Genomic DNA, 57,110 nt, shown 5'->3' with positions numbered 1-57,110 from the left:
TCGCCGCCGTGCGGCGCGTGAATCCAGCGCCGTACTCCGGGCTCTTGGAGTTCCCAGGCGTCGACCTCGTCAGCGCCAGTCCGGAACTGCTGTTGGACGTCGACGGCGATCGATTAGTCACCGAACCCATCGCCGGAACGCGTCCGCGTGGTTCGACACCGGCAGATGACGAGGCGCTCGCTCGCGAACTCCGCACCGACGACAAGGAGCGTGCCGAACACGCAATGCTTGTCGATCTGGAACGAAACGACCTCGGGAAGGTGAGTGAGTACGGGACGGTGGATGTCGCGGAGTACCGCCGGGTCGACCGGTATTCGGAGGTGATGCACCTCGTTTCGCTCGTCGAGGGTCGGCTCCGCGATGATCGGTCACTGGCCGACGCCGTCGCGGCCGTTTTTCCGGGCGGGACGATCACCGGCGCACCGAAACCCCGGACGATGGAGATCATCGACGAGGTCGAACGCACTCGACGGGGACCGTACACCGGCTCTGTCGGTGTCTTCGGGTTCGACGATCGGGCCACGCTGAACATCACGATCCGCACTCTCGTCCGCCACGACGACGAGTATCGACTCCGTGTCGGCAGCGGTATCGTCCACGACTCGGTCCCTGAAGCCGAATACAAAGAGACGCTCGACAAGGCCCGCGCGCTCGTCACGGCCGTCGACGAGGCGCTGGGCGAACAGGGCTCGTTTTCGGTCGAGTCGGCCTCCGAGCCGATGGAGGGGGGCCGATGATCCTGATCATCGACAACTACGACTCGTTCGCCTACAACCTCGTCCAGTACGTCGGCTCCTTTGAGGAGGTCACTGTCTGTCGAAACGACGCCATCGATGTCGAGGGAATCAACGAACTCGACCCCGATGGGATCGTCGTCTCTCCGGGGCCGGGAACGCCCGCAGAGGCAGGCGTCTCTATCGACGTGTTCGCCGAGACGGCCTATCCCGCACTCGGCGTCTGTCTGGGCCATCAAGCCCTGTGTGCGGCCTACGGTGCCTCGGTCGACCACGCGCCGACTGTGGTCCATGGGAAACCCTCGGCTGTTCGTCATGATGGGGCAGGGTTGTACGCCGGTCTCGACGAGCCGATGACCGTCGGTCGGTATCACTCGTTGGCTGTTGGGGACGACGAGCTACCGACCGAGCTGGTCGAGACGGCACACACCGACGACGATCAGGGTGTCGTCATGGGGGTTCGGCACGTCGACCGTCCGCAGTTCGGCGTCCAGTTCCACCCCGAAAGCATCCTCACCGACGCCGGAATGGACCTGATCGAGAACTTCTGTACCGCCTTCGCACGCAGCTGAGCGACAGCTGTCGTCGACTCCATGGTGAACCCAGTGGTTGGGACACCTCGCCCGTTGGTCGACACCTTGTGCCCTAGCAGAGACGGCGTATCCAATCGGCACACAACAACTAACCAAACTGGGATGATGTGGGAGTAACCGGCTCGTGGCCGGGATTTAACACGGTTGCTGCGATAGCTCCTCGCCATGAAGCGTGTTATCAGCACTGACGATGCACCGGCGGCCGTCGGCGCGTACAGCCAAGCGACCACGAACGGCGATCTCCTCATCACGGCCGGACAGCTCCCGTTGACAGTCGACGGCGAGTTACTCGACAACGAACCGGTCGCCGCCCAGACGCGACAGTGTCTCAGGAACGTTGAGGCGATTCTGGCGGCCGAAGGGCTCGACCGCTCCGACGTGCTCAAGACCACCATCTATCTGGATTCGATCGAGGACTTCGACGCATTCAACGAGGCATACAGCGAGTTCTTCGATACTGAGCCGCCTGCCCGGAGCGCCATCGAAGCGGGTGCAGTGCCGAAGGGAGCGGCCGTCGAGATCGAAGCGATCGCGGCGGCGGGATCAGAAAACGAGTAACGGCCCTCTTCAGAACAGTCCCGAGATGTTCCCGTCGGCGTCGATATCCATGTCGGCGGCCGCCGGATCGGCCGGTAGCCCCGGCATGGTCAGCGCGTCGGCGGTGAGCGCAACGAGGAATCCGGCCCCAGCGGAGGGGTAGACCTCGCTGATTTCGAGTTCCCATCCTTCCGGCGCACCTTTTTTACTGGCATCGTCGGAAAGCGAGTGGAACGTCTTCGACATGACGACCGGATACTCGCCGAAGCCGAGTTCCTCCATGCGTTCGATATCGTCGAGCGCGCCGCCGGTGTACTTCACGTCGTCGGCGCCGTATATCTCGGTCGCGACCGTCTGAATCTTTTCGGTGATGGCGTCGTCGTCATCGTAGAGCATCGTGAACTCGTCTTCGTCGCCGTCTTCGACCGCGCTGACGACGTTTTCGGCGAGGTCGACACCACCCTCGCTACCGTCGGCGAAGACGTTCGACTCGGCGACTCTGACGCCGAGGTCGTCCTGACAATGATCCAGGACCGCCTGAATCTCGGCGTCGGTGTCGTCGGGGAATCGGTTGATCGAGACGACGACCGGGACGCCGAATTTCTGGAGATTGCGGACGTGCTTGTCGAGGTTGTCGAAGCCGGCCTCGACGGCCTCGACACCGGCTTCGGCGATCCCGTCGTAGTCGACGGGCCACTGGTCTAGGCCGTGGTATTTGAGTGCGCGGACGGAAGCGACCAGCACGACCGCGTTCGGCGTCATCTCGCCGATCCGGCAGACGACGTCCATGAACTTCTCCGCGCCGAGATCCGAACCGAATCCGGCCTCGGTGACGAGATAGTCGCCCATGCCGAAGGCGGTCTTGTCGGCGATCAGCGAGTTGGTCCCGTGGGCGATGTTTGCAAAGGGACCGCCGTGGACGAACGCCGGTGTCCCCTCGATCGTTTGAACGACGTTCGGCTTGATCGCGTCACGCAGCAGCATCGTAACCGGCCCGGTAGCCTCGATGTCACCGACTGTCACCGGCTCGTCTTGCTTATTATAAGCGACGATGATCCGGTCGACGCGCGTTTTGAGGTCTTCGAGATCGCCCGCCAGACAGAGCACCGCCATCAACTCGGAGGCGGCGGTAAGGAGGAAACTGTCTTCGCGGGGCGTGCCACCGGTTTTACCGCCGAGGCCGATGACTGTTTCCCGGAGCGCACGGTCGTTCATGTCGATTGCTCGCGGCCACGCAACGTTGTTGACGTCGATTTCGAGGTCGTCGTCCTGCGATATTTTGGCGTCGAGCATCGCCGCGATCAGGTTGTGCGCGGAGGTGAGTGCGTGGAGGTCACCGGTAAAGTGGAGGTTGATGTCTTCCATCGGGAGCACCTGTGAGCGCCCCCCACCGGCGGCCCCGCCTTTGACCCCGAATACCGGACCGAGCGAGGGCTCGCGGATCGCGATCATCGCCTCCTCGCCGATGTGGTTGAGCGTCTGTCCGAGACCGACGGTCGTGACCGTCTTGCCTTCGCCCTTTGGCGTCGGCGTCATCCCGGTCACCAGTACCAGATTCTGTGCTTTGTCCGCGGCCCCCTCGCGGAGGCGCTCGATTGCGTGATGTTTAACCTTCGCTGTGTACTCGCCGAAGTACTGGAGGTCATCGAGGCCGAGTCCCCACGGCTCGACCAGTTCCCAGATCGGCTCCATGTCCGTCGACTGAGCGATATCGTAATCCGTGGGGATCGGTCCGTCCGTCTGCTCTTGATCCTGTGAAGACATTTCGAACAGACGTACCACACACCGCCGTAATAATGTTAGCCTAGTTGATACTAAGGGGATAGGATGTGTTCGTACTGTCGCTGTACTGCAGTCGATTGCTCATCCTATCTGTCAGCGTATGCGATGAGTTTCGGTGGATCAGGTCTCCATAGTATTCCGTTCACAAGTTTCGAACGTATTCGGCGACGCGCTCGGGGGTAGCGTCGAGTCCGCCGCCCTGAGCGATGGTCGGCTGTCCGCCGCCACCACCGCCGAACTCGTCGGTCACGTCGGTTATGATCTCGTTGGCGTCGTGTTCGCCGCCAGTCCCAACGACGAGGAAGGTCGCGCCGTCGACTCCCGTCAGGACGACCACGTCGGCCGGGTTTTCACGTTCGCGGATTCGATCAGCCACCGCGTTCGGACCGGCCGCCTCAACCGTGCCGACGAGCCACTCAGCGCCGTCTTTCGTCACCGTCTGTTGGCTGAGCGCTGCGACCCGCGTCTCGAGCAGTCGATCCCGCATTTCGTCGCGTTCAGCCTCTAAGGCTTGGATTCGTTCGAGAAGGCGCTCGGCACGTCCGGCGAGTTCCTCGACGCCTGTATCGAGCAGTTCTGCGGCCTGGGTCGCGTGTCGACGCTCGGCGAGTTGTTGGTCGATGGCCGTCGGACCGACGGCGTACTCGACCCGTATGAGGTCCTCACCGATGTTCTCGGTATCGAGCACAGTTATTGGTCCGATTTCGCTCGTGTTTTCGACGTGGGTCCCCCCGCAGGCAGAAATATCCCAGCCGTCGATCTCGACGATCCGGACCGTATCGGCCGATTCAGCGCCATCGGGCAGATTGAAGACGATCCGGTCGTCTGCGCGGGCTTTGTCGGCATCCATCTCGTCCCACTCGACCGACCGGCCGTCCCAGACGGCCTCCGTAGCGAGTCGTTCGATCTCGAAGGGGTCGATCTCGTCGACTGAGGCCGTCGTTTTAAAATCGAGGCGGATGCGGTCGTCAGCGATAGCGAAGCCGCCGTAGCCTTGGGCATCGAACAGCCGACGACCAGCGCCATAGACGACGTGGCTCGCAGTGTGGGCTCGCATGCAGTAGGTTCGAAACGATTCGTCGATTGCTCCGTGGACGCGTTCGCTGGGCGTCAGTTCCGGCTCCGTAGCGAGGGTGTGGACGATCTCGCCGTCACGTTTCTGGACGTCGACGACATCCATCCCGCCGAGCGTTCCGCGATCGGCCGGTTGGCCGCCTCCTTCGGGGTAAAAGTACGTTTCGTCGAGGACGATTTCTCGACCATCGGTCGACCGAACGGTCGAGTCGAACGCGGTAACGTACGGGTCAGCGGATGCGCGGGTACCTGACTGTTCACGGCTCATGTCCGTGGGCTACCGACGTGACTCAATAAATCACCCGCCCGACACAACGTGATTGCGACGGTACATTAATCACGCCACCACGGACCATATGTGCTATGGAATACCACGATTCGGCCGACTACCTCCACTCGTTACACCAGCGTCGACCGAAGTTGGGTACGGAGACGACCGCGCGGATGCTGTCGTTCCTCGGCGACCCCCAGGACGACATCGACTGCGTCCAGATCGCCGGATCGAACGGGAAGGGAAGCACTGCGCGACTGCTCGACAGCGTCCTTCGAACCGAGGGATTGAACGTCGGCCTGTTTACCTCACCAGCACTCGATACGTTTCGCGAACAGGTCCTCGTCAACGATCGACGGATTCCGAAAGCCCGCGTCACCGAGTTCGTCGAGCGGATCAAGCCGTTCATCGAGCAGGAACTCTCTCCGGATGATCGGCCGACGCAGTTCGAGGTCCTTACCGCGCTCGCGCTGTTCCACTTTGGAGCCGAGGATGTCGACGTCGCGATCCTCGAAGTCGGCATTGGCGGCCGGTACGACGCGACGAGTGCGGTCGATCCCGTTGCGAGTGCAGTCACGAGCGTCAGTCTCGAACATACCGAACTGCTCGGGGAGACGATCGAGGAGATCGCCCGCGACAAAGCCCAGGTTGCCCCGACTGACGCGCCGCTCGTCACGGGGACGACGGGGGCCGCACTCGACGCCATTCGAACCGAAACAGACGTGATAACGGTCGGTCCAGCGGACTCGGATATTACTGCTGTGGAAAACGGTATGCACTCGGCTGTCGAAAACACCGTCTCGATCACGGGAGCTGAGTGGGCCATCGAGACCAACCTCTCGCTGCTCGGCCAACACCAGGCGACGAACGCTGGTATTGCAGCGACGCTTGCGACTCAAGTTGCCACCGTCGACTCCCGAACGATCGCCGACGGCCTTCGAGCTGCGAGCTGGCCAGGACGCTTCGAGATCAGATCGACCGAGCCAATGATCGTCCTCGACGGCTCGCACAACCCCGGCGCAATGACTGCGCTCGCCGACCTGCTCGATCGCTATGCGTACGAGGAGTTGCACGTCGTCTTCGCGGCGATGAGCGATAAGGACCACGAGCGGATGGTTCGCGCGCTGCCGCCGGTCGACACCGCCTACACCACGCGCCCCGTGACCGACCGCGCAGCCGAACCATCCGTACTGGCCGACGTCTTCGACGGCCACGCCGACGAGATCCACCGCATCGAATCCGTCCTCGAAGCCACCGAACGGGCCGTCGACGCGGCCGGTGAGGACGATTTTGTCCTCGTCACCGGGTCGCTGTACGCTGTCGCCGAGGCACGAGACCGCTGGACACGGTTGCTCGTTCCGACCGACTCCCGTTGCCAATCACCGGCGATCACCGCAACCGAAGACGCGGTGGCTTCCGAGACTGATGTCGACGCCGTAGGCCACCGACGTTTCTCGACGACGCTTCGCCCCGAACAGGCCACCTGTGTCGAAGAACGGCTCGAATCCATCGGCGGCGACTGTGTTACATCAGATGTTGGTGCGCCAAAGAAACTCGTCTCGACCGTTCTCCAGGGGACCGACGCCCAACTTCACGCACTCGCCGACGCTATCGAACGTGATGGCCTCGGCCTTGCACCGTTTGCACGACAGCTTCGAACCCGGCTCGATGGTTCGTTACCGGCCGAACCGTTCGACACCGATTCGACGGCGGTGATGGGGATATTGAACGTCACGCCCGACAGCTTCTACGACGGCGGCGAGTACGCCCGTCTCGATGCGGCGGTCGACCGGGCCGAGCAGATGGTTGCGGCCGGTGCCGACGTCATCGATGTCGGCGGCGAAAGCACACGTCCCGGTGCTGACCCCATCTCGGTCGACGCCGAAATCGACCGCGTCGTCCCTGTGATCGAGTCGATCGCCTCGCTTCCGGTCCCGATTTCGGTCGATACCCGGAAAGCGGCAGTCGCGGATGCAGCGCTCGCAGCGGGTGCCGATATCGTCAACGACGTCTCGGGGCTCTCCGACCCCGAAATGCGCTTCGTGATCGCCGACCACGACGCGACAGTTATCCTCATGCACAGTCTGTCGGCTCCAGTTGATCCCGAACAGACTGTGAGTGACGACAGCGTCGAAACCGTTCTTCGGGATCTCAACGAGCGGCTTCTCCGCGCCGAGCAGGTCGGCATCGACCGCCAACAGGTTATCGTGGATCCGGGCTGTGGATTCGGCAAGGACGCCTCGGCGTCGTTCGCGCTGGTCGACCGACTCGCCGAACTCCGAGCACTCGGCTGTCCGGTGATGGTTGGCCACTCCCGAAAATCGATGTTCGAAGCTGTTAGCCACCAGGACAGCGATCGCCTGCTGCCGACGCTTGCGGTGACGGTCATGGCTGCCGAGCGTGGCGCAGATCTGGTTCGGGTGCATGACGTTGCCGAAAACGTCGCCGTGGTTCGGACGGTCGAGGCCGCGAATGACGCAGTTGCTGCTGCTGATGTCGCTTCGTTGCTTGATGCCGACTGAGCAGTCGTTACACTACCTCATGCTTGACCAACATTTTTCACAACGTCTCGTGAACCGGCTTGTCATGCTCGCCGATAGCCTGCCGGATATCTGGACGGCGGTTCTCGTTTCCGGTGAATTGTTGTCGGCTGATGCTATCATTCCGACAGCAGGTCTCGATGCGCACGGACCCGTTCTGGCAGCAGTCTCGTCCATTACGACAGTCATCTGCGGTGGGGCGATCATCTACCGGTATGGGGGTCGGCTCGATGATGCTGTCTCGGCGTCAATGCAGCGCCCACTCGTCTCCGCATTGTATGGACTCATGGCCTACGGTATCGTCGTGTTGCTCGTCGGCTACGCCTACTCACAACTGATCCGTCTGGCGGTCGCCGAAACTGCGCTCACAGTGTCTGTGACACTGGTCGCCGCTGGGCTCGTTTTCTCGCTCGGCGGGTTGGGGTTCGTCGTCGTCGGTGCGTGGTTGGCCGACCTCGTCGGCGCGACCGACCCGTGGATCGGCTTGGTTGGACTCGGGACGGTCAGCGCACTCGTATGGTTGCTGCTGCCGGTGAGTTTCGGTATCGTCGTGTGGGTCGCAATTGCTTCGGTCGGGATCGGTGGACCGACCAGACTGTGGTTCCACGCCGGGTCGGTGCACGTGTCCCAAAGCTAGGCTTTTTCGCGTCTTTTGAACCCCTCGCAGCCATTGGGCGCTCACAGCGAGTGATCTACACGCTCGTCGACGCGATCCATTGCCGCTTGGGCGGCCTGCGCGAGCTCGGTCGCCTGTCGGTCGCGGTTCGAGACCACTTCTGGATCCGTTAGTAACTCAAGGTTGGTGCGGACGGTGAACACGGCCGATCTGTGCGCCGCGTGAGCCAACGCGATGCCGGTGACTGCGTCGGCAACGGCGTTGGGATTGCCGTTTTCGACGACGTCCACTCCAGCCTCGATGACGGCCAGACACACCGTCGCAATCTCCAGTGGGACGTCTGTTGCGCGTTTCACGGCCGTCTGGACGGTATTCGATGTCGACTCGTGTTCTCTAAACGCTGCTTGCAAGGAGTCGACCGCGGCGGCATCGTCGTCCGCAAGCCTCAGTAACCGTCTGCGGTGACGCCCGAACTCCTCACCGAGATCCGAGAGGGTCGACCCAGCCGCGTTGCTGTTGGCGGTGTGGATACAGACCATCTCACAGAGCGATGCACCCATCGCCCCGGAGACGGCAGCAACTGCGCCTCCGCTCGGTGTCACCCGCGTCGACGCGACGTCGGCGGCGAACTGGCCGATCGGCTGTTCGGCGAATGTCACGGTTCTGTTCTCCTGTCGGAATTCTGGGGTCGACGGCTGGTCGATAGATCTCGTCGCACGGTTGCACGGTCCATATGTGATACTGTCTGTGCGCTCCGTAAAGAAATCTACAGACAGCTATTGTGCCCGGACAAACAACGTCACAAGAGTCAAGCAGTATCAGTACTTAGTCGGTCCCCTCGACATCACCTCCTCTCACGTCCGTGACGACCTGATCGCCGGTCTGCACCACTTCGATATCTTCGTCTTCGGTCATATCTTGGATACGTTCTGCGAACTGATCGGATTCTAGGATTTCGTACTCGTTTTTCAACCCTTGATAGACGGTAACGCACATCAACATCAGGACGATGGCGAACGGGAAGCCGGTCGCGATCGCGGCCGTTTGGAGGGCGTTGAGACCGCCGCCCCACAGCAAGAGTGCGGCGACCGCACCCTCGGTGACCGCCCAGAAGACTCGCTGATTTTTGGGAACGTCGTGTTTACCGCCCGAGGTCAGATGGTCGATAACCAGCGACCCCGAGTCCGAGGAGGTGACGAAGAACGTCACCACGAGCAGCGTCGCGAGGAGTCCCGAAATCGCGCCGAGCGGGAACTGTTCGAGGAGCGCGAACATCGCCACAGTCTGACCGAGTTCGTTGTACGTTGCGAGGGCTGCACCGTTTCCTTGCAGCGAGTTGAACAGCGCGCTGCCGCCGAACACTGACAGCCAGAGTGTCGAGAACAGCGATGGCAGGAACAGCACGCCCATGACGAACTCTCGGACGGTTCGGCCTTTCGAAATGCGTGCGATAAACATGCCGACGAACGGTGACCAGGCGATCCACCACGCCCAGTAGAACACGGTCCATGCGGAGACTGTGCTGCCGCCTTCACCGAGCGTCCCGGTGAAGAACGACAGCGACAGCAGGTTGCCGAAGTACGCACCGAGCCCCTCGACCCACGTTCCGAAGATGAACACCGTCGGACCGACGACGAGCATGAAACCCAGTAGCCCGAGCATTAGGTAGAGGTTCAGCGTGCTGAGTCGCTTGACGCCTTTATTGAGGCCGGCGGCGACCGACATCGTGGCAATGCCGGTGATCACCGCGATGAGGAGGATTTGTGGCACGGTCCCTGTTGGGATACTGACGATGCCGAGCATATCGCCGCCGACGTACGAGAGGCCGGTGTTGATCTGGGCGACGCCGAGGCCGAGCGATGTCGACAGCCCGAATAGCGTCGCAAACACCGTCACGAGGTCGATGATGTGTCCGGGCCAGCCGTAGATTCGGTCACCGAGGAGGGGCCAGAAGATCGAGCGGAAGGTCAGCGGGAGCCCACGGTTGTACGAAAAGAACGCCAATCCGAGGCCGACCAGCCCGTAGATTGCCCACGGGTGAAAGCCCCAGTGGAAGAACGTTTGAGCCATTGCTGCCGATGCCGCTGCACCGGTCCCGGCTTCGGCACCGAAAAAGCCCGGGACGCTGCCGAAGTAAAACAGCGGCTCCGAGACGCTGTAGAACATGAGGCCGATCCCCATGCCAGCGCTGAACAGCATGGCCATCCACGAAAAGTCGCTAAACTCCTTTTCGGCTTCCACACCACCGATCCTGATCGTTCCGTACTTCCCGAGTGCGAAGTACAGAATCGTAACGATGAACACGTTCACAGAGAGGAGATAGAACCAGCCGAAGTTCCCCTCGAAGAAGCTGCGGACTGCCGAGTACGCGTTGGCCGCCTGATCGCCTAACAGAATGGTGGTTGCGATGAACAGTGCGACCAAACCCAGTGCGACCGGGAAAACGATCGGATGGATGTCGAACCCGAACGCCTCGATGTTGGTATCTCCCGGTTTCCTGTCGGAGTCCGGATGGAACAGCTCCACCTGAAGTCCGTCAGAAATCTCTCCGGTTTTACTGTCGCTGTCTGACATACGATACCCTCCCGTCGTGTATCAACCGTCTCTGGATCTTCCGGGTCATATCTGTTTTCGTCTTTCTTACATTCCTATCGACCGCCTCGTCGTTCGGTCATCGCGGTACCAACTCGGTTGTACGCTCACTGGACCACACCGGAGACAGCAACCCAACACCAGCGATGACGCGTCAGTTCTCGATCCGTTCGTGTAGTTCGGTTTTTCTAATGACTATGACACACATCCTCACCCACACACATTGGAGGAATTGTAATAAAAGTTAGCCATGATTACAAAACAACAGGAGAGATTCGCTGAACGTGTTATAAACCGTACGCAGAAGGCTTCACAACGAACCTATTTTATTCAATGATATTGATAAGATGTGTTTCGAAATCGGATTTTTCTCACAACTTTAACGCAGGTTTACATATTCTATTTTTCACTAGATAAATGGCGCACTACCCTACACTAGTTATTGCACTTTTGACGAATCGTGTTCGAGATACTGGCGTTTAATGGTTCAGTCACAGTAGGTAGTGTATGGCGAACCTGTTGGCATCCGGTCTCGTCGGCCTCGCCGTCATCCTTGGCGCGGCTGCGCTCTCGGCGATGGCCGCTGGCGACTTCGGCATTGCCGGGGTCTGCTTTTTGAGCCTGAGTATTGTGCTTTATTTCAGGGAAACACGGGTCCTCACAACGTAATCCGACTTAGACCTCGTCGACACGCATTCGCTGTGTTATTACCGGCACTGTGGCGGTTCGAACGACTTTGTCGGTCGTTCCGCCCAGCAACGCCCCGAGAGTCCCGTGGTACGCCGAGGCCATCACGATCGCGTCTAGCCCCTCGTCTCGGGCATAGTCGACGATGGCTTCGCTCACCGAGCCGCTTTTGATCGCCGTCGAACACTCGACACCGCGTTCGTGGGCAAGCTCGCTGAGCTCGGCCATCACGGTCTCGCCGTACTCCCTGTACTCTTCGCGGAGCTCCTCTTCGTCGTCTCGAAGCGAGAGTGCACGTGGCGCTCCGGGGAGGTCCATCACGTACAACCCGTGTACAGCGGCTCCGAGCTCGGCTGCGAGGTCGATACCGTGTGTGGCCCCTCGATTCGCTTCGTCGCTCCCATCGTACGGGATCAAAATGGATTCGTACATAATTAATTGTGCAAGTACATCTGGTATAGCTGAAAATAAATAATTTTTGCTGCACCCCTCGGCTGCGGTGAGTGTGTCGACCCGTTGATTTGTCGTCTGTTCGATCGATGGTTCAGTTCGTCCGCGCGATATCCTCGACGGGATAGCCGCTCGCTTCGATCCCGTCTACGATGCCGTTGGCGTGTTCGATGCCGCTGGTTTCGACATTGAGGACGAGATAGGCTTCGCCGACGTCCAGATCGTCGACCGAACGGTCGTGACGAACGTCGTGGATGTTCGCTCCGTAGTCAGCGATCGTCCCGGAGATGTCCTCTAGGACTCCCGGTCGGTCGTCGATCCGAACGCGAAGCCGCATGAGTTGTCGACGCTCGGTGAGCGCGTGAATCAAGACCGTTCGGAGTTGTGTCATATCGAGGTTGCCGCCACAGAGAAGCGGCATCACCGTCTCGTCGGTCACATCGAGGCTCTCGCTCAGTACGGCTGCGGCCGAGGCCGCCGCAGCCCCTTCGACGACCTGTTTCGCACGCTCCATCAAGAGCAGTATCGCTTGGGCGATCTCCGTATCGGAGACCGTCACGATCTCGTCTACGTTCCGCTCGATGATGTCGAGAGTCAGCTCGGAGACGCCGCCGGTCGCGATGCCGTCGGCGATCGTGTCGACCTCGTCGAGGACGACCGGCATTCCCTTGTCGAGGCTCTCGTGGACCGTCTCGGCACCGGTCGCCTGGACGCCCACGACGCGCGTCTCCGGCGAGAGGTGTTTGATCGCCGTCGAGACGCCGCTGATGAGCCCGCCGCCGCCGATGGGGACGACGACGGTATCCACGTCGGGACAGTCGTGATACATCTCCGCGCCGAGGGTTCCCTGCCCGGCGATGATGTCTGGGTCGTCGTAGGCGTGGACGAACTCGGCGTCCGTTTCCTCGACTGCCGCTTGGGCGTGGGCCATCGTCTCCTGGAAGTCCTTGCCGACGAGTTCGACACTTCCACCGTAGCCTCTCGTCGCATCGACTTTCGCCTGCGGGGCGTTCTTCGGCATGAAGATGGTCGCCTCGGCCCCGCAGTTGGCGGCTGCGAGCGCCACTCCCTGGGCGTGGTTGCCCGCGCTGGCGGCGACGAAGGAGTCGACGCCCCGATCGACGTCCTGTGTGATTTTGTTGTACGCACCGCGCGGTTTGAACGAGCCGGTCCATTGGAGGTGTTCCATCTTGAGATAGACGGTGCCGCCGACGAACTCGTCGAGCGACGAGCTTCGTTCGACCGGCGTCTCCTTGACGACGGTGTCGTCATCGAGTCGCTTGCGAGCGCGTTCGATATCGGCGTACGTAACCGGGGGGTCGTCGGATTCAGTTTGGTCGTCGGATTCGGTTGAGTTCATTGCTGGGGTCGAAGGGTGCAACTGGGCGATTTACGAGCGATACCGTCGACTGCTCACCTGAGTAGTTTCTCTCGTCCGGCGTCGAACAGCGGTTCGTCGCGCACCGTCGCATCGTAGACGGTTCCCTCACACAGGATTTGGACCGATGTACCTGCCGAGGCGTATTCGTCGGGAACGTACGTGTAGGTGATCGACTCGCCGATGCTGTAGCCGTAGTCGCCCGCTTGCACATAACCGATCGGCTCGTCGTCTTTCAGGACCGGGCGGCCGCTCAGCATGATATCCGTCGAGTCATCCAGCGTCAGCGGCGTGATCCGATTGTCGATCCCTTCCTCGGTGGCCGCTTCGAGCGCCGATTTCCCGATAAACTCCGTCTCCATGTCGACGGCGAAGGGCAATCCCGCCTCGAAGGGATTGGCGTCGGTGTCGATATCAGTCCCCCACAGCCGGAACCCCTTCTCCAGTCGCATCGAACTCAGTGCGCCGCCGCCCATCGGTCTGACGTCCAGATCATCTCCGGCCTCCCACAACGTCTCCCAGAGCCGCCCGCCGTACTCGCTCGGCGTCCACAGCTCCCAGCCGAGTTCCCCGACGTAGGAGACCCGCAGCGCGATGACGGGCACGTCGCCGACGTAGATCTCCTTGGCTCGGAAGTACGGGAAGCCGCTGTTCGTGACGTCGGCGTCGGTACACCGCTGCAGCAGGAGCCGCGACTTCGGCCCCCAGAGGCCGATCGTCGACTTCGCGCCCTCTTCGATGTGGACCGACACCGTCTCGGGAGCGCGCTCGGCAAGCCATCCGCCGTGGATGCCCGGCGAGTTGCCGCCGCCGGTCGTCACCATGTACCGCTCGTCGTCGAGTCGAACGACGGTAATGTCCGCGAGGATGCCGCCGCCCTCGTTCAACAGCAGCGAGTACCGAACCTGCCCGATGTCGAGGTCCATATCGTTGCTGCAGACCCGCTGGAGGAACGCGCCGCTGTCCTCGCCTTCGACCATGATCGAGCTAAACGAGGTCATATCGAACATCGACACCGCCTGACGGGTGTGGATGTGTTCGGCCGCCTCGATCTTCGAGCGGTTGATTCCCTGCCAGCCGTCTTGCTCCGGAATGCGCTCGTCGTATCGGTCGACGAGGTCCGCGTTGGACGCGTACCACTGGGGTGATTCCCAGCCGCCGCTCTGGTAGAACTCCGCGCCCAGCGCCTGTTGCTGCTGGTAGAACGGACTCCGCCGAAGACCGCGGTGATCCTCGGGTTGCCAGCGCGGTTCGACGATGCTGTAGACCTGTTCGTACCGTTTCGCGCCGCGGTCGACGAAGTAGTCTTTCTCGCCGGCGTGGGGTTCGAACCGCCGAACGTGGATGCCGCCGGTGTCGACGGGACCGGAGGGGAGCCGCGGGACGCCGGTTTCCATCCACTCGGCGAGAATCCGGCCGTAGCCGCCCGAGTGGGTCCACCAGATCGCCAGTCCCGTCCACAGGCCGTCGACCTGTGCGGTTTCGCCGACGGCGGGCATCCCGTCGGGCGTGAAGACGAAGATCCCGTTTTCGGTGACCGCGTACTCCGCGTCGACGGTGGCCGGAAGCAGCTCGTCGAACGCCTGCTTGGCGGATTTTTCTCGATTGGGGTGGGTCGGCTGCTCCCAGTGTTCCTCGGTAAAGCCGCGGACCGATGCCTGCTGCTCCGCGGAGTTTTTGCCCATCGCCGACGGGTCGACCGAGAGCGTCTCGTGGTTGTACGAGCCCATCCCCAGCGCGTCGCCGTGGGTTCGGAAGTACAGCGAGTGATCCTGATCGCGGCCGACCGGTCGGTGCGGACCTTCGCTCATGTACTCGGCGATCGATCGGTCGCCCGGCACGTCGAGTCCGGTCGTGTTGTCGCCGACTACGGTTTCGACGCCGCCGAGTTCCGACAGCGGTTCGGTGACGACGTACTGGTGTTCGACGGGTGCGATCGGGAGGTCGAGGCCAGCGAGTTGGCCGGTCTGATACCCCCAGTTGTTCGTCGCGAGCACACAGCGCTCACAGTCGATCCGGCCTTGATCGGTGTCGACGCCGTTGATCTCGCCACCCGTCACGTCGAGGTCGGTCACTTCGACGTTGCCGAAGAAGTCGGCCGAAGAGTTCTCTCTATACCACTGGAGGGCGGCGATCCCGTCGACGCGGCCGTCGGTCGGCGAGTAGTAGCCGCCGAGGATTTCGCTTTCGTCGACAAGCGGGAGGTGGTCGGTGACCTCCTCCGGCGAGAGCAGTTGTGGTTCGGGTAATCCGTAGGCAGTTGCCCACTCGAGGCGGCGCTGGAGGAAGTCCATCCGTTCGTCGCTCCGGGCGACCTCGATGCCGCCGACCTCATCGTAGACGCCAGCCTCCGAGAGCAGTCGACTCGTATAGTGGGCCGTCTTCGTCTGAATCTTCGACGGCGAGGTTTGGAACATGATGCCGGGGGCGTGGACCGACGAACCGCCGGTCACCGGCAGCGGGCCCTGGTCCAAGACGACTACGTCCGTCGCCCCGAGTTCCGAGAGGTGATAGGCGACACTACTACCGACAGCGCCGGCTCCGATAATGACCGTATCCGCATGTGATGGGAGGGTCTCTTCGCTCATTGGTATCATTGCCGACTGCATCTGTCATGATCTTAAATACACCGGTGGAATTACATTTCAATTTTGTTATATTGGTCGTAGATCCCTTCAATCGGCTGTTATCGTCCATTTCAATCAAGACCGTGATTCACGGGATTCTGCTCACAGGACGCCGCTGAGACAGAACCACAGTATGACAGAAACCAGAGAAAATGAGGATCGACTCGTCTGGGGAGTAGATGCAACTGGGACGGGCGGCACCTACGATACCAGCGGTTCCTCGCGCACGGTCACCGCGTACCGATTGCCCTCGTACAGAATCTCGACCTCGGTTCCGGGTTCGGCATACTCCGGCGGCAGGTAGGTGTAGGCGACGCAGGCCCCGACGGTGTAGCCGTACTCGGCGCTGTGAAGGTAGCCGATGGTCTCCTCGCCGTCGAGCACCGGTTTGTCGGGCAATACGACCGCCTCCGGATCGTCGAGCGTGAGGCAGGCGACCTTGTGATCGATGTTATCGCCCGCCGCGGCCGCGGCAACAGCGTCCTTGCCGATGAACTCCGTCTCGAGGTCGACGGCCCAGCCGAGGCCTGCCTCGTAGGGGTTGTGCTCGGTATGGAGGTCCTCACCCCAGAGACGGAACCCCTTCTCGATGCGCAACGAATCCAGTGCGCCGTTGCCGTAGGGTCGAATTCGGTACTCCTCGCCGGCGTCCAGGAGGTGTTCCCAGAGCCGTTCGCCGTACTCCGAGGGGGTGTAGAGCTCCCACCCCAGTTCACCGGCGTACGAGACGCGCAGCGCCCGCACCGGGATGTTGTCGACGAAAAACTCTTGGCTCGTGAAAAAGGGGAACGCCTCGTCCGAGAGGTCGACGTCGGTGAGTTTCGACAGGACGGCCCGAGCGTTGGGGCCGGTACAGACCATCGCTGCGTAGCTGGAGGTGACGTCGTTGACGACGACCTCGGCCGGTGACTGTTCGCGGACCCACGCGACGTGGTTGTTGCCGACTTCGCGTCCGGTCGTTAACAAGAGATAGCGGTCCTCGTCGGTCCGCGTGACGGTTATGTCCGCGCGAACACCGCCGCCTTCGTTGCACATCAGCGTGTATTTGACGTCGCCGACGTCGATGTCCATGTCGTTCGTACAGAGGTACTGGACGAACTCGCTGGCCTCGTCTCCGATCACCTCCATCTTGTTGAACGACGTCATGTCGTGAAGGCCGACGTTCTCACGGACGTTGAGCGCCTCCGCGCCCTCGATCGGCGACCAGTATCGACCCTCCCAGCCCTCGCGGTCGACGATTCGGTCACCGTACTCGGCCACTAAGTCCGCGTTCGACTCGAACCACTGCGGTTCCTCCCAACCGGCTTCGGCCCACAGCTCGGCGTCGTACTCCTTGTGCGTGTGGTACATCGGCGTCCGCCGGATGTCCCGCTGAGTTTCGGTCCACACCCATTTGGGGTGGGTGATGTTGTAGACGATGCGGTACTCCTCGGCGCCGATGTCGCGGGCGAAGCTCCAGCTGCCCTCGTGGTCGTCGAACCGGTTGACGTCACAGCCCGCCAGATCGATCGGCCCATCAGGGAGCCGCGGAACCCCGTGTTCCATCCACTCAGCGAGGGCTTTGCCGGCTCCGCCGGCGTGGGTGACCCAGATGGCCGCCGCCGTCCAGAGACCGTCGTACTCCTGGACAGGCCCCATCACGGGGAGGCCGTTGGGCGATTCGGCGAACATCCCGTTGTACTTGTGTTCGAGGTCCGCTCCCTCAGTCGCCGGGATGAGTTCGTCGCTGGCCTGTCGCGGCGCTTTGTCCGGTCGGTCCGGGTGGGTCGCGGTGTCCATGTGGTGGTCGGTGAACTCGTGGACCGACCCCTGCTCGCCGTCGGGATCGTTGCCACCCAGCTCCATGGGGTCGGGCACGATCGGCTCGTGGTTGTACGAGCCGATGCCGTAGGAGTCGCCGTGGGTCCGGTAGTACATCGCGTTGTCCTGATCGCGCAGGATCGGGCGGTCGGGGCCGACCAGCAGCCGGGTCGCCTTCTCGCCGGAGACGTTTTCGTAGTTCTCGAACAGGGGATGACTCGTCACGTCGACGGCCCCCTCGGCCATCTCGTCGAGTGATTCGGTCATCGTGTACTGGTGTTCGACCGGCGTCACCGGAAGGTGAACGCCCAGTTTCTCGCCGAGTTGCCGCGCCCAGATGTTCGTGGCGACGACGACCTCCTCGCAGTCGATCGTCCCGCGTTCGGTGACGACCGATTGGACAGCGCCGTCTTCGACGTCGACGTCTTCGGTGCGGGTGTGGGGGACGAACTGTGCACCCTGATCCATCGCCTCGCGGGCCAGCGCATCGCAAGCGACGACGCCCGACACCTGTCCGTCAGTCGGCGAGTAGTAGCCGCCGAGAATCTCGCTTTCGTCGACGAGCGGGAGCAGTTCGGTGACCTCCTCGGGCGAGAGCAGTTGGGGGTCGTCGATCCCCCACGCCTTGGCGTACTCGACGCGGCGCTGGAGGAAGTCCATCCGCTCGTCGCTGCGGGCGACTTCGATGCCGCCGACCTCGTTGTAGGCCTGCTGTCCGTCGGCCCCTTCGAGATCGCTGTACAGCTGGCGGCTATAGTCGGCGAACTTGCCGAGGACCTTGGGTTCGGCCGTTTGGAACATGATCCCCGGCGCGTGCGTCGAGGAGCCGCCGGTCGTCGGCATCGGTCCCTGGTCGACGACGACGACGTCCTCGCGACCAAGTGCTGTTAGTTGATAGGCGATATTGCAGCCGACGATTCCGGCACCAACGATGACGGTGTCGGCGTGGGTCGGAAGGCTGTCGGTTGTCTCCATAAATATGGCTCTAAAGTGACAGTGCCGTTCAAAAATAGTTATCGACGGTCGTACTGCTTGATTTCAGCCTGTTTTATCGCTGTCACGTTGTGTTGTGGACCCCCGGATCAAAACCCAAAACACGACGATTTGCGATCACAGCTGACCGATCATTTCACGACATTGGAAGCAAACGATGGTTATATAAATGGGTTGATTGTTCCCCATATACGACTTAGGGACAAACCGTGGTATGATATGGCAATACCATGGGACCCTCCGCATCGTTCGATGCCCTCTCTCGGATCATCGAGCAGTACGAATCGAACGGTCGATCGATCCAACACATCGAAGCAACGGCCGGAGACAACGAAATGCTCGAAGTCACCATAGAACTCCTCGCCTCTTTCTGTGCCGCATCGGGAGACGGTCTCTCTCAACAGATCACTCCTGCAGATGCGACGGTAACCGAAAACGGGACGATCCAAGTCGAGTTTTCGAACTCCGATCTCATGGGGCTTCCCTCGGAGGCGACCGCTGTGACGGTGAACGACGAAGCCGTCCAGATCACCGACGACGGACTGTTGTCGGTCCTCGAACTGCGTATCGATCCCTCGAAAGAGTCCGGTCAGTCAGCAGTGGGAGCCGACGATACGAACGAAACCGGTCCGACCGAAACAGACACACAAAGCGAATCGACCGAAACACACATCAAACTCCTTGAACACGGCCAATCCGCTGGAACTCCCGACACAACGGCAAGTGACGTCGACGCAGTCCCCTCCGGTCACTCGGAAGACAACACGGAAGTGGAACCTGACCCCTCGGCCGTCCGTGACGATTCTCTTCCACCGTACGAGGATACAGCGTACCTGCAACAGCTCTACGAGGTGTGCGACAACTTCACTGAAATGAGTCGACGAATCGAGATGGACGTCTCTTCGGAGACAGTCCGACGGTATATGATCGACGCGAACATTCACACACCCAATTCGTACAACACGGCCGACAGCGACAATGAGACCGCTGAATCCGTCGAGACGACGGTCGACCCGTCGACGACCCAGTCACCCACGCCGAGCGACGATCCGATGGACCGGATTCAGGACGAAACGCTCGTCACTGACGGACTTGGGCTTCCCGAGTCGGTAGAGATTGAGGATATCGCCGATGCCGTCGTGGATTCGATGACTGTCTACGAGGTACAACGGCAGCTCCAACTGGATCGTACCCAAACTCGAACAATCCTACAGAAGCTCGATCTGCTGGATCTCGTCTCGCGGACTGTTTCCGGTGACCCCGAGCGGTCAGTGTCGTACGATCAGATCGCCGGACGCATCCAGCAGTGTAATCCGAGTGGCGCATAGCTGGGTCGACCCTATTTAAATGGGTTTGTTGTATCACCCGCAAACAAAAGTGGGTATGCGACTATCAGTTGTTAACGTATGTCATTGGGAACTACGACCACGACACAGCAGGATGGCGTCGAAGCCTTGCTACAAAACGCCCGGTTCGAGCTCATGCCGTTCGATAGCTTCGACGACGAGATCCAGCATCTTCCCGATGACGCGACGATCGCCATTACGACCTCGCCACAACTCGGGATCGAGCGGACGGTCGAACGCACCGAACAGGCGGCCGAGCAGGGCTATGACGTGGTTCCCCACATCGCCGCACGCTACGTCGAAGGCACAGACCACCTCGAATCGATCGCCCAACGACTGACCGACGCGGGCGTCACTGATATCTTCGTTCCGGGCGGGGACCGCGAGGAGCCCGCGGGCTCGTTCGAGTCGGCCTACGAACTGCTTTCTGCGCTCGAAGAGATGCCGTACTCGTTCGACGAAGTCGGTATTACGGGCTACCCCGAGGGGCACGATTTCATTTCGGACGGGACGCTGTCGGAGTCGATGGCACGAAAAGAACCCTACGCGACCTACATCGTTACCCAGCTCTGTTACGACCCCGAGACCGTCCTCGACTGGATCGAGACGATCCGCGCCCGCGGCGTCGACCTGCCGGTCGAGGTCGGCATTCCGGGCGTGATGAAGTATCAGCGACTCCTCCAGATCTCACAGAAGGTCGGCGTCGGCGACTCGATCGAATTCCTGCGGAAGACGACCGGTATCCTCGGGTTCGTCCGGCAGCTCGTCGGCTCTCGGGGCACCTATAAACCGGACGATCTCATCGATGGGCTCGCGCCCTACGTGGACGACGAGGAGTACGACATTCGTGGCGTCCACATCTACACGTTCAACCAGACACCGGATACCGAAGCGTGGCGTCGCTCCCGGCTCGACTCGTAGTTGTCGGTGCGTTTTCACCTGTTGTTCCGCTGTTGGCTCTGACCGACAGAGGGGTGCTCACAGACTGACAGCGACTGTCCGATACGTGTCGACACGAAGCAAAATGAGGTCACGAAGCAAAAATGGGGTGCCAAATGACGCCTGCAACAGATGTCGATGGAGGGCCGAAGCGGGATCGGTCAGTCGTTTTGTTCGACTTCCTGTCTGGCGTTGAGTTTGGCCTGCTCGCGGGCGCTCGGGTTGACTGACTCCTTGAACGGCACCTTTGCGAACGTCGCGAACGTCGGCTCACCGGGTTCCTCGGAGTACTCGTCGGGCAGGTGGACTTGGAACTCCAGGTCGAGGTCTTCGTCGTAGATGTCGTCGTTGAGCGGGGTGTCGGTGACTTCTTGGATTTTTTCGGCCGGGACGAAGCCCATCGCGATGTTGGTTTCGAGGTCGGGGTTCCACCACGGCGACGTGATGTAGCCACACTCTTGGCCCGTCTCGGGGTCGGAGACGAGCCAGAAGTCGGGGGCGTAATCGCGGATCGGCTCGCCAGCGAGTTTGAGCCCGATGAGTTTGTGGGTGAACGGATACTCGCCGTTTTCGATCTGTGCTTTCTGTTCCTCCAGTGCCTCTTTTCCGATATAGTCGGCGTCCTTATCGTCGGGGACGTGGTAGCCGAGATTGACCTGGAACGGCGACGTCTCGTGATCGAGATCCTGGCCCCACGACATGATTCCGGCGGCGATGCGTCGGTGGTGCCCTGGCGCGATCTGCCGCCCGCCGTGGGCTTTGACCGTCTCCATAACGGGGTCCCAGACCCGTTCTGCGTTCTTCGAGGCGTCTTTGACGTAGATCTCGAAGCCTTCCTCGCCCGAAAAGCCGGTCTGGCTGATCAGCACATCACAGCCGTCAATCTCGGCCTCCATGAGACCGTAGTAGGGGATGTCTTTGACTTTCTCGCCGACGACGTCGACCATCACGTCCAGTGCCTTCGGGCCCTGGATCTGCATCGGCGCGACGTCGATCTCGTCGATCTCGACGTCGAACTCGTTGTCGACGTTGACGCCCTGCAGCCACTGCATGAGCGTCGAATCCGAAATCGAGAACCAGAACTCGTCTTCGGCGGGTCGGAGGAGGACCGGATCGTTCAGGACGCCGCCGTCCTCGTTGCAGAGGATGACGTACTTGCCATCCATCGCGTCCATGCCGGTGACGTCACGTGTGACGACGTAGTTGGTCAGCGCCTCCGCGTCAGGGCCCTTCACGCGGATCTGGCGCTCGACGGCCACGTCCCAGAGCGTGACGTCGTTGGTCAGCGCATCGTACTCCTTCATCACGCCGCCGTCCTCGGGTTCGATGAGGCCACGGGGGTGGTAGAGTCGGTTGTAGACGGTGGCGCGCCACGCGCCCTCCTCGTCGAACGACTTGTGGAAAAACGGGGATTTGCGAACGCGCGTGGAGACTAACATTTCGATGCCGGGGTCGCCGGTCTGACGGAGGTTCCGCGGAACCGTCCGATCCGACTGGTCGACACTCGGATAATTCGGATGGTCTGTATTGTCGGTCATGCTTTTGAATTGAGATTAGAAACCATCATAAACGATGTTGTTACTTACGGCAGGTGTTTATAAGAGGGCCGACGGGTGCCCTCGAAGGTCTCGTCGACCCGAATTTCGAACCATGTCCACTCCGACACAACTCGAACGTAGTGTTCAGAGTGACTACCGAGAGTACTCGTGGGAACGCAATTTCCAAAGATATGGTAAAATGGAAACGCGGTGGTCTACCTGCTCATGACTCGAGAATGTCACTCTTCCGTGTCGTAGGATTCTCCCACTTTCGATGGCATTCGTGTTTTGCCCCACGCAGTCAGCACCACGAGGCCGAGGATGAACATCATCGCAGCGGCACTGAATGCACCAATGATCATGAATCCCTCAAGCCCGATGTTGAACACGCCGCTTTTTTCGGCGTACAGCCCGCCGATTGCCGCAATCGCGATCGGGGTCGCCATCTCCGAGCCCCTTGTGACGAGGAATTCACCTGAGCCACCATTTCCGATACCGGCTGCTACATGGTCACACGAATTTACTGCTTACTAACGCATACCAAAGTCGACCAGCTGGTCTTATTCGACGAATTCAACGATGGTGTCGGTCACAGTAGGTGAGCAGCAGTACTGATAGAAACCGAACAAGTGGGATCCCAGCAGAGAGTGGTCTGTCGGTGGATCGCGTAGATAGGTCTCTCCTGTCGACCGTCTCGGAGCGTCCTACCAGACCGAGTTCGAAGCGGTCGAGTCGTCGGTGTATTCATCACACACGTCGACCGACCAGAAGTGCCACGCCGAGCAGGGCGACGACTGCCGTGAACAGCCCGAATCCCGGCGTATTGTCCGCCGTCTCGGTCGATTCTGTCGGCTCGTCGGTCGCTGTCTCAGCAACTCTCTCGCCGACCGCAAATACCGAGAAACCGGGCGTGGTCGACTCGTAGGTGACCGCTTCGTCTCCGTCCGAGACGACTTCCGTGTCGAGTTCGGTCCACTCGCTGGCGTCCTCGTCGTAGCGGTTGAGCGCGACATCATCGACATCGAGATCACGATCGTCGAGGGTGTCGCTGCTCACCTCAAATTCGATGGTCGCCGCGCTGATTCGGTCGCTGGCATCGACGCCATCCGAGGCGGCCGTGAACTCGACATAAGAGATGGCCCGGCCGGGCTCACCGCTGGTGTCCCCGTTGTCATCGGTACGTCCATCCTCAGTATCCCCGAGCGTAGGTGTGCCATCGGGGAGGCCGTCACGGCTCGTCGGCCGAGCCTCAAAGGTTATCTCGGTATCCTCGCTGAAAGTGAGATCGACGCGACCGTAGCGCGTGCCACTCTCATCGCTGACAGCTGCACCGAGATCGATACTGGCGGGTTCGTCGGCCGACGCCGAGAGCGTCGCCGAGACACTCCCATCGTCGTTGGTCTCGATGTCGACAGCGTCATCGGTCCGCGAAGCGGTGCGACGACTCGAACTGCGTGCTGGATTGGCGCGTGGTGGGTTCGAGACCGACACCGCGACCGTGTCGTTTTTGCCGCCGAGTTCGGCTTTGAGCTCCGTTCGTCCCGCACTCTCGGCTCGCACGGTCCCGTTGGCGTCGACGCTTGCTACTGACGAATCATTCGAGGTGAGGTTCGCCGTTTCGGTACGGTCGAGCGTCGTTCCATTGATAAAGCTCGCATTGGCGGTGAAGGTCGTCGACTCGCCGGTCGTCAGTGAGTCTTCGGCGAGCGAAGCCGAAAGGGAGTCGACGGCTGCCTGCTCGATGGTAACGTTCGCGGTGGTGGTGACTGTGGTATTGCCGACGGCTACGAGGTCGACAGAGTAGGTGCCGCTGGTGTTTTCGAGGAACTCGAAGGCGGCGTCACCGGTTTCGTTCGTCCGGTTCGTGTTGCCAGCGACGAGTCGGCCGAGGCCACCGGAGTCGGTGACGTTGATACCCTCGTCGGCGAGCGAGTTACCGAATGCATCGGAGGCGTTGACCGTGAGCGTTCCGGGGAGTCCGGCGGTTCCGGTCACGTTCGGCGCGGTGAGGCTGTCGACGGCCGCGGGATCGACCCGAATATCAATGCTTTCGTCACCGAGGGCGTCCGCACTGGCAGTAAGCGTGTGGCTCTCATTGACCGTCGTTACTGACCGTGCAGCGACCCGCGTTTCGTTCTCGCCGGTTTCGTTGAGTTCGACCGCCGAACTGTAGACGATACCGTCGAACGCCGAGTCGAGTTCGAAGCCAGCGAGGTCCTGGCCGCTCGCCGGATTGCCGAACTCGTCGGTCGCGTTGACCGTCAGCACGAACGAGTCTCCCGCAATGATCGAATCCGGCGCGTCGACCGCGAAGCTGTCGGCGGCTGCGGCCGAGACGGTGAACGAGCGACTGCGGTCCTCGGTCAGTCCACCGGCAGCGGCAGTGAGGGTGTAGTCGTCAGCCGTCTCGATGGAGAGATCCGAGAACGTGGTGACGCCATCAGTAGCGCTGACTGTTGTGTCACCCCCGAGAGTTCCATCGCCGGTTTCGATATCGAGGGTCACCTCATCGGTGGCGTCGTCGACCACATTGTCGTACGCATCGCGGATGTCGACGACGAGAGTACCACTGGTCTCGTTGCTGACCGGCTCGCCTGCGGTCGCGTCGTCGGGCTGTGAACTGACGACGACGGCCGCCGGATCGGCCGGGTCGACCCTCACGGTTGCGGTGGCTTCGACTCCAGTATCTTCTCCCCACGCGAAGCCGAGGGTGGCGTCCCGGGACTGCTCGTCGGTGAACGAGAACGTTGCGACGCCGGAGGCGTTCGTCTGGTTCGTCTCGCCGGTCGAAATCCCGTCGAGACCACCGTCGTCAGTTACTTCGATTGTGACGCCCTCCAGGAGAGCACCAGTCCCATCAGTCGCTGTGACGTCGAGTTCTCCGGAGTCACCAGCAGTCGTCGTCGAGCCCGTCGCCTCGATCACGACGGAATCCAACACGTCGACCGCCGCCGTGTCAGTGACATCGTCAACCTCGCCCATGATCGTCACTGTGTCGCCGAAATCCCTCTCGCTGGAGGTGTAGGTCGTCGTCGCAGTACCGTCGGCGTTGGTGTCGTCGGTCAGTCCAAGACTGCCCTCGGCGGTTCCGGCCGAGAAGTCGACGGTTTCGCCCTCCTGTTCGTTTCCGGCGGCGAACGGTGCTTCGTAGGTGACCGTCGCGGTCACGGTGGCCTCGCCGGACGGTTGTATCTCGCTTTGATCGGCCACCATGTTGATCGCGAATTCGGGCTCGCCGACATCGAAGGCGACCGCTCTAGAGACAGAGTTGTCGTCGTCAAGTACCACCGACAGTTCCACGGGTTGAACCCAGTCGCCGTCGCCGACGACGTAGGTAGCGGTCGCCTCGCCGTTTCCATCAGTCGATCCGTCGCGGTTTTCAAGCGATCCCGAAGCCCTCACGGCCGAGAACGAGACCGGTTCGCCCTCGATCGGGGCTCCGGTCCCGGCGTCTTCGTACGTCGCCGTCAGGGTGATCTCGTTGGCCGATCCGCCGTCGACGGGATCAACCGGCATTGTCTCGTCGATATCAAGACTCAAGACGGGATCGATGACGCGGACGGTTGCGGTAGCCTCGTCGTCGCCCGACGACACCGTGATGTCTCCATTACCGTTGTTTTGGGAATCGGTCGTCCAAGAGAGGTCGACGTCCTCTGACACCCCGGAAGCGGGGGAAATGGTGGTGGAGTCGCGCTGTACGTTTTCGAAACCAGTGTCCGTAAGCGTCACCGTCCCTGAACCGTCCGCTCCCCAGTTGGTGACCGACGCGGTGGCGGTGAGCGTGTCACCGATCTCGACGGGGGAGTTCGTGTTCTCGATGGTCACACCGAAGTACGGGTCGGTGTTTTGCCACGCGAAGACGGGGTAGGAGTCGGTGGCGTGCCATCTGTCGGTGAACGCGAAGCCACCCATGTTCTCGGGTGCGTCCGCACCGGTCATCTCTTCGGTCGAGAGTCCGGTTCCGCCGGACGATCCGGATGTGAGTGAGGTATCCCAGTAGGAGGTTCGAACTTCGCCGCCGCTGTTGAACCCGACCACCCCACCGGCATCGTTTCCGCCGGACACGTCGCTGGCAGCATAAGAATCTTCGACGGTTCCGGTGTTCTGTCCGACCAGTCCACCGGCGTATTCGTATTCTGTCGACCTACTGGTAACAGTAGCCGTTGCGTACGAATCTTCGATGGTACCAGCATTCTCTCCAACGATTCCACCGGTATGGCCACCTCCCTCGACCGATCCGCTAACACTGACGTTTCGTACCACTCCGTCATTGTAGCCAATCACCCCTCCAGTAGCTCTATCTGGATCTCCGTTGATGACGTTCACACCCTCGAAGACGACGTTTTTGACCTCAGAACCGGATGTCCGTCCAAAGAGACCGGAAAACCCACCTGAGGAGTCGATTTTGAGGCCAGAAATCGTATGCTTCTGTCCATCAAACGTCGCCTTGAAATAGTCATACCCAACATCTGCGTTGACAGGCGCGATCGTCTCGAATCCGCCGTTGCCGACGACGGTTTCATAGCCGTCTGTATTCTCGTCGAGGTCGTTCGCAAGGACATAGTCCCCAGTGGGGTCGTCTTGCATTCCCTGGAGATCGGTCCAGTTGGAGATCTCCGTTTGGGCTGCGGCCGTCCCGACAAGCCCGGTGCTGAGGACAGCCACCGATACCACTACGAGTATCGTGGCCAGCCGAAGGCGCTTCATTATGCCTCCGGAGCCGACACCGCATCAATTCGGCGCGGTCGGTTGGTCGACAGTTCAGAGACGCTCGGTCGACGGTTGGCCCGCCGGAGACCCAGTGTGGGCTGTGACGAAGGACGTCCGACGAATCCTCTCGGGAGAATCGGTCGCATTGTTGGTCAGTAGTACTGATAGAAGCGGCATAAGTGGGATACCAGCGAGTAATGGTATGTGTGGGTTTCACGCCCTCAAACACCTACTGTCGACCGTCTCGGGGAGATATGTTCTCCGGGTGACCGGAACCGATAGAGTCCTACCGGTCGAGTCGAAAGATAGTCACAGAGTCATGTACGTTGCCGGGCTGACCGCGTATTCGGGGTCGGCGCTCATCGGCGGGCTGCTGGCGATCTCGCTGCTAGTCAAATACGACCGTCGACAGCCCGCCTTCACCTTCGGGGTGTTCCTGCTGGTCGTCGGTTTTTGGGCGGCGACCTACGTCGGCTATCTCGTTGCCGAAACCGAGGCGTGGCTGCTGTTTTTCATCCAACTGTCGTATCTCTCGGTCGTTACGGTTCCGCTCGTCTGGATCACCTTCGCCCTCCAGTACACTGACCGCGAGGCGTGGCTCTCGCGGCGACGGCTCGCCTTTCTCTCGCTGGTTCCCGCTGGCGTCCTCGCGCTCGTCTGGACCGTCGAGTCACATTCGTGGTTCTACGCCGAGATGATCGTTCGAACGGTCGATGGCGTCGCCTTGCTCGAAACGCCGCCCGCCATCGGCCACCGAGTCAATATCGTCTACTCCTACAGCCTGTTGCTAATCGGGACGGGCCTCATCGTCGGCGAGACCGTCACGAAAAACCGGCTGTACAGACGCCAGTCGTTGGTGCTTTTGGCCTGTCTGAGCGCGCCGTGGCTCGCCAACGGGCTGTTTCATCTGGGATTTCGCCCGATTCCGACCGCGGATCTCACTCCCGTCGTCTTCGTCATCGTGGGGATTCCGCTGGCGGCCATCGTCCAGCGCGCCGAACTCACCGGCTTCGTCCCGGTCGCCCACGAGCGCGTTTTCCATACCCTCGACGATCCAGTGTTCGTCGTCACCACGTCGAACCGGGTCCTGGATGCCAACCGTGCCGCACGGGCGGTGGTCGATGTTGATGGGGATTCGATCGGGGGCCAGGACCTCACCTCGATCCTCCCGGACCCGCTGCTCGAAGACGGCGATCTCCACCCGGAACTGGCGGGGGCCATGGAGTGTGTGATCGAGGTCGACGGCACGCCGCGACAGTATATCGCCCGGCTCAGAGGGACCGAGCCAGCCACCACGGACGAGCCACGCGGCTGTATCCTCTCGCTGACCGACATCACCCTCCAGAAGACCCAACAGGAGAGCCTCGAAGCCAAAAACGAACAGCTCGAACGGCTCGCGGGTGTCGTCTCACACGATCTGGCGACGCCGCTGGCGACCGGCGAGAGCCTGCTGCATCTCATACGGGCGGATCTGGCTTCGCCATCGGCCGAGGTCGATCAGTCACTGTCTGATCTCGAAACCGTCCACCGTCGGCTCCGAGCCTTCGCCGAGGGGCTGCCCGCGCTCGCCCGCGAAAGTACGGACGTGAAGACGCCGACCGACTGTGATCTCGAAACAGTGGCCCGAAACGCGTGGGATGTCGTCGACACCGCTGGGCTCGGACTCAGCGTCGAGTCGACCTGCCGCCTGACTGCGGATGCCAGTCGGCTCCAACAGGCCTTCGAGAACCTCTTTCAGAACAGTGTTGAGCATGGCTCAACGAGTAGCCCGACGGAGCCCGGCGACAGTGTCGAACATGGCTCAACGAGCAGCCGGACGGAACCCGGCGACAGCGTTGACCACGCCGCGGACGCCCGCCAGCCGTCTGTGACCACCGTGACCGTTGGGACACTCCCAGCGGCGTCGGGGTTTTATATCGAGGACGACGGGCCGGGTATTCCGGCCGACAGGCGGGAGGATCTGCTGGCGTTCGGCGTCTCAACCGGCAGCGGCTCGGGCTACGGGCTGGCCATCGTTCGGACGATTGTGGACGCCCACGGCTGGTCGCTGGCGATCACTGACAGCGAGGCAGGCGGCGCACGGTTCGAGATCGAAACCGCCACACACGCCGGGTGAATCGACGACAGACAGCCACTGATAGTCAGCCGCCACCCTCCAGTGCTCACCCTACAGTACCCACCGTCCAGCCCCCTCCCTCCAGCATCCCGACTGTCAACCAACTGCAGCCGTTAGATACCACTATATGGTGGCATACCCTTTAGGAGGCTCTCCGAGAACTAGGAGAACAAATGAGCCACGTGCGAACTGCCGCGGTCCGACGCCTCTGTGAGCGGCCGACGAGTGGTGTCTGAGAGTGCGCCGAAAGGGCATCCAGGAGCCACCAGAGACACGCCCGATATCGGTGCTCCTGATCGACGACGACGAAACATGGGTCCGAACCCAGCGGCGACTGCTCGAACGGTTCCAGGAGCGAGTCGACGTATCGACAGCCACGAGCTTCGAGGCGGCCCAAGAGGCACTCAGCGCCGAGCTACCGGACTGTGTCGTCTGTGACTACCAGCTCGGGGACGGCACCGGGGTCGAACTGCTGGCGGAGGTTCGCGCCACCGAGCCGGAGCTGCCGTTTATTTTGGTGACCGGCGAGGGAGACGAGGCGGTCGCCAGCGACGCGATCGGCGAGCAGGTCACCGACTACGTCAGGAAGATGGAACTCGGCCACCAACCCACCGGGTTGGTCCGGCGGATCGAAGCGGCCGTCGAGGCCGACCGGAACCGCCGGGCGGTGGCCCGCGAGCGACGACACAAGGAGGCGCTCCTCGAAACCGTCACCGCCTCGTCGACCCGTTCGGAACTCGGCGAAACCATCTGCGAGCAGTTGGTCGAAAGCGGCTATGGCTGTGCATGGATCGCTGTGCTCGACAACGACCGCGGAGTCGTCCCGCTGTCGACGGCTGGTGAGACCACCTATCTCGAAGCCACGATCCCCCCCGGGAGGCGGCCAGCCGACTGTACCGAGCCAACCCTTCGTGCACTCGACGAATCCGAACCACTCGTTCACTCACTGCCAGCCATCGAGGGGACGGACCCCGAGTCCGCAGACTGGCAGCAGGTCGCCGTCGACCACGGCTTCGGGTCGGTGGCAGCGATCCCGATCAGTCACAACGGCGTCTATTTCGGTGTGTTGACGGTCTACAGCCGGATGCCGCGGATCGACGACCGTGAACGGGCGTTGCTCACCGAGTACGCTGAGACGGTCGGCTACGCCTTCCAGACGACCGCCTGGAAGCGAACGCTCCTCTCGTCTGCCACCCCGACGGTCGCATTCACACTCCGCGGTGGGTGCCACCCGCTTGTCGGGCTTGCGGCAGCACTGCCCGACGGATCGGCGCTCCGTACAGCAACAGTCATTCCCCGAAATGACGACGAGGTGCTCTACGTTACGACCGTCGAAGGAGTCACGGAAGCCGACCTCTCGGCGGCCGTTACCGCGACTGCGGCCATCATCTCGGTCGACTACTACCGAACCGACGACGTCATTCAGTGTGGGCTCGTCGCCGAGTCGCCGGTTCCCGAAACACGGCTCGTCGATGTCGGCGTCTCGCTATCCCAAACCAGCGTCGACGGGGGACACGCACGGATCGCAGCGGTTCTCGGCGGCGAAACCACCGTCAAGCAGTGTGTCGAGGTACTCTCGAAGCAGTGTGGCGAGGGATCGGTGACGACGCTGTGGACCACCGATTCCTCCAGGACACCCAACACGGAGGTGGTCGACGATCTGACCGACCGACAGCGGCAGGTGCTCGAACTCGCCATCGAGGCGGGCTACTTCGAGCGGCCGCGGCACAACAACACCGGTGAGCTCGCCGACACACTCGACATCTCACGGGCGACGTTTACCCAGCATTTACGCGCCGCCCAGCGGAAGGTGTTCGCCGCGGAGATTCACAGGTAACGGTCCTCCAGTCAGGATAGAATATAAAACCAGGCCGACAAGGCGCTCGTTGAGACGCTTCGAGACGGATTCATCGCCGAAACAAATGTGGGCGTGTGATGGACTGTGGGCGTGTGATGGACTGTGGGCGTGTGATGGACTGTGGGCGTGTGATGGACTCGGGAGGCTGCGCCGAGTTAGAAGGTGATCACTTCGTAGCCGTCGGCGACGAACTCCCGGACGCTGGGGTGGCCCTCGTACTCGTTGACGAGCGTGAGCCCGGCCTCGTCGACTGCGTCTTCGACACCGAAGGCACCCGCACAGTAGTCACAGACGATCGCCTCATCGCGGATCGCCGTATAGAGGTCGTGGTAGTCGCTCTCGGTGTCGATGAGCTCCGGAATCCACTGGGTGCCAGCGCCGTCGAAGACAACCGTTACCTCGTCGCCGTCGGTTTCGGCGAACTCCTTGGCGGCTTCGAGCCCGTTTGCCAGCCGCCCGTAGTCGGCGTGCGATTCGTTCCCCGTCAGAATGAAGATTGCTGCGTTTGCCACAGCTCTCTGTGCGCCCCAGTCCATCTTATACCGACGGCTGTTGTGTACGACCGACACCAAGCCGCCGACTACCATGTATGAATACTGGCGTCTTTTATATACAGCACAAGGGCCAGTGACAAACTCCAGTCTGGCCCGGGACGGCTCGTGCGTCGACTGTGCACAACGAACCAACCACTACTTGCGTCGGCACGCGAGTATCCCCGTATGTATGAGTGCCCATTCAGCGGGCGAGACGGAGACGGATGGGCCGACGATGAGTGACGACGGCAACGACGAGTCGTTTCTCGGTGCGCTGTCGATCATCGGGACGATCAGCTTCTGTTGTATCGGTCTCGGCACGGTCGTCGGGACGGCCACACTGGCAGGCGGCTTCACCGGGACCACCGTCGCGATCGGAGCCGCAACCCCACGCGGATCGCTTATCAGTGCCCTCGTGACCGCACTGACCGTCGTCGCCGTCGCGCTCGTTGCGCGCTGGTACTACCGCTGAACGGCTTCTCGAATCGAAGTGCCATGTCCGAACCGTTACCATCGAGCGAGCCGTCAGCCCAGCTATGCCATTCGATCCCGACCGCGTTTCGACGGTCACCTTCGACTCCTACAGCACGCTGGTCGACGTCGAGGCCGCCGAGCAGGCCCTCGCCGCGCATGTTGCCGACCCAGAGCCGATCTCGAAGCTGTGGCGCTCCCGATCGCTGGCCTACACGTTCGTTGCCAACGGGATCGAGGCCTACCAACCCTTCTACGAAATCAACCGCGACGCGCTCCAGTACGCCCTGGATGCCCACGGCATCGACATCTCGACCGCCGAGCGCGACGAGATTCTGGCGGTATACCACGAACTGGACGTCTTCGACGACGTCCGAGACGGGATCGAGCGCCTCCGCGAGGGCGGCTACGACTGCTATGTCGTCTCCAACGGGAACCCCGAAATGCTCGATTCGCTGGTCGAACACGCCGAGATCGGTGATCTCGTCGAAGACACGATCAGCGCCGACGAGATTCGGACGTTCAAACCGACCGCCGACCTCTACCGCCACGCCGCCGGGCGAACCGGGACGCCGATCCAGGAGATCGCCCACGTCACCGCGGGCTGGTTCGACGTGATGAGTGCGACCCACGCCGGAATGCAGGGTGTCTGGGTCGACCGGAAGGGCTCGCCGTGGGAGACCTTCGGCACCGATCCCGATCTCACCATCGAGACGGTCTTCGAGCTGGCCGATGCGCTCGGAGTCTGAGGACAGACGAGACGGCTGCACAGAGACGTTCCTTGATAAACGGGGTCGGGCCGTGGTCGTCCTGCCACACAGAGGCGATCGCCGACGGGCGGGGAGTCGTGGTTACTGTTCGATCTGTCGGTCAAGCGCCTCGCGGTTGACCGTCGACTCCGGGAGGTCGCCCTCGTAGACGGTCCGGATGTTCGCTGCGGCCCCGCGACTCATACGCTCCAACGCGTTGTACGTAACCCCACCGACGTGCGGTGTGAGGAGCACGTCGTCACGGTCGAGCAACGGATTGTCCTCCTCGGGCGGCTCCTGTTCGAAGTTGTCGAGCCCGGCAGCCGCGATCACGCCGCTGTCGAGAGCCTCGAAGAGCGCCGCCTCGTCGACGATTCCTCCGCGTGACGTGTTTATAAGCACGCCCTCGTCACCGAGCGCCTCGAACTGCGCCGTCGAGACGGCGTGCCGCGTGTCCTCGACCAGCGGCACATGAATGCTCACGGTATCCGACCGGGCAAACAGTTCGGTGAGGTCGTCGACCTGCTCGATTCCCGCGGGAACGTCATCGGACGGGACGTACGGATCGTAGACGACGACGTCTTGGCCGATCCCTTGGGCGATCGTCGCGGTCTCCTGAGCGATGGCACCGAACCCCATCAGTCCCAGCATGTCGCCCTGCAGTTCGTGACCGGTGTAGGCGGCTCGATCCCAGCCGCCCTTGCGGACGTGGCGGTCGGCAGCCGCAAGGTTTCGCTGGACGCCGAACTGGAGTGCAATGGCGTGCTCGGCGACCGACCGGGAGTTGACCCCCGGCGTGTTGCAGACCACGACACCGTGTTCGGAGGCTGCCTCGATATCGACGTTGTCGAGTCCGGTGCCGTGTTTGGCGATCACCTGCAGGTTCGCGGCGCGCTCGATAACCTCGCGGTCGAGTTCGGCGACCCTGACGACGACCGCATCGTAGGCGGCGATGTCGTCGAGGGCGGCCTTGAGGCTGCCGTATTCATCCATTCCGGTACACTCGGCGAAATCAGCGATCGACGATGGCCCGGATGGGTCGATCTGGGTCGGCAGGAGAATTTGCCACGGTTCGGACATATCGATCTATTTCAACTAGAGGAGCAAAAGGGAACCTAAAACAGCCCGGTCAACCCAGGCTGGTGCGATTCGATCGAAGCCAAACAGTCCCCTCACGTCTTCACGAGAACGAATATCCCGACTGCGAGCAGTCCCACTCCCCACCAGACGGAGTCGCCGGGAAGTGCGGTCAACAACAGCGTGACGAGTCCCGAACTGATCAGCGACCAGCCTGCGGTCGTGTTGCGAGCCATACGCCACCATGGGCCCCGGTCGCCTTCACGGTCCGGACCGTCAGCGTCGACTGAACGTCAGTAGTCGCCGACTATTTTTTGACGAACGTCAGCAGATCGTCACGTTTAGCCTCGTGGAGATGGTGCGACAACACCTCGCGGAGTGCGTTGATCCGCCCCTTTTTCGCCGTGATCGGGGCGATCGTGTCGTCGTCCCACTGCTGCCACGGCGGAAAGAGACCAAGCCGATCACACAGGTCGTTGAGTCGTTCGTCTTTGTCGTCGACTTTGTCCATCTTGTTGACCGCGACCACGACCGGGATATCGAGTTCTTCGAGGAAGTGAAACATCTCGACGTCGTGTGGGATGTTGCCGCGGTCGCTGTGGCGGTCGATGATGTCGATGACGCTCTTGCCGTCGACGACGAGCACGCCAGCCAGAATCGAGTCGGCGTTGTCCTCCAAGTAGCGGACGATATCGGTTTGGATCGCGTCTTGGTGCTCGCCTTCGACGCCGGACATGAAGCCGAACCCCGGCAGATCGGTAAACATGAAGCTCTCGCCCGACCAGTCGAAGTGGTTGGGCTTCCGCGTGACGCCCGGTTTTTTCCCAGTTGGGACGGCGTGGCCCGTTAGCTCCCGCATAATCGTCGACTTGCCGACGTTCGACCGGCCGACGAGGACGATCTCGCTGTCGCGGTCGGGACGATCTTCGAACATACCTACAGTAGCAGCCCCAGCGGATAAACGACTTCTGTGTGGTCGGTGCCGACCGATCGACCGCGACGACAGATACATATTTGAGTATTCCAATATTTGAATATAGAAATATGAATTCGAACAGCGCCGAACACACGGACCGGGGTATCGAAGACGCACCCGATGGGGACTGCTGTACAGCCTCACACAGCCTCACCGATGAGGCACTCCTCGATGATGTGGCAATGCTCTCGGCGGTCGGCAACGAAACACGGTACGAAACGCTCAGATACGTCGCTGGTGCGGGCCAAGCGGGTGCCTGTGTCTGTGAACTCCCGCCGCTGGTCGGCGTCACCCAGGGCACCGTCAGCAACGCCCTCTCGCGGCTCCTGGAGGCCGGATTGGTCAGTCGGCGAAAGGAGGGACGCTGGCGGTATTATACGGCAACTACCGAGGCACGGACACTGCTGTTGGCGCTCGATACCATCCAGGAGGGGAGCGATGAGTGACCACTCGACCGACGAACCGATCGATCCGGACGAACAGCGCCGCGCAGTCAGAGAGCGGTACGGCGCGATTGCTGAGACGTCGAGCGGCTGCTGTGGACCGACAGCCGACCGGGCCGCCAGCGGGTCTTCGACCGGCTGCTGTGAGCCGACCGCTGGCGAGCGCTCCGACCCAGCCACATCGGCTCTCGCCGAAACGACACGCCAACTCGGCTACGACGATGCGGACCTCGATGCGGTCGAAGACGGGGCCAATCTCGGATTGGGCTGTGGCAATCCGACCGCGATAGCGAGTCTCGACGCCGGAGAGACGGTGCTCGATCTGGGTGCGGGTGCGGGCTTCGACTGCTTTTTGGCTGCCCGCGAGGTGGGCGAGACGGGCCACGTTATCGGCGTCGATATGACCCCCGAAATGATCGAAAAGGCCCGCGAGAACAGCCGGGAAAACAGGTCGGCAAACACGGAGTTCCGGCTCGGCGAGATCGAACACCTCCCGGTGGCCGACGGGACGGTCGACGTCATCATCTCGAACTGTGTCATCAATCTCTCGCCAGCGAAACCGCAGGTGTTCGCCGAGGCGTTTCGGGTCCTACAGCCTGGCGGTCGGCTCGCGGTCTCGGACGTAGTTCTCAGCGCGAGCCCACCGGAGGCCGTCCAGTCCGATCTCGACGCGATTGCCTCCTGTGTCGGTGGTGCAGCTACCGTCGAGGCCCTCGAAACCATGCTCGAAGCGGCCGGGTTCGTCGGTATCGAAATCGAGCCAAAAGACGAAAGCCGAGAGTTCATCCGCGAGTGGTCCGACGAATACGACGTCAGCGAGTACGCCGTCTCGGCGACAATCGAGGCACGGAAACCACTCACGTAGCCGACTGGGTACGACCCTGCTCAGCAGTGACTATCGACCGGCCGGTAGCGTTTCCGGCGGGCATCTGTCGGATCTCTCGATTCAGTAACGACGCCACAGTCGACGAGTTTCGAGATGGCCCGCTGGATCGTCTCACGGTTGAGTCCTGTCTCGTCGACGAGCGCCGACTGGGTTCGGGGACCCTCGTGGCAGAGGACCGTGTACAGGAGTTTCGCGCTTGCAGTCGCCTCGGCGACGCAGGCGCGGCCGTCAGTTGCAGCGCTCATCTATTGGGTCGCCAGCAGCTCGTCGAACAGCGCGTCGACGCGAGCCTCGATGTCGTCGCGGATCTCTCGGACCGAGTCGAGGCCCTGCCCGTCGGGATCGTCGAGATCCCAGTCGCGGTTCTCGCCGTTCCAGGCCGCGGGACAGACGCCCTCGGCCGAACAGCCCATCGTGATCACGAGGTCCATCGCTCGCAGATCGTCGGGAGTGACTTCTTTCGGAACCCGATCCGAGAGGTCCATTCCCTTCTCTTTCATGACCTCGACGACTTCGGGGTGGACGTGGTCGGCAGGCTGGGTGCCGCCGGTTTCGATCTCGATGTCGGCTTCGGCATCGTGTTCGGCGCGGGCCTGTTCGGCGAAGGCGGTTGCCATCTGACTCCGACCCGCGTTCTGGACACAGACGAAGGCGATCTTGGTCGACATACCTACACGAAAGTGGCGAGCCTCTTTGCGATTCCGGTCAGAGATTATATACACCTCTATAGCCCACCGTAGACAGTGACTACCGCGTGTTGTCGGTGCGCGAGCTGTATCGCGCCCGGAGCCAGACCGCCAGCCGGTCGAACTGAACGAATCGCGGGTGGTCAACGACGAGTTCCGAAAGAACGGCAAACGGAACTGCAATAACAACGATAAGACCGATCATCTCGGGTGTTATCTCCGCATCAGTTGTCAGAACGACAGCGAGAACGTCCTCGGTGATACCGAAGACGATCCCGATGACGAGGAATTCGAGCAGGCGTTTCAACCGGCCGTGGTTCATACAGGGTAGTGGCTCGCGTGGCTCATATAGCTCCACACCCTCTCTGCGGCGGGGAGGTAGAGCCGACCGGCGTACCGACAGCCCAACGTACTGACGGATCGAAAGTCGACTATGAGTTCCAAACCCGACCTCCGCGAACGGATCTGGGATTTCCTCGAAAGCGAGGGGATCGCCCGGTTTCCGTTTCCGCCGCACGGCCGAATCCCGAACTTCGAGAACCACCGCGAAGCAGCGGATCGGCTGGCCGACACCGAGGCGTGGCAGCAGGCTTCGACACTGAAATGCAATCCCGACGCGCCGCAGTTACCGGTCCGTCGACGGGCCCTCCGCGACGGAAAAACCGTCTATATGGCCGTACCGCGACTCCGCGACGAACAGCCGTTTCTCCGGCTCGATCCCGACGAGGTCGACGACATCGACGCCGCGACAACGGTCTCCGGCAGTTCGAAACACGGCATCCCGGTCGACCCCGAGGCGATGCCACACATCGACCTCATCGTCGCCGGGAGCGTCGCCATCGACGAGACGGGGAGTCGCGTCGGCAAAGGCGAGGGGTATAGCGATCTCGAATTCGCCGTCCTGCGGGGGTTCGGCCGCGTCGACGACGCCACCACGGTCTCCACAACCGTCCACGACTGCCAACTCGTCGAGGGGATCGAGACCGACCGCCACGACGTGCCGCTGGATCTGATCGTGACGCCGACGCGGACCATCGAGACCGAGTCAACCGGGCGTCGACCCGAGGGGCTCTACTGGGCAGATATCGATACCGAGATGATCGCAGAGATCCCCGTATTGGGTCGGCTCCAACCCTGAGGCTTGCTGTCCGATCTACGGAAAATCATCCGAGGGCGTACTGAGTTCTTTAGGCGACCGCATGGAGTGATGAGTCGTGCGACTCGTACAGGTCAAGGTTCCGGCGGGAAGCCAGCAGACAGTCACCGAGACGCTCGACGAGGCTGATGTCGACTACGTCGTGACAGACGAGATCAGCAGCCAGGAGTTCAGCGCGGTCGTCACCTTTCCATTACCGACCAATGCCGTCGAGTCCGTGCTGGCAGACCTGCGCGAGGTGGGGATCGACGAAGATACTTACACCGTCATCGTTGAGGCTGAAACGGTTATTTCGAAGCATTTCGACGAACTCACCGAGGAGTTCATGGAAAGGGAGTCGGGCGAAAACAAGGTCGCCCGCGAGGAGATCCAGACCGACGCGAAGAACCTGGTCTCGGGACCACGGACCTATCTGGTGATGACCGTCATCAGCTCGGTGGTCGCCACCGCGGGCCTCCTGCTGGATTCGGCGGCCACCGTCGTCGGCTCGATGGTAATCGCGCCGCTGATCGGCCCCGCGCTGGCCGCCAGCGTCGGGACTGTGGTCGACGACCACGCGTTGTTCCTTCGGGGCGTTCGACTCCAGATAAGCGGGATGCTGGTCGCGGTCGGCAGCGCGGCGCTCTTTGCGGCCGCCCTCCGCTTCGGCAACCTCGTCCCGCCGGGGCTCGACCCGCTGACGATCGGCGAGGTCCGCGAGCGGCTGGCCCCGAACATCCTCGCGCTCGCGATCGCTCTCGGCTCGGGAGTGGCCGGGATTCTCAGCCTCATGACCGGCGTTTCGGTCTCGCTGGTCGGCGTGATGATCGCCGTCGCGCTGATTCCGCCCGCCGCGGCGATGGGGATCGGTATCGCCTACGGCATCCCGTCGCTGACGTTGGGCTCCGGCGTGTTCGTGCTGGTCAACGTGTTGTCGATCAACCTCGCGGCGTTGCTGGTGTTGTGGTACTCCGGCTACCGCCCCGAAGCGTGGTTCCGGGTGCCCGACGTTCGGAGTGCCGTCTTCAAGCGGATCGTCGTGCTCGTCGTCTCGATTCTGATCCTCTCGGTGTTTCTCGGCGGGATCACCTACGACTCCCACACCACAGCCGTCGAGGAACGGGCCGTCGAGGACGCGGTTGGTGATGTACTCTCCGAGCAGCGTTACGACGAGATCCGCGTCGACGAGATCACGGTGAGCCGGACCGATGGGATCCTCTTCAGCGAGGTCGACCACGTGGTGATCCGGATCTCGGTTCCAACTGACCAACCGCTACCATCGCTTGCCACGCCGGTCCACGATGCCGTTGTCCGGGCGCTGGGCTACGAGGTCTCCGTCGAGGTGCAGTTCGTCCAGGTCGAAACCGTGAGCTAAGGAGGGTGTCGGTCAGTCGTCGTCGGCCGCCGAACCCTCTGGCCCGGACTGGCGGGTACCGTAGGACGGCGCAGCCTCACGGGCCGACCCCATCCAGCGGGCGATGTTCTCCTCGACGTACTCCCGACCGCCCAATCCGAACCCAATGCCAGCACCGATCGCGATCGCGGCGGCGATACCCCACGCGAGGGCGCGGGCGAACACGTAGAGGATCTCGACGTTGATCCCCATCGTATCCAGGCCAATGACGATGGCCATGAAGTAGAGGAACAGTTTGGTCCCGGCCGCGAACGCCCCGGCGTAGGCGCTCTGTGTGGCTGCTTGGGTCCGCTTGATCGCATCACCGAGGAAGTCGGCGACGACGAAGCCGAGGACGATCACCAACAGACCGGCGATGAACGCCGGGAGGTAGGAGACCGCGGTTGCGACCCACGTCGACAGCGTCTCGATGGCCAGAGCGTTGGCGGCCGCCAGCACCGCCAGCGCGTAGACGAACCACGCCGATAGCGTACCGAAGGCCTTCGAGACGGACTGTTCGGTCCCTCCGAGCATCTCGCCGATCGGGGTGCTGAGGACCGCCCGGTCGAGTTCAACCGCGTCGGCCAGCCGACCGACGACTTTGGCGACCGCCCGGCCAACGACCCAGCCGACCAGCAGAATGACGACCGCGCCGATCAGTCGGGGGATGAACGCGAGCGTCGTCGCGACGGTCTCCTGGAGCCACGACGGAACTGTTGCCTGAGCGACTGCCACACCGGGAGTCATCGGCACTCACCTCCAGCCGCGGTGGATACAGCAGGTGCGCCTCCAGCAGTGGCAGCGCGTGTCGGTCGGTCGAAAGGTGTGTCACTCATACCATCTATCCTCGTCGACCCATGGGTTTTGTTAGCACCCTCCTGTACGTCGTGACCGCAGCGACAGTCGAGTAAGCGAGAACCTGCATACCCACGCGACACCGGATATCTGGACGAAAAGCGGCCCCACCGGAGGGCGTGCTCACTGACACCCGGGGGAAAGAGTAAGCAGAGCTTTGCTGTCGGATGGGCGGTCGGAGGATTACTCGCCGCGGGAGGGAAGCTCCGGTTCGAAGCCGACCGCCTCGATGGCGAGCTCCAGGACATCGTCGACGCCCTCGTCGTTGGTGACGCTCATGTAGGCATCAGCCTCGACATCGGTCGACCGATCGCTCTTGTTGCAGATCGTCAACACGGGGATGTCGCGCTCTGCGAACCGGGCTTCGACCGAGTCCCGGAGTTCCAACTGGACGTCGAGGGGGTAGCCACAGTCGCCGGAGGCGTCGACGAAAAACAGGATCGTATCGGCCAGATGCTCGATCGCACCGACAGCCTGCCGCTCGATGTCGTTGCGCTCGTCCTCTGGTCGGTCGAGCAGCCCTGGCGTGTCGATCAGCTGGTACCGGATGTGGTCGCGCTCGACGTGGCCGATCTGGACCCCTCGCGTCGTAAAGGGGTATTCGGCGATCTCGTTGGAGGCCCGGGTGACGTGGTTGACGAAAGAGGATTTGCCGACGTTGGGGTAGCCAGCGATGACGATAGCGGGTTCGTCGGGCCGGATGTCGGGGAGGTTCTTCAGCGCATCACGGGCGTCGCCGACCGCCCGGAGATCGTCTTCGATCTGATTCATGATATCCGCGATCCGCGCGAAGGCCTGCTTGCGGTGTTTCCGGGCGACTTCGGGGTCGGTCTTGCGGAGTTTGGGTTGGTACTCCCGTCCCAGATCTTCTATTTGGCGGCTGGCCCACGTCACTTTCGACAGCGATTGCCGGAGTTCGTCGACGTCGACGATGGCGTCGGCCAACTCGTAGTAGAAGGGGTCGATATATTCGAAATCGGGCCAGGCGGTGACGACGTTCTCGAGGTTGTCGGAGGTGATGTTGACGGCGATCGTTAGCATCGACTGCTGGGCTTCGAGGCCACCTTTGGCCTTGCCCGAGCGGGCGGCCCGTGAAAAGGCCTTGTCGATGAGTTCCTCCGACCGCGGTGTCGTCGGAAGGCTCTCGAAAATCATATTCCGTTAGTAACCGCCGCGTACCTAAAAGCACGTCCGTTTGGCGGTGCGGCTGCTCGGCGCACAAATGGGCTGAGAGGAGTAAGCCCCCTTCTGTTTCGACCCGACATTCGGCTGAGCGTCCGTCGTCGTGTTCGGACTACCTCGACGGCCGGCCGTCGACCCGCTGCCGACGCCCGACTGTCTGACGCGGACTTGCACCGGTGAGGATTCACCGTTCCATCCGTTCCTGTCCGTGAGTGGTGACGAAGTCACCACGCCCTCGCGGCTTCGCCGCTCGGTATAACGCGATGCGTCGCATCGCGCCCTCGGTGGGTTAACTTCCTTCCCTTACGGGTCGGTTCGCACACTCGCAGCGAGGCCGCGAGTGCCGTCGACCGCCGATAGCGGTCGCACGCACCTCATCGGTTGGGGCAGGTGGTCTCGTTTCTGTTTCAGCGCCAGCCGTCTCCGACTCCGGGCTTGTGCCCGGTCACCTGTCCGAACGGTGGGGGGACTTTCCTCATGGCCTCGGCCGTGTACCCGAACTGGATACAGCCGACCACAGCCACGGGGATCGGGCTCTCTCTACCCTGTTAGTCTACGGCTACGACTCAAATAAGACGTTCGGTCACCCGAAGCCACTCCCTAACTCTGTTCTAAACAAATGGGAAGAATTGAAGTCGGTCCCTCTCATGAGTACTGTTATGTCCGAGGCACAGACCGTTCAGCTGAGTTATGATGACGGCGCACGAGCAGTCGAACTCGCACGAGAAGCAGTAGAGTCGTATGTTCTCCACGGCCAGCGGGAGCACCCCGGCAGTATGCGGGATGCCTTTTATGCGAGAACCGGCGCGTTCGTCCGGATTCAGTCGACTCGCGGGCGGGGTCGGCTCCGAGGCTGTGCGGGTGCCTATCAGGGTTCCGATCAGCTCGGTCACGCGATCGTCGACGCCGCGATTCAGGCGGCCTCGGCGGACTCGGCGGGCTCGGAGATCGGTTCGAAAGAACTGGACGATCTTTCGATTTCGGTCTGTGTCGTTAGCAACACCCTACTGACGAACGATCCGCTCGAAGACCTCGAACTCGGCACCCACGGCGTGGCGATCGACACCGGCAACAAACACGCGTGGCTGTATCCGACACTGCCGGTCGAACAGAACTGGAGCAAAGAAAAGTATCTCTCCTTAGTCTGCCGGAAGGCCGATGTCTCGCCGGTGGCGTGGCAGGACGACGATACCATGATCACGCTATTTGAAGGGCAGGTCTACCGCGAACGACCCGACGGCGGCAGCGTCGAAGAACTTTAAAAACCGACGAGCGAGGCGTCTTGTTTGGCGCGTTCGACTGCAGCATTGAGCGAGTAGTCGAAGCTATCCAGGACGGTTCCGTCTCGAATGAGCGGCTCCATCAGCTCTTCGCTGTTGGGGGGTGCGTCGGTCCCCCGAAGACCGACGTGGTGACCACCGTCGTCGGTTCTGTACACTGATTTGATGCCGGAGAGTTTGCCGCGTTTGGAGACGGGCTCGCCGTCGACAGCGACGATATCGAGCGCGAAGTCGACCGGGTCAGCATTCGAGATGTAGCTGCCGACACCGAAGCCGTCGGCGATATCGCGCAGTTCGCGGAGCTCGGAGGGGCCGAGGCCGCCGCTGACGAAGATCTCAACGTCCTCGTGGCCGCGGGCGTCGAGTTCCCACCGGACCTCACGGATGATATGGCGGAAATCGCCGCGCCGGGAGCCGGTGGTGTCGATCCGGACGCCGTCAAGCCGGTCGCCCAGGGCCTCCGCGGCGCGGATCACCTCGTCTTTCTCGTCGCTGAAGGTGTCACAGAGCGCGATCCGGGGGACGGATTCGGGGACCGTCTCGTCGAAGGCGCGCCAGGCGTCCTCCTGGTTGCCTTTGCCGAAACAGAGGAGGAGCGCGTGGGGCATCGTCCCGCCAGCCTCTCGGCCGATAATCTCGCCCGCGGCGACGTGAGAAAAGCCGTCGAGGCCGCCGAGGAGGGCGCTCCGTTCGACGACCGCCGCGATCGAGGGATGAACGTGGCGTGCGCCGAAAGAGAGCACCGACGAGTCGGGCGCGGCCCGCCGAGCTTCGAGGGCGGCGGTCGCGATGCCCGAGGCATGGGAGAGCAGCCCGAGCAGCGAGGTTTCGAGCCGGGCGAATTCGAGATATGGTCCTTCGATCCGCAGGACGGGGCCGCCGTCGAACAGCCGCCCCGGCGGGATCGCGTCGACGTCGACCGATCGTTCGGAGAGGAGGACGGCGGCGTCCTTGAGGCCTGCCAGCAGTTCGAACTCGCCGTCGGGGAACTGGTCGGCGGTCACCTCGGCGGCGACGTGTGGGTTGCGGTCGGCCGCTCGCAGCGTCGACTCGGTGCGCTCGAAGTAGGCGTCGGTCGCCCGTCCCGAACGGATCGCTTCGGGAGAGACGATATCGAACGTAGGATCGGTCATGGCTCCCGATTCGGGTGGCGGTCTCAAAAAGGAGACGGGATGGCCCCGTCAGCGCAGCCGCCGCCCGACAGCGACGAACGCGACCAGCGCGGCCACCGCAGCCGCCACGCCAAAGCCGGGGATGTCGTCTTCGAGAACTGCCGGTCCAGCGCTGTCGTTGATCGCTGTCGGTTCAAGCGCCGGTCGTAATTCAAACAGCCCCTCCTCTGTGGGTGCGTGGACGATCGTGACGCGGGTGTCGGTGACATCGACCGCGTAGGCGCCGCTGAACGAGCCATCCGAGACGACGTAGGCACCCGAATCGGTTTCGGTGGCGTCGTGGGCATCCAGGATTCCACCGTAGGCCTCGACGAACTCGGAGACATCTTGGGTCGACTCCCACTGGGTCGTCCAGACGTAGCCGTCGTCGTCGCCGCGTGTGTAGGGGTAGAGCTTGTCACCGACCCAGCCGTCGGACGGCGCGGCGGAGTAGTTGTACTGGTCGTACGCGCCGGTGGCCTGCCGCAGCGAATCGGTGTCGACCGTGTCGGCCCCGTACTCGGCGGCCTGATACCAGAACATGACGTAGATCGAGGCCTCGCCGACGGTCTCCGCGCCGCCGACACCCTCGTCGGGATACCGTTGCCAGCCGTCGGTCGACTCGTCGGCAACGTCGAGCGACGCGGCCTCGGGTGGCTCGCCGTGGATGATGGTGCTTGTCGTCTCGGGCGGCGAGGCGACACGCTCGCCGACGCCGTCCCATCCCTCGGTCGACCTGACCTCGTGGATGTAGGCCGGGCCGTCGGAGTACGGCTGGAGCAAGGTCAGCAGGATGCCCTGATTGCTGGGCGAGTCACTGTTGCTGCCTGCGGTAGCTGGTTCGTCGAGACACGCCCATTGCCCCGCGGCACAGCGCTCCTCGTAGCGGGCTTCGATGTAGCCCGCTTCGCCCTCGACGACGCCGTCGACTGCGAGATCAGCGTCCTGTGTGGCCGCGCGATACTCCGGGCTCGTCAGATCGTACTGTTGGTCCTGCCACGCGTGGACGAGTTCGTGGACCAGCGTCCGCTCGCTGACGGTCGGTTCGTCGGGCGTCGAGGAGACGATGACGATCTGGTCCTCCGATGGCATATAAAAGCCGTTGACGGCCGCGCCGACGGTCGAATCGATCGCCTCGGCCGACCGCTGGTCTTCGCCGACGACGAACAGCGCCTCCCAGACCTGGTCGTTCCACTGCTGGAAGCTATCGGTACGTGTGGAGTTGGTCAGGACGCTGTCGGCGCGGAACGACTCGCGGCTTCGGACCTCGACGTCGACAGTCGAGTCGAACTGCTCGCCACGGAGCTCCTCGACGCGGGCCATCGATCGGTCGACCAGCCGATCGAGTTCCTCGTCGGTGAGGTTCGTCGGCTCGTCGAACCCGAGTTCGTCGTCGTGGCAGACCCCGTCGACACAGCCGAGCCGTGAGTCAGGCCCGGATTCACTCGCTACCTGGGGTGTCGAGGTGGTCGATGACCCCGTTGAGATGGGTGATGGCGACTGGGCCGACGACAGCGACCCGGAGTCAATACTGCCACTGGGAGTGGGTCCGGCGGTCACAACCGCCGGGGCGACTCCGGCCGACAGGAGCAAGAGGGTCGTGAGGAAAACGGCGAGCCGGGTCATTGGGGGCTGTTAGTCGCCGAGGGATTACTCGGTTTCGGCCCACTCGCGGGCGGCGTCCTGGAGCTCGGCATCCCGATCGGACTCGACAGTGAGTTCGGGCACCGGGGTCGGGGTGCCGTCGTCGCCCAGCGCGACGAAGACGAAGACACTCTCGGTGGTCAAGGTTCGCTCGCCGCTGCGTGGCTGTTCGCGGAAGGCCCGGAGTCGGACTTTAATACTCGTCTCGCCGTGGTCGAAGACATAGGCCTGGATGAAGGCGGTATCGCCCTGGGGGATCGGCCGCCGGAAGTTCATCTGGTCGATGCTCGCGGTCACGCAGGTCTCGCCCGCAAACCGCATCGCCGCCATCGCGCCGACCTCGTCCATCCACTTCATGACGATCCCCCCGTGGGCCGTCTCGTAGTTGTTGGTGTGGTTGGGTTGGACGCGGTGGCGGTTCTCGATGAAGGTGTCCTGGACGGTTGGCATGGGTTTAGTAAACACAGGCTACTTAAAAAGGCCAGTCGACCCGATGGAAACCGTCTTTGGGGTGTTGGTCGTTGGGTCGACTGGCCGATGACGAACGCACCGCTCCGAGACGGGGTGGCACCTGTCGGTGACGAGCCCTATGAGTACCGAGGCCTTCAAAGTAGCATTAAATATACAAAAGATGCGGATATCTATTATAAAATCATCTAATTAATTTCAATACTAGTTGTACATCTTAACCAAGGACATAATTAGTTTGATAGAGACATATAGAAATCACCCATTAGCGATTTTATCATACTTCTTTCCATATATAATCGAGTTTTCCACATTATAAATGACCCCCACATTAGGGATATGACTAGAACTACACCCTCCGTGAAAGAGAGAGCTGTGTAATATATTCCGTTAGAGTTTAGAAATAGAATAGATAGGTGTGTAATCAATGAAATTGCAAAAATTACATATAGGCTTCTGGAGAGGATAAATAATATATGAAAACGGTATGAACGGCCAATGTTATTGTTGTTTAAATAATTATACGTGATACTCCTCAAATCACTACTACTTATTTCATTTTCAATAGCTGAGTAGTCATCATAATTGGAAGTGTTAAAAAATAACTGACATTCTTCATAGTACCTTCGTGCAAAATTCCATTTGTCATCTTCTTGAGCTTTTTTGACCTTTTTGATTTGCGTCTCCCATGGATCATAGTCTCTTGTGAAGACACCATCAATTTTCAGTGCAGTAGCTTGTATAACCCAACCAATTACATAGCTAACAATAACAAACGTGAATAATCCAGGTAATCCAGTAACAGGTAGTGTATTCAATTTTGACAGGATATATCCTTTTGGGAGAATTGAAGCGAAGAGAATTATCCCAACTGCGCCGGGAACAATATCTGCCAGTACGTCCCACAAATCAAATTGATTGAAATTCATTCGTAAATGATTTCAATTACTATTGTGGTATATTCTTTTACACACTAGTTGGTAACTTCCCCATTCGACGACCCTCCGACCTATTCAGAATCATCCACATCTGGAATCTCCCGTGGCAGGAACGTCGACGCCACGAGCAACACCAACACGAGCAGTACCAGCAGCAACAGCGCCGCCTGTTGAGCGTCGAACATCGCCGCCTCAAAGATCCTCTCCAGGAGTTGCCGCTGGGTCGGCGGCAGCTGCTCTAAGAACTGTTGTCGCGTGGCTTCGGTCGCCGTCTCGGCGAAGTCTTCGAGCGCGATCACGAGGTCGGTTCGCTCGGCGGCCGAGACGGTCTCCCCTTCGGCGCGGAGCACGCCGTCGATGACGCTCCCGTAGAACTGCCCGAGGAAAAACGAGCCGACGACCGCCGTCCCCATCGCGTAGCCGATCGAACTGCTGACGTTCAGGACGCCCGAGGCCGCCGCGGAGTCGACGGTCGGCACGGCCGACATCGTCATATTCGAGATCTGCGCCAGGATGAGACCGACCCCGGTGCCGACGACCGCCACCGGCAGCGCCATCCCGATGATCGTCTGGCCGGGGCCGGTCTGTTCGTACAACACCACCAGTCCGAGGCCCATACAGACGATGCCGACCTGAATGAGCGTCTTCGGTGAGACATAGTTGCGCCAGCCGGTCGTAAACGCCGCGAAGCAGACCGACGCGATAGAGTAGGGCAACAGCGCGAGCCCGGTGTCGAAGGCAGTGTAGCCGAGGACGGCCTGCAGATACACCGGGAAGATGAAAAAGAAGCCAGCCGAGATGATCGAGCGCAGATTGTACGCGATCACCCCCGCGACGAACGGCCGGTTCGTCAGCACGCCCAGTGGCACCAGCGGCGATCCTCCGGCGCGTTCCAGCCTGCGCTCGTACTGCACGAACGCCGCAAACGCGAGGAGGCCCACCGCGAGCAACCAGATGGCTGGCGACGTCCCGAACGGATTGAGGGTCACGTACTGAACAAAGTAGAGAATCACCGCCACACCGACGAGTTGGAGCGCGAACCCCCACCGCCAACTCGCGTACGTGGTGAGTGCGCCGCCGATGATCGGCCCCAGCGTCGACCCAAGCCCGCTGATACCAGCCAGCAGGCCGAACGCGGTCGCCCGGTCGTCGTCTTCGTAGCTGACCGTCAGGACGGTGAACGTCAGGGGAAACAACACGGCGGCCGCCGCGCCCTCGATGACTGCCCACCCCAGATAGAGGACCATCGTGTTCCAGCTGATCGCCGCCACCACCGTCCCACCGGCATAGACGAGCAGTGCGACGGCCATGACACGCCTGCTACTGTGCCGAGACGGCAGCGTCCCGGCCGGGAGGATCAGCGCAGCGATCACCAGCGAGTAGAGGGCGACCGCCCCCTGAATGACGGTGACTGTGGTATCGAACTCCGCGACCATCGTGGGGATGGCCACGTTCATCAGCGAGGCGTTGACGACGATGATGAACGTCGTCAGACTCACCGCGAGTGCTGGGGCCCAGTACTGGAGGCGCGTCGTCCCGTCCGGAAAGCGTTGAGAACTCCCGTTGGAAGGAGAGCCTCCCGAAGGCATACAGCGGTGTACCACGTCGACCCTCAAATAGCGAGGACCCAGTCAGCGAGACGGAACTGGCAGCCGATCTATCAGAGCCGGAGAACAGCAGTTCGGCTTCTGGAAGCTGGCGGTCACTACCTCTTCTCTCCAGAAGAGGAGTGTGACAGGCTCGCCACGTTACATAAACCGAGCCCACAGAGAGGTCCGCTCGATATCGCTCAGGACTGCGTGCATCTCCTGGAGATCGATCCCGTCGACTCGTTTCGACCCGACTCTCGATTCGGGTCTGTGGTCGGATTCAACGAACGACCCCAATTCGAGGTCCGCAACCATCTCCGGCGAAGAGATCGATGCGATGAGTCGCAGCGTCGACCGGTTAACACCTTTCATCGCCCGCCGCATCCGCCGCAGATCGTCCAGCCGCCGTCTGGTCTCGGCTGGAAGGTCGGCCTCGGAGACGGACTCGCCCGGCTCGACGTCGAGTTCGTCGGGATCGATCACGATGTGGACGTTTCCAATATCGTTGAAATGAATCCGTTCTCGGTGCTGGCGCAGGCGGTTGATCCGGTCGACGGTGTCGTACAGCTCGAACAGCGACCGGCGCGTCTCGGCCGGAAGCCGGAGGAACATCCCGGTGTGTTTCAGTTGGTCGAAGGCGGTCGTCGACAGCCCACTAGGAAAGGAGACGACGTACCGGATCTCCATTCTGGTTCCGGGTGGCACCTCGATTGGGAGGTCGACCTGCTGGCGCTGGAGATCACCGACGAGGAGTTCAGCGAGGTCGCGGATCCGCTCGGTGTTCTGTTCTAACTCCGTCTGGATCGCCCGCAGCGACTGGATCTCCCGCCACTGGTTTCGAAGGTAGAAGGTGAGCAGCACGGCGAACAGGGCAGTCACGCCCCCGGCAAGAACCGAGATGACCGCACCCGTGTCGACCATGAACTACGCAACGTGACCAGCGTACATAGGCTTCGAGAAAAGCAGGGAAACGGGGATGTGGGCAGCAGCTACATGGCGCTCGCGGTGCGTGGTGGCATATGGTCACCGAACGATACCGCTTCGAGTGTCGTGACGTCGCCGACTGTGATGTCGTCGTCTACAGCGAGTTCGAGGAGTCGATATACGAGGCCGCGCGCTCCCATTTAAAAGACATCCACGGACGAGAGGTCTCCGATGAAGACGTTGCACCATATATCGAAGAACTCTGAAACCGAAACATTTCATAATATTGACACTCATGCGACAGGAACCGACCTACATCTGCAGATAGTACTCGGTATGATGTGTGAATACGCAGTAACACCGAACATAAGTGCTATCGGATGACAATACGCGTTCATTGGCATCTATAACGATCTCTCATATATGAGCACTCACACAGACCATTCACACAGTGAACACCACGAACACCACGCCGAAGGGCCAGGGTATGCGACGCCACAGGCCGCCATCGAGCAGTCGGAGCGCGAAACGGTCGCCTACGTTCCGGCGCTCTACGTTGGGACCGATGTCGACGCCCCGGATATGCTCACTGTCGTCGACGTCGATCCGGAGTCCGAGACCTACTGCAACATCATCGACCGGATCGAGATGCCGACCAAAGGCGACGAACTCCACCACTTCGGCTGGAACGCCTGCTCGTCGTCCTGCCACATGGAGGCGATGGAGCGGCGCTACCTCGTCGTGCCCGGGAACCGATCCTCGCGTATTCATATCATTGACACCGAAGACCGCAGGAATCCAGAACTCGTGAAGGTGATCGAACCCGAGGAGGTCTTCGAGTACGATCTGTCGGCTCCCCACACCGTCCACTGCATCCCGGACGGGAAGATCATGATCAGTATGCTCGGCAACGCCGAAGGCGAGCTTCCCGGCGGTTTTCTGCTGCTCAACGATGAGTTCGAGATCGAGGGCCGTTGGGACACGCCGGGCGAGATCGAGATGAACTACGACTTCTGGTACCAGCCCCGTCAGAACGTGATGGTCTCCAGCGAGTGGGCCGCCCCGAAGACCTACCAGCCGGGGTTCGATCTCGACGACGTCGAGGCCGGAAACTACGGCCAGCAGCTTCACTTCTGGAACTGGGAGGAGGGAACCGTCGAGCAGACCATCGATCTCGGCGAAGATGGACTGATCCCGCTGGAAGTGCGCTTCCTCCACACCCCGGAGGCGGCCCACGCCTACGTCGGGGCGGCGCTGTCGTCGAATATGTTCCATCTCCACCGGGACGATGGACAGTGGCAGGCGACGAAGGTGATCGACATCGAGTCACGCGACCACGACGACTGGGAGATGCCGGTCCCGGGTCTCATCACGGACCTGGTAGTGTCCATGGACGACAGGTACCTGTTCTTCGTGAACTGGCTCCACGGCGAGGTCCGGATGTACGACATCTCCGATCCGTCGACCCCGCGGCTGACTGACACCATCTCGGTGGGCGGCCTGTTCGGCGAGGTTCGGAAGGTCCAGGACCGCGAGATCATCGCCGGTCCGCAGATGCTCCAACTGAGTCTCGATGGCGAGCGACTGTACTTCACGACCTCGCTGTACTCGTCGTGGGACGACCAGTTCTTCCCCGAAGAGGGCGAGCGGGGTTCGGTGATGCTCAAGGCAGATGTCGACCCGCGAAAGGGAACAATGGAACTCGATGAGGCATTCCTCGTCGACTTCGGTACGCTGCCGGAGGGGCCCGCCCGCGCCCACGAGATCCGCTGGCCCGACGGCGACTGCACCAGCGATGTCTGGATGTAGCCACCCCTATATGAGATGGGTCGGACGGAGCGCAGCCGCCATGCTGTTCGTTGTGATGAGGTGGTCGACAGTGGTTGCTGGACACGAAACACATGCGAACCCAGCGACGCATGAATCGGCCATCCCGTTTGCCGTAGTAATCGGGGTTTCAGTGGGTGCAAGCCTGCTGATTGGTGCCATGGCCGTTATGCGGTGGCAGCAGTACAACGACCGACACAGCCCACGTTCGAACTGGGGGCTACCGGTGTTGCTACTAGCGGTCGGGGTCGTGGCGCTGCTGGCAGCAGCAACACAGCACTGGCCACTGGCGGTCGGCGGCGGCATCGTCGGTGGGACGGTGGCATGGCTCGGCCGAGACCAGACACCCCACGGTGGCTGTGCGGATGCGGCACTGGGAGCGATTGTCGCCCATCGGACGGTCGAAGGCGCAGTCGTCGCCAGCATCTATGCGGCGAGTGCCGCGCTCGGACTCGTCGGACTCGCTTTGCTCACGGTTCATGCGGGCGCGGAGACGGCCGCTGTCGGCGGTCTCTACGCGCCACTGGGCCGCTGGTGGGCTGTCGCAACCGTCGTCGCCGTCCAACTCGCGTTCGTTGGCGGCGCACTGGCAGGAGCGTTCCTTGTCGATATCCTCTCACCAGTTACAGTCCCGCTTCTCGCGGCTGTTGGTGGCGTCCTCTTCGTCGCCAGTGTCACCGAATACCAATCGGTCGTTGCCCACCGACGAACCCAACGCCACGTCTGAACCACCGTTGGTCGCTTACGACACGTGTTCGGCGTCGACCGCCGAATCGGCGCGATCAACCGCTCCTCAACCGGTGGATCGAGCGCTGCGAGTACCGTAGGTGAGGACGCGCCGTCGCCCGTCCGCGGGCCGAGTACCGTCCGTTTCGTTCATCTCCGGCCAGACGATCCGCACCCTATCGGTGTGGGGCGTATAATTATCATCTCCAGGAGCCAGTGGCCGACCACCGATCCGACAGAGACGTGTCTCAAACAGCGAACGAACCATGAACTGCCGGTCGACGATACCAGGGTCGGCCAGTCATCGGCAGGCTCGTCGCTGTTGATCACTGGAACCGAAGCGGAAAACCGGCCAGCCATGCGCACCGATGGCAAGCTCGTGTTACTCGTCGAACTCGTCTTTCGGCGTGCCGTCGAGGTGGTACTCCGCGGAGTTGTCCCGCGGCTCGTAGCCCAGCACCCTCCGGGTCGGCTCGATATCGTAGTATTTCCGGTCGTTGTCGGAGATGCCGTAGACGATTTCGTAGCCGTAGTCGGCTTTCACACAGCAGTCGAACAAGTGGGCGCAGTCGGTGTAGGAGAGCCACATCGCCTGGCCGCGCTCGTAGTTGCGTGGCGGGTGGGATTCGGTGAGGTTGCCGATCCGGACACAGACGACCGACAGGTCGTGTTCGTCGTGGTAGTAGCGGGCCAGCGTCTCGCCGGTGGCCTTCGAGACGCCGTAGAGGTTCGTGGGTCGCGGGAGTTCGGTGCCATCGAGGCGGAACTCGTCGTGATCACGGTAGAGGTCGGGCTTGCGTTCGTCCTCGTAGAAGCCGACCGCGTGGTTCGAGGAGGCGAAGGCGACCTTCTCGACGCCGACCTCGACGGCGGCCTCCAGGACCGTCTGGGTGCCGTCGATGTTGTTCCGGAGGACGCTTTCCCACGGCGCGTTGGGTCGCGGATCGCCCGCGAGGTGGATGATCACCTCACAGCCACGGACAGCCTCTTTGACCGCCTGTTTGTTGGTCACATCGGAGACATAGACGTCACTGTTGTCGATTCCGTCCGGGAGCTTCCCTCGGGGAAGCGGCTCACGATCCAGCAATCGCCAGTCGTGGGCCTCACCCAGATCCCGAAGGATGGCCTGCCCGACCCGACCGCCAGCCCCGGTCAGCAGCACAGATCTCGCCATTCATTCGGCAAAGCGTGTACGATGCCTAAGTATCGCGCGGTTCCGTCCCGCCAATGCGAGGGGTCGACACCCCCTCTCGACACGCTCGAACCGAAGCCAACAGCCCTTAACCCGCCGCTCCGAAGGGGACGTATGGTTACCGACGCCCAACAGGCCTGTTTCGAGGCCGGAATCAAATTCGGCTCGCTGTACCACCAGTTCGCTGGCACCCCCGTCAGCCCCGACAGCACTCGGAGTTTAGAGGCCGCAATGGCCGAGGCCATCGAGAACCAACCGTTCTGTGAGTCGGTCGACGTCTCGATCGACGACGAGCGTGTCGCCGCGGCTATCGACCACGAAAACGGGTATACGGAGCTCACGGGCAGCCTCATGACCGTCGAGATGCGGATCGACTACGAGGGCGTCACCGCTCGCACGCGCATGGAAATGGAGGACGGCTATCCCTTGATGAAGCTCCTCGACATCGACGAATAATCCCGCCCGCAATCCCCGTCTCATCCGCCCAACGGGCGGGTTTCACTTTCACTTTCGGGCTCGTTTTTATACCATCGGGAACCAATGAGTATATATGAGCCAAACCAGCTTCGATGACGACGACCTGTTCGGCGAGGCCGCCGAGGAGATGAGCGCGGATGTCGAAGAGCACCTAGCGGCGGCCCGTACCGAACTCCCGACCGCCGACTCCATCTGGGAGACGGAAGCGGACAACGTTCTCGGCGTGCTGAACGGCCTCAAATCCGCCCTCGACGTGGGCGAGGCCGCCGACCACCTCCGACAGGCCAAAAAGTGGTTTACACTCGGTTCGCGGGCCGAGGCATTCGAGAACCCCGAGGAGCTTCAGGAGGAGATCGAAACCGTCGAACAGCTCCTCGAAACCGTCGACGAAGCCAGCGACGAGGTCAGCGGACTCACCGCGACGATTCCGGCCCTGCGCGGGGATCTCCAGGAGGCCCACGAGGCCGCCGACGCCGCCAGCGCGGAGTCCGGCGGGGCCGCCGAAGCCGAAGAGGCGGAGTAGCTGCCGCCCCAACGCCCCCGATTTAAATAAGGTCGCCAGCGGTGCTGGCGCTTACTCCGAGCCGTGGTGGTGGCTCGATTCGTCTGCAGCCGCGGTCGGAGCGTCGCTCTCATCGTCGACCGGGGCATCGTCCTCGGCATCGGTCGCACTGTCGGCCTCAGTGTCGTTGTGGTCCTGCTGGGCAGTCGGTCGACGGCCCTGCTCGGGGCGGTCGCTGTGGCGTGGGCGGTCCGTTCTCTTCGGCCGCTGACTGTCGGCCGGTCGACCGCTTGCCACGGTTGGCTCCGTCTCGGGCTCGCGGGCGCGCCGCGGGTTCGGTCGGCCAGTCATCGAGCCGCCCGGTATCGGCGCGTGGGACCGCCGCTGGCGGCGCTGTTGGAGGTCCCACTCCTCGAACATTCCGTATTCGCGCATCGTCGTCAGCCCCGCGATCGCCGCCCGGAGTTTGATCCCCACCAGCGGGATGTCCGCGATCCCGATGACGACATCGGCTTCGAGGACGACTCCCTTCTGGAGCAGGACATCCAGGAGGTCGACGATCACGTCCTCGGAGTCAGCGGTCGGTTCCATCCTGTCCTCCATGGCTATCGATCTCCGGGGCGAACGTGTACGGCGGCCACGGGCCGGTAAACCGTACTTCGAGGCCCGGCTCGGCGGCGATCGCGTCGAGTTCCTCGCCCAACGCCTCGGCTCCCTCGTCGGTCGCGAGCACGGCAAAGCGGGCGATCGGCTCGGGTTCGTCGTCACGGCCGGTATCGATGTCGACGCCCGTCGACCGTCGTTTGCCGAGCGATTCGAGCGCGTCGACGTGGGGGGCGATCCGGTCGGCGATCGATCGGGCCTGCTGTTGGCGGTGCTGGCGGAGTCGTTTGTTGATCTCCTTGTCGTACTGCTGTTCGAGCAGATACGAAGTGCCCGCGGCCGCGTCGTCGATCCGCTGGCTGAGCGCCGACAGCTCCTCGTCGTTGTCGGCGATCGCCGAGCGGGCGTCTTCGTGGTGGGTGACCTCGATGCGATACTCCCAGTGGCCAGCCAGCGCCGAGAGTTCGGGTTCGAGCCGGTCGGACTCCGAGCGAAGCCAGTCGCGGACCGCCTCGTCGCCGCCGGTCAGGATCGTATCGAACTGGAACGGAATCGGCGTCCCGAAGACCTCGCCAGCCTCGTCGACGACTCCCTGGTGGCTCAACAGCCACTGCTGGATCGTCTGGGGGTCGTCAGTATCATACAGAGAGTCACAGGCGTGGACGACCGCGCCCACGTCCCCGGCGGTGATGACCGACACCGGCTCGTCGTCGATGCCCTCGGTCGACCAGTCGGGAGCGACTTCGTGGTTAGTATCCTCGTCGGCCGACGGTATATAAACCAAACAGTAGAGATACCGCCCCCGTTCGATCTCAGTCATTCGACCCCTCCGAGGACGAGGGTTGCTGGTCGGGCTGCTCGGACCGATCGGGCTGCTCCGGCGACGGGCGGCTCACGTCGTCGAGAAACGCGAATCCAGGATGCGGCTCGTCTTCGTCAACGCGCTCAAGTGCATCCTCGACGAGATCCGAGAGGCTGGTCCGGAGCTGCGAAACGTCGTCTTCGAGGTCGTTGTCGGCTTTCAGCTGCGCGATCTCCTCGTGGAGCGCCGCCAGCTGCGCGCCGAGCCGCTCGATCTCCGCGTCGGTCAGCGAGCCGGACTCCATCCGGCGGATGGCCTCCTGCTCAAGTGCCTCAATGAGGAGTTCGACGACCGCGATCACCAACGCCAGCAGCCCGTCGCTGGCCTCCTCGCCGTCGAGATCAATCGTCTCCATCGCCCTCCTCCGTCGCTGGCTCCGTCTCGCCTTCGGGTTCCGGAGCCGACTCGCCCGCATCGCTGGTCTGGGAGGCCCCCTCGTCCGATTCGTCGTCCGGCGTGGGCGATTCGTCGCCCGGGGTGGATGATTCGGTTGCGTCGTCCTCACGGACGACCACCGGTGGCCGGACAGTCCAGGTCGCGGTCTCGTCGTCCTCGTCGATAATATCCGGCTCGCCGCCGGTCGCCCGAATCGTTTCGAGATGGTTTTGGCGGCCGGTGATCTCGTCGATCCGGTCGGTGTCGGTGCCGTCGGGGAACTCCAGGCCGTACTCGGCGGCCGTCTCGAAGGAGGCGATCGCCGCCCGGAGGTGGATGCCGAGGAGTTCGGTCTCGCCGATCGTGACGATGATGTCGGCGTTGACAACGATCCCCTTGTCCAGGAGCATCTCGACGACATCGGCGAGGGAATCCTTCTTGCGCATCGGGCCACCACCGCTCATCGGTCTTCACCTCCATCGTCTGCTGTCGGCTCGTCGGCGGCCGTCTGCTCGTCGACCGTTTCTTCCTCGACCGATTCGCCAGCCGCTTTTTCGTCGGCCTGTTTTTCTTCCATAAGTCGTGTAAACCGTCGACCGTAGATCCGGCGTCGGCTCGGTCCCGTCGAGTGACGGACGTTCCGCGGTACTGTGGAGGCTCGTGAGGCGTCTTTCGGTGCCCCTCGATGTGTCGTCAGCGTCGAGAACGCCGTTGGATTCCGCGAACTGGGCTGGTCGACGCCGTCGAACCGCGCTTGATTCGCTTCACGGAGCTCGTCGAGCCGAGCGTGAGTTTCGACCAACAGCTCCCGAAAGCCATCGATTGCGCTATCGAGTTGGGCCTGTGTCGCCGCCTGGATCATCTCCGGGTCGGTGAGACTGCCCATCTCACCCTCGTCGTCGCCGCCGGTGAGGTCCTCCATCTCCAGCCCGTCGAACAGCCCACCCTCGCCGTCGTCATCCCCGGTTAGCTCGCCGACCGTGTC

Annotated in this window: 52 protein-coding genes, 1 other RNA gene and 2 pseudogenes (2 of these 55 cut by a window edge); 22 read left to right on the top strand and 33 right to left on the bottom strand. The window is 61.9% G+C overall.

The window, feature by feature from the left end; translation table 11 throughout:
• The 3 genes from pabB to NO877_RS03495 all read left to right on the top strand — a co-directional run.
• Positions 1-737 carry the 3' end of an aminodeoxychorismate synthase, component I gene (pabB, locus tag NO877_RS03505; RefSeq protein WP_256394920.1) on the top strand. The gene continues 769 nt to the left of window position 1, outside the view, so 737 of the gene's 1,506 nt are visible here — the last part of the coding sequence; its start codon lies off the left edge, out of view; its stop codon occupies positions 735-737.
• A complete protein-coding gene (locus NO877_RS03500) occupies positions 734-1,306 on the top strand; it encodes an anthranilate synthase component II (protein ID WP_256394919.1) in 573 nt (190 codons plus the stop codon). The genes pabB and NO877_RS03500 overlap by 4 nt, the downstream gene beginning before the upstream one ends.
• 186 nt (positions 1,307-1,492) lie before the next feature.
• Complete coding sequence (locus NO877_RS03495) at positions 1,493-1,885, top strand: Rid family detoxifying hydrolase (protein WP_256394918.1); 393 nt, start codon at positions 1,493-1,495, stop codon at positions 1,883-1,885.
• Between the two features lie 9 nt (positions 1,886-1,894).
• Here the strand turns inward: NO877_RS03495 and NO877_RS03490 are convergent, their stop codons facing one another.
• Positions 1,895-3,628, bottom strand: a complete 1,734-nt coding sequence (locus NO877_RS03490) for a formate--tetrahydrofolate ligase (protein WP_256394917.1) — start codon at positions 3,626-3,628, stop codon at positions 1,895-1,897.
• A gap of 160 nt (positions 3,629-3,788) precedes the next feature.
• Positions 3,789-4,988 (bottom strand): alanyl-tRNA editing protein, encoded by a 1,200-nt coding sequence (locus NO877_RS03485; RefSeq protein WP_256394916.1) that lies wholly within the window; start codon positions 4,986-4,988, stop codon positions 3,789-3,791.
• A gap of 95 nt (positions 4,989-5,083) precedes the next feature.
• Here NO877_RS03485 and folP point away from each other — a divergent pair, with 95 nt between their 5' ends.
• Together folP and NO877_RS03475 are read left to right on the top strand one after the other, a co-directional pair.
• Entirely contained in the window at positions 5,084-7,513 is a 2,430-nt protein-coding gene (gene folP, locus NO877_RS03480; RefSeq protein ID WP_256394915.1) for a dihydropteroate synthase, read from the top strand.
• A 64-nt stretch (positions 7,514-7,577) separates the two neighbouring features.
• Positions 7,578-8,168 (top strand): hypothetical protein, encoded by a 591-nt coding sequence (locus tag NO877_RS03475; protein ID WP_256394914.1) that lies wholly within the window; start codon positions 7,578-7,580, stop codon positions 8,166-8,168.
• A 41-nt stretch (positions 8,169-8,209) separates the two neighbouring features.
• On the opposite strand, the gene NO877_RS03470 is transcribed toward NO877_RS03475, so the two are convergent.
• Together NO877_RS03470 and NO877_RS03465 are read right to left on the bottom strand one after the other, a co-directional pair.
• Positions 8,210-8,806, bottom strand: a complete 597-nt coding sequence (locus tag NO877_RS03470) for a cyclodeaminase/cyclohydrolase family protein (protein WP_256394913.1) — start codon at positions 8,804-8,806, stop codon at positions 8,210-8,212.
• 166 nt (positions 8,807-8,972) lie between these two features.
• Entirely contained in the window at positions 8,973-10,721 is a 1,749-nt protein-coding gene (locus NO877_RS03465) for a BCCT family transporter (protein WP_256394912.1), read from the bottom strand.
• A 525-nt stretch (positions 10,722-11,246) separates the two neighbouring features.
• On the opposite strand from NO877_RS03465, the gene NO877_RS03460 reads away from it, so the two are divergent.
• Positions 11,247-11,408 carry a hypothetical protein gene (locus NO877_RS03460; protein ID WP_256394911.1) on the top strand — a complete coding sequence of 54 codons (162 nt, stop codon included), beginning with the start codon at positions 11,247-11,249 and terminating at the stop codon, positions 11,406-11,408.
• 6 nt (positions 11,409-11,414) lie between these two features.
• On the opposite strand, the gene NO877_RS03455 is transcribed toward NO877_RS03460, so the two are convergent.
• From NO877_RS03455 to NO877_RS03440, 4 genes are all read right to left on the bottom strand, one after another.
• Positions 11,415-11,858 carry a universal stress protein gene (locus NO877_RS03455; RefSeq protein WP_256394910.1) on the bottom strand — a complete coding sequence of 148 codons (444 nt, stop codon included), beginning with the start codon at positions 11,856-11,858 and terminating at the stop codon, positions 11,415-11,417.
• Positions 11,859-11,970: 112 nt separating this feature from the next.
• Positions 11,971-13,236, bottom strand: coding sequence for a threonine ammonia-lyase (gene ilvA, locus NO877_RS03450; protein ID WP_256394909.1), 1,266 nt, complete (start codon positions 13,234-13,236; stop codon positions 11,971-11,973).
• Positions 13,237-13,289: 53 nt separating this feature from the next.
• The gene (locus tag NO877_RS03445; protein WP_256394908.1) at positions 13,290-15,842 is read right to left on the bottom strand and encodes a GcvT family protein; all 2,553 of its coding nucleotides are present in this window, start codon (positions 15,840-15,842) and stop codon (positions 13,290-13,292) included.
• Between the two features lie 240 nt (positions 15,843-16,082).
• Positions 16,083-18,656 (bottom strand): GcvT family protein, encoded by a 2,574-nt coding sequence (locus NO877_RS03440; RefSeq protein WP_256394907.1) that lies wholly within the window; start codon positions 18,654-18,656, stop codon positions 16,083-16,085.
• A 248-nt stretch (positions 18,657-18,904) separates the two neighbouring features.
• Here NO877_RS03440 and NO877_RS03435 point away from each other — a divergent pair, with 248 nt between their 5' ends.
• Positions 18,905-20,002: a DUF8073 domain-containing protein gene (locus NO877_RS03435; protein WP_256394906.1), complete on the top strand. Its 1,098-nt coding sequence runs from the start codon at positions 18,905-18,907 to the stop codon at positions 20,000-20,002.
• 78 nt (positions 20,003-20,080) lie between these two features.
• Positions 20,081-20,941 carry a methylenetetrahydrofolate reductase gene (locus tag NO877_RS03430; RefSeq protein WP_256394905.1) on the top strand — a complete coding sequence of 287 codons (861 nt, stop codon included), beginning with the start codon at positions 20,081-20,083 and terminating at the stop codon, positions 20,939-20,941.
• Positions 20,942-21,120: 179 nt separating this feature from the next.
• On the opposite strand, the gene NO877_RS03425 is transcribed toward NO877_RS03430, so the two are convergent.
• The 3 genes and pseudogenes from NO877_RS03425 to NO877_RS03415 all read right to left on the bottom strand — a co-directional run bounded on the left by NO877_RS03425 (position 21,121) and on the right by NO877_RS03415 (position 27,204).
• Positions 21,121-22,497 (bottom strand): aminomethyltransferase family protein, encoded by a 1,377-nt coding sequence (locus NO877_RS03425; protein ID WP_256394904.1) that lies wholly within the window; start codon positions 22,495-22,497, stop codon positions 21,121-21,123.
• A gap of 317 nt (positions 22,498-22,814) precedes the next feature.
• Positions 22,815-22,943 (bottom strand): annotated as a pseudogene (locus tag NO877_RS03420) (ABC transporter permease); the annotation flags it as partial.
• Between the two features lie 301 nt (positions 22,944-23,244).
• Complete coding sequence (locus NO877_RS03415) at positions 23,245-27,204, bottom strand: PGF-pre-PGF domain-containing protein (RefSeq protein ID WP_256394903.1); 3,960 nt, start codon at positions 27,202-27,204, stop codon at positions 23,245-23,247.
• Between the two features lie 205 nt (positions 27,205-27,409).
• Here NO877_RS03415 and NO877_RS03410 point away from each other — a divergent pair, with 205 nt between their 5' ends.
• Together NO877_RS03410 and NO877_RS03405 are read left to right on the top strand one after the other, a co-directional pair.
• Positions 27,410-29,323 carry a histidine kinase N-terminal 7TM domain-containing protein gene (locus NO877_RS03410; protein ID WP_256394901.1) on the top strand — a complete coding sequence of 638 codons (1,914 nt, stop codon included), beginning with the start codon at positions 27,410-27,412 and terminating at the stop codon, positions 29,321-29,323.
• 238 nt (positions 29,324-29,561) lie between these two features.
• Positions 29,562-31,160 carry a helix-turn-helix domain-containing protein gene (locus NO877_RS03405; RefSeq protein WP_256394900.1) on the top strand — a complete coding sequence of 533 codons (1,599 nt, stop codon included), beginning with the start codon at positions 29,562-29,564 and terminating at the stop codon, positions 31,158-31,160.
• Between the two features lie 176 nt (positions 31,161-31,336).
• Here NO877_RS03405 and NO877_RS03400 read toward each other — a convergent pair whose 3' ends face one another.
• Positions 31,337-31,693, bottom strand: coding sequence for a DsrE family protein (locus NO877_RS03400; RefSeq protein WP_256394899.1), 357 nt, complete (start codon positions 31,691-31,693; stop codon positions 31,337-31,339).
• 211 nt (positions 31,694-31,904) lie between these two features.
• On the opposite strand from NO877_RS03400, the gene NO877_RS03395 reads away from it, so the two are divergent.
• Entirely contained in the window at positions 31,905-32,186 is a 282-nt protein-coding gene (locus NO877_RS03395) for a hypothetical protein (RefSeq protein ID WP_256394898.1), read from the top strand.
• A 64-nt stretch (positions 32,187-32,250) separates the two neighbouring features.
• Complete coding sequence (locus NO877_RS03390) at positions 32,251-32,934, top strand: haloacid dehalogenase type II (RefSeq protein ID WP_256394897.1); 684 nt, start codon at positions 32,251-32,253, stop codon at positions 32,932-32,934.
• A gap of 102 nt (positions 32,935-33,036) precedes the next feature.
• Here NO877_RS03390 and NO877_RS03385 read toward each other — a convergent pair whose 3' ends face one another.
• The 3 genes from NO877_RS03385 to engB form a co-directional block, all read right to left on the bottom strand.
• Positions 33,037-34,014: a hydroxyacid dehydrogenase gene (locus tag NO877_RS03385; RefSeq protein ID WP_256394896.1), complete on the bottom strand. Its 978-nt coding sequence runs from the start codon at positions 34,012-34,014 to the stop codon at positions 33,037-33,039.
• A 92-nt stretch (positions 34,015-34,106) separates the two neighbouring features.
• On the bottom strand, positions 34,107-34,247 hold the full coding sequence (locus NO877_RS03380) for a hypothetical protein (protein WP_256394895.1): 141 nt from the start codon (positions 34,245-34,247) through the stop codon (positions 34,107-34,109).
• Between the two features lie 71 nt (positions 34,248-34,318).
• Positions 34,319-34,945: a GTP-binding protein EngB gene (gene engB / locus NO877_RS03375; RefSeq protein ID WP_256394894.1), complete on the bottom strand. Its 627-nt coding sequence runs from the start codon at positions 34,943-34,945 to the stop codon at positions 34,319-34,321.
• Positions 34,946-35,055: 110 nt separating this feature from the next.
• Between engB and NO877_RS03370 the strand changes: the two genes are divergently transcribed.
• Positions 35,056-35,433: an ArsR/SmtB family transcription factor gene (locus tag NO877_RS03370; protein ID WP_256394893.1), complete on the top strand. Its 378-nt coding sequence runs from the start codon at positions 35,056-35,058 to the stop codon at positions 35,431-35,433.
• Positions 35,426-36,295 (top strand): arsenite methyltransferase, encoded by an 870-nt coding sequence (locus tag NO877_RS03365; RefSeq protein ID WP_256394892.1) that lies wholly within the window; start codon positions 35,426-35,428, stop codon positions 36,293-36,295. Before NO877_RS03370 ends, NO877_RS03365 begins: the two co-directional genes overlap by 8 nt.
• 20 nt (positions 36,296-36,315) lie before the next feature.
• Here the strand turns inward: NO877_RS03365 and NO877_RS03360 are convergent, their stop codons facing one another.
• The 3 genes from NO877_RS03360 to NO877_RS03350 form a co-directional block, all read right to left on the bottom strand.
• Positions 36,316-36,561: a MarR family transcriptional regulator gene (locus NO877_RS03360; RefSeq protein WP_256394891.1), complete on the bottom strand. Its 246-nt coding sequence runs from the start codon at positions 36,559-36,561 to the stop codon at positions 36,316-36,318.
• On the bottom strand, positions 36,562-36,984 hold the full coding sequence (locus tag NO877_RS03355; RefSeq protein ID WP_256394890.1) for an arsenate-mycothiol transferase ArsC: 423 nt from the start codon (positions 36,982-36,984) through the stop codon (positions 36,562-36,564).
• 79 nt (positions 36,985-37,063) lie between these two features.
• Positions 37,064-37,324, bottom strand: coding sequence for a hypothetical protein (locus tag NO877_RS03350; RefSeq protein WP_256394889.1), 261 nt, complete (start codon positions 37,322-37,324; stop codon positions 37,064-37,066).
• Positions 37,325-37,435: 111 nt separating this feature from the next.
• Between NO877_RS03350 and NO877_RS03345 the strand changes: the two genes are divergently transcribed.
• Both NO877_RS03345 and NO877_RS03340 read left to right on the top strand, forming a co-directional pair.
• The gene (locus tag NO877_RS03345) at positions 37,436-38,140 is read left to right on the top strand and encodes a 5-formyltetrahydrofolate cyclo-ligase (protein ID WP_256394888.1); all 705 of its coding nucleotides are present in this window, start codon (positions 37,436-37,438) and stop codon (positions 38,138-38,140) included.
• A 76-nt stretch (positions 38,141-38,216) separates the two neighbouring features.
• Entirely contained in the window at positions 38,217-39,512 is a 1,296-nt protein-coding gene (locus tag NO877_RS03340; protein WP_256394887.1) for a TIGR00341 family protein, read from the top strand.
• A gap of 12 nt (positions 39,513-39,524) precedes the next feature.
• On the opposite strand, the gene NO877_RS03335 is transcribed toward NO877_RS03340, so the two are convergent.
• The 3 genes from NO877_RS03335 to rnpB all read right to left on the bottom strand — a co-directional run bounded on the left by NO877_RS03335 (position 39,525) and on the right by rnpB (position 42,111).
• Positions 39,525-40,277, bottom strand: coding sequence for a mechanosensitive ion channel family protein (locus NO877_RS03335; protein ID WP_256394886.1), 753 nt, complete (start codon positions 40,275-40,277; stop codon positions 39,525-39,527).
• 291 nt (positions 40,278-40,568) lie between these two features.
• Positions 40,569-41,540, bottom strand: coding sequence for an NOG1 family protein (locus tag NO877_RS03330; RefSeq protein ID WP_256394885.1), 972 nt, complete (start codon positions 41,538-41,540; stop codon positions 40,569-40,571).
• Between the two features lie 71 nt (positions 41,541-41,611).
• Positions 41,612-42,111: RNase P RNA component (gene rnpB / locus NO877_RS03325), an RNA gene on the bottom strand.
• Positions 42,112-42,226: 115 nt separating this feature from the next.
• On the opposite strand from rnpB, the gene NO877_RS03320 reads away from it, so the two are divergent.
• Complete coding sequence (locus NO877_RS03320; RefSeq protein WP_256394884.1) at positions 42,227-42,829, top strand: TIGR00296 family protein; 603 nt, start codon at positions 42,227-42,229, stop codon at positions 42,827-42,829.
• On the opposite strand, the gene NO877_RS03315 is transcribed toward NO877_RS03320, so the two are convergent.
• The 6 genes from NO877_RS03315 to NO877_RS03290 form a co-directional block, all read right to left on the bottom strand.
• Positions 42,826-43,980 (bottom strand): nicotinate phosphoribosyltransferase, encoded by a 1,155-nt coding sequence (locus NO877_RS03315; RefSeq protein WP_256394883.1) that lies wholly within the window; start codon positions 43,978-43,980, stop codon positions 42,826-42,828. The two genes, NO877_RS03320 and NO877_RS03315, sit on opposite strands and share 4 nt — an antisense overlap.
• 48 nt (positions 43,981-44,028) lie before the next feature.
• Entirely contained in the window at positions 44,029-45,624 is a 1,596-nt protein-coding gene (locus NO877_RS03310; RefSeq protein ID WP_256394882.1) for an Hvo_1808 family surface protein, read from the bottom strand.
• A 24-nt stretch (positions 45,625-45,648) separates the two neighbouring features.
• A complete protein-coding gene (locus NO877_RS03305; RefSeq protein ID WP_256394881.1) occupies positions 45,649-46,092 on the bottom strand; it encodes an acyl-CoA thioesterase in 444 nt (147 codons plus the stop codon).
• 251 nt (positions 46,093-46,343) lie between these two features.
• On the bottom strand, positions 46,344-47,039 hold the full coding sequence (locus NO877_RS03300) for a hypothetical protein (RefSeq protein ID WP_256394880.1): 696 nt from the start codon (positions 47,037-47,039) through the stop codon (positions 46,344-46,346).
• 80 nt (positions 47,040-47,119) lie between these two features.
• Positions 47,120-48,637, bottom strand: a complete 1,518-nt coding sequence (locus tag NO877_RS03295; RefSeq protein WP_256394879.1) for an MFS transporter — start codon at positions 48,635-48,637, stop codon at positions 47,120-47,122.
• 159 nt (positions 48,638-48,796) lie between these two features.
• On the bottom strand, positions 48,797-49,558 hold the full coding sequence (locus NO877_RS03290; RefSeq protein WP_256394878.1) for a hypothetical protein: 762 nt from the start codon (positions 49,556-49,558) through the stop codon (positions 48,797-48,799).
• Positions 49,559-49,656: 98 nt separating this feature from the next.
• On the opposite strand from NO877_RS03290, the gene NO877_RS03285 reads away from it, so the two are divergent.
• From NO877_RS03285 to NO877_RS03275, 3 genes are all read left to right on the top strand, one after another.
• Positions 49,657-49,827, top strand: a complete 171-nt coding sequence (locus tag NO877_RS03285) for a DUF1059 domain-containing protein (RefSeq protein WP_256394877.1) — start codon at positions 49,657-49,659, stop codon at positions 49,825-49,827.
• A gap of 157 nt (positions 49,828-49,984) precedes the next feature.
• Positions 49,985-51,370 (top strand): selenium-binding family protein, encoded by a 1,386-nt coding sequence (locus NO877_RS03280; protein ID WP_256394876.1) that lies wholly within the window; start codon positions 49,985-49,987, stop codon positions 51,368-51,370.
• A 70-nt stretch (positions 51,371-51,440) separates the two neighbouring features.
• Positions 51,441-52,115: a hypothetical protein gene (locus NO877_RS03275; protein WP_256394875.1), complete on the top strand. Its 675-nt coding sequence runs from the start codon at positions 51,441-51,443 to the stop codon at positions 52,113-52,115.
• Between the two features lie 381 nt (positions 52,116-52,496).
• On the opposite strand, the gene azf is transcribed toward NO877_RS03275, so the two are convergent.
• Complete coding sequence (azf, locus tag NO877_RS03270) at positions 52,497-53,288, bottom strand: NAD-dependent glucose-6-phosphate dehydrogenase Azf (protein ID WP_256394874.1); 792 nt, start codon at positions 53,286-53,288, stop codon at positions 52,497-52,499.
• Between the two features lie 132 nt (positions 53,289-53,420).
• Between azf and NO877_RS03265 the strand changes: the two genes are divergently transcribed.
• On the top strand, positions 53,421-53,762 hold the full coding sequence (locus NO877_RS03265; protein ID WP_256394873.1) for a dihydroneopterin aldolase family protein: 342 nt from the start codon (positions 53,421-53,423) through the stop codon (positions 53,760-53,762).
• Positions 53,763-53,856: 94 nt separating this feature from the next.
• Positions 53,857-54,306 carry a DUF5790 family protein gene (locus NO877_RS03260; RefSeq protein ID WP_256394871.1) on the top strand — a complete coding sequence of 150 codons (450 nt, stop codon included), beginning with the start codon at positions 53,857-53,859 and terminating at the stop codon, positions 54,304-54,306.
• A gap of 51 nt (positions 54,307-54,357) precedes the next feature.
• Here NO877_RS03260 and gvpM read toward each other — a convergent pair whose 3' ends face one another.
• The 5 genes and pseudogenes from gvpM to NO877_RS03235 all read right to left on the bottom strand — a co-directional run.
• Entirely contained in the window at positions 54,358-54,876 is a 519-nt protein-coding gene (gvpM, locus tag NO877_RS19890; RefSeq protein ID WP_379826855.1) for a gas vesicle protein GvpM, read from the bottom strand.
• Positions 54,860-55,708 carry a gas vesicle protein GvpL gene (gvpL, locus tag NO877_RS03250; protein ID WP_256394869.1) on the bottom strand — a complete coding sequence of 283 codons (849 nt, stop codon included), beginning with the start codon at positions 55,706-55,708 and terminating at the stop codon, positions 54,860-54,862. Before gvpL ends, gvpM begins: the two co-directional genes overlap by 17 nt.
• Before the next feature lie 106 nt (positions 55,709-55,814).
• A pseudogene (locus NO877_RS03245) lies at positions 55,815-56,105 on the bottom strand (gas vesicle protein K); the annotation flags it as partial.
• Positions 56,092-56,589, bottom strand: a complete 498-nt coding sequence (gene gvpJ / locus NO877_RS19885) for a gas vesicle protein GvpJ (RefSeq protein WP_379826853.1) — start codon at positions 56,587-56,589, stop codon at positions 56,092-56,094. The pseudogene NO877_RS03245 and the gene gvpJ, both read right to left, overlap by 14 nt.
• Positions 56,586-57,110: the 3' portion of a hypothetical protein gene (locus NO877_RS03235; protein ID WP_256394865.1), read on the bottom strand. 462 nt of this gene lie beyond the right edge of the window; the window shows 525 of its 987 coding nt (coding positions 463-987); its start codon lies beyond the right edge, outside the window — the gene reads right to left on this strand; the stop codon is at positions 56,586-56,588. Before NO877_RS03235 ends, gvpJ begins: the two co-directional genes overlap by 4 nt.

The organism is Halohasta litorea (genome assembly GCF_024494645.1).
Taxonomy (GTDB): Archaea; Halobacteriota; Halobacteria; order Halobacteriales; family Haloferacaceae; genus Halohasta; species Halohasta litorea.
The sequence above is the reverse complement of the archived record's forward strand: the minus strand, read 5'-3'. Positions and strand labels throughout refer to the sequence as shown.

Excerpts from the sequence above, each read along its gene's own strand:
- NO877_RS03285 (WP_256394877.1), top strand. The coding sequence starts at position 49,657 with ATGGTCACCGAACGATACCGCTTCGAGTGTCGTGACGTCGCCGACTGT.
- NO877_RS03260 (WP_256394871.1), top strand. The coding sequence starts at position 53,857 with ATGAGCCAAACCAGCTTCGATGACGACGACCTGTTCGGCGAGGCCGCC.
- NO877_RS03500 (WP_256394919.1), top strand. The coding sequence starts at position 734 with ATGATCCTGATCATCGACAACTACGACTCGTTCGCCTACAACCTCGTC.
- folP (WP_256394915.1), top strand. The coding sequence starts at position 5,084 with ATGGAATACCACGATTCGGCCGACTACCTCCACTCGTTACACCAGCGT.
- NO877_RS03330 (WP_256394885.1), bottom strand. The coding sequence starts at position 41,540 with ATGATTTTCGAGAGCCTTCCGACGACACCGCGGTCGGAGGAACTCATC.
- NO877_RS03380 (WP_256394895.1), bottom strand. The coding sequence starts at position 34,247 with ATGGCTCGCAACACGACCGCAGGCTGGTCGCTGATCAGTTCGGGACTC.
- NO877_RS03305 (WP_256394881.1), bottom strand. The coding sequence starts at position 46,092 with ATGCCAACCGTCCAGGACACCTTCATCGAGAACCGCCACCGCGTCCAA.
- NO877_RS03290 (WP_256394878.1), bottom strand. The coding sequence starts at position 49,558 with ATGGTCGACACGGGTGCGGTCATCTCGGTTCTTGCCGGGGGCGTGACT.
- gvpL (WP_256394869.1), bottom strand. The coding sequence starts at position 55,708 with ATGACTGAGATCGAACGGGGGCGGTATCTCTACTGTTTGGTTTATATA.
- NO877_RS03465 (WP_256394912.1), bottom strand. The coding sequence starts at position 10,721 with ATGTCAGACAGCGACAGTAAAACCGGAGAGATTTCTGACGGACTTCAG.
- ilvA (WP_256394909.1), bottom strand. The coding sequence starts at position 13,236 with ATGAACTCAACCGAATCCGACGACCAAACTGAATCCGACGACCCCCCG.
- NO877_RS03390 (WP_256394897.1), top strand. The coding sequence starts at position 32,251 with ATGCCATTCGATCCCGACCGCGTTTCGACGGTCACCTTCGACTCCTAC.
- NO877_RS03385 (WP_256394896.1), bottom strand. The coding sequence starts at position 34,014 with ATGTCCGAACCGTGGCAAATTCTCCTGCCGACCCAGATCGACCCATCC.
- engB (WP_256394894.1), bottom strand. The coding sequence starts at position 34,945 with ATGTTCGAAGATCGTCCCGACCGCGACAGCGAGATCGTCCTCGTCGGC.
- NO877_RS03435 (WP_256394906.1), top strand. The coding sequence starts at position 18,905 with ATGGGACCCTCCGCATCGTTCGATGCCCTCTCTCGGATCATCGAGCAG.
- NO877_RS03320 (WP_256394884.1), top strand. The coding sequence starts at position 42,227 with ATGTCCGAGGCACAGACCGTTCAGCTGAGTTATGATGACGGCGCACGA.
- NO877_RS03360 (WP_256394891.1), bottom strand. The coding sequence starts at position 36,561 with ATGAGCGCTGCAACTGACGGCCGCGCCTGCGTCGCCGAGGCGACTGCA.
- NO877_RS03485 (WP_256394916.1), bottom strand. The coding sequence starts at position 4,988 with ATGAGCCGTGAACAGTCAGGTACCCGCGCATCCGCTGACCCGTACGTT.
- NO877_RS03460 (WP_256394911.1), top strand. The coding sequence starts at position 11,247 with ATGGCGAACCTGTTGGCATCCGGTCTCGTCGGCCTCGCCGTCATCCTT.
- NO877_RS03370 (WP_256394893.1), top strand. The coding sequence starts at position 35,056 with ATGAATTCGAACAGCGCCGAACACACGGACCGGGGTATCGAAGACGCA.
- NO877_RS03350 (WP_256394889.1), bottom strand. The coding sequence starts at position 37,324 with ATGAACCACGGCCGGTTGAAACGCCTGCTCGAATTCCTCGTCATCGGG.
- NO877_RS03490 (WP_256394917.1), bottom strand. The coding sequence starts at position 3,628 with ATGTCTTCACAGGATCAAGAGCAGACGGACGGACCGATCCCCACGGAT.
- NO877_RS03365 (WP_256394892.1), top strand. The coding sequence starts at position 35,426 with ATGAGTGACCACTCGACCGACGAACCGATCGATCCGGACGAACAGCGC.
- NO877_RS03265 (WP_256394873.1), top strand. The coding sequence starts at position 53,421 with ATGGTTACCGACGCCCAACAGGCCTGTTTCGAGGCCGGAATCAAATTC.
- NO877_RS03415 (WP_256394903.1), bottom strand. The coding sequence starts at position 27,204 with ATGAAGCGCCTTCGGCTGGCCACGATACTCGTAGTGGTATCGGTGGCT.
- NO877_RS03280 (WP_256394876.1), top strand. The coding sequence starts at position 49,985 with ATGAGCACTCACACAGACCATTCACACAGTGAACACCACGAACACCAC.
- NO877_RS03315 (WP_256394883.1), bottom strand. The coding sequence starts at position 43,980 with ATGACCGATCCTACGTTCGATATCGTCTCTCCCGAAGCGATCCGTTCG.
- NO877_RS03445 (WP_256394908.1), bottom strand. The coding sequence starts at position 15,842 with ATGAGCGAAGAGACCCTCCCATCACATGCGGATACGGTCATTATCGGA.
- gvpM (WP_379826855.1), bottom strand. The coding sequence starts at position 54,876 with ATGGAACCGACCGCTGACTCCGAGGACGTGATCGTCGACCTCCTGGAT.
- NO877_RS03295 (WP_256394879.1), bottom strand. The coding sequence starts at position 48,637 with ATGCCTTCGGGAGGCTCTCCTTCCAACGGGAGTTCTCAACGCTTTCCG.
- NO877_RS03440 (WP_256394907.1), bottom strand. The coding sequence starts at position 18,656 with ATGGAGACAACCGACAGCCTTCCGACCCACGCCGACACCGTCATCGTT.
- NO877_RS03395 (WP_256394898.1), top strand. The coding sequence starts at position 31,905 with ATGAGTGCCCATTCAGCGGGCGAGACGGAGACGGATGGGCCGACGATG.
- NO877_RS03430 (WP_256394905.1), top strand. The coding sequence starts at position 20,081 with ATGTCATTGGGAACTACGACCACGACACAGCAGGATGGCGTCGAAGCC.
- NO877_RS03425 (WP_256394904.1), bottom strand. The coding sequence starts at position 22,497 with ATGACCGACAATACAGACCATCCGAATTATCCGAGTGTCGACCAGTCG.
- NO877_RS03495 (WP_256394918.1), top strand. The coding sequence starts at position 1,493 with ATGAAGCGTGTTATCAGCACTGACGATGCACCGGCGGCCGTCGGCGCG.
- NO877_RS03345 (WP_256394888.1), top strand. The coding sequence starts at position 37,436 with ATGAGTTCCAAACCCGACCTCCGCGAACGGATCTGGGATTTCCTCGAA.
- NO877_RS03335 (WP_256394886.1), bottom strand. The coding sequence starts at position 40,277 with ATGACTCCCGGTGTGGCAGTCGCTCAGGCAACAGTTCCGTCGTGGCTC.
- NO877_RS03310 (WP_256394882.1), bottom strand. The coding sequence starts at position 45,624 with ATGACCCGGCTCGCCGTTTTCCTCACGACCCTCTTGCTCCTGTCGGCC.
- gvpJ (WP_379826853.1), bottom strand. The coding sequence starts at position 56,589 with ATGAGCGGTGGTGGCCCGATGCGCAAGAAGGATTCCCTCGCCGATGTC.
- NO877_RS03475 (WP_256394914.1), top strand. The coding sequence starts at position 7,578 with ATGCTCGCCGATAGCCTGCCGGATATCTGGACGGCGGTTCTCGTTTCC.
- NO877_RS03355 (WP_256394890.1), bottom strand. The coding sequence starts at position 36,984 with ATGTCGACCAAGATCGCCTTCGTCTGTGTCCAGAACGCGGGTCGGAGT.
- azf (WP_256394874.1), bottom strand. The coding sequence starts at position 53,288 with ATGGCGAGATCTGTGCTGCTGACCGGGGCTGGCGGTCGGGTCGGGCAG.
- NO877_RS03300 (WP_256394880.1), bottom strand. The coding sequence starts at position 47,039 with ATGAATTTCAATCAATTTGATTTGTGGGACGTACTGGCAGATATTGTT.
- NO877_RS03410 (WP_256394901.1), top strand. The coding sequence starts at position 27,410 with ATGTGTGGGTTTCACGCCCTCAAACACCTACTGTCGACCGTCTCGGGG.
- NO877_RS03455 (WP_256394910.1), bottom strand. The coding sequence starts at position 11,858 with ATGTACGAATCCATTTTGATCCCGTACGATGGGAGCGACGAAGCGAAT.